This is a genomic window from Sphingobacterium rhinopitheci (assembly GCF_022627575.1).
Lineage (GTDB): Bacteria > Bacteroidota > Bacteroidia > Sphingobacteriales > Sphingobacteriaceae > Sphingobacterium > Sphingobacterium rhinopitheci.
On sequence record NZ_JADEYQ010000003.1, the window covers coordinates 1 to 57,671 of the forward strand.

Genomic DNA, 57,671 nt, shown 5'->3' on the forward strand with positions numbered 1-57,671 from the left:
TGGAAAACTAAAAAAATATTGTGAATAGCATTAACAAATGCTAATAGCATATTAATAATCAAGGAAGGCTATACATAAAATAACTTTTCAGAGAAAAGTTAAAGTGGGTATGAATAGGTAAAATGAAGTAAAGAAATGAAAATATCTTCCCCTATAAACTCGATACAAATACTCAATATACAATATTGATAATAACAATTCTAAATAGATATTGGTATCTATTAGATATGCCTTAAGAATTCACCTTTGCACGTATACGGCTGAGTGTTTCGGCAGTCATTCCCAGCATAGAAGCTATATATTGTAAAGGAACTTGATTGAAAAGGTGTTTATTAGCTTCAAAATAATTGTTATATCGCTGTTCTGCTGTTGAAGAGATAAAATCGAGAACCCGATTTTCAAGCATAATGAAACATTTACTAATAAATCTTTTTTCTAAGATATTCCACTGTGGAATATTCTTTTCGAAGGTTAGATAATCAGACTTCTTTAAAGTGAACATCTTGACATCAGTCAGTGCTTGTATTTGCCAACGTGCAGGTACGTCCAATACAAAAGAGGCCAGATCAGTCATAAAGTATCCCGCATCCCCAATCCATTGCGTTACTTCCTTTCCCTCCCTAAAAGCATAAACACGAACAATACCAGACTGAATAAAGCTAAGTCTTGTACAGCGTTGCCCCATACTCAAAAACAATTCTCCTTTATTCAATTTTTCTTCGACAAAATAATTTGCTATAAAATCGACTTCGTCAGCATCTACATCAAATGTATTTCTTAGTACTTCTTTAAAATTATTTTGATTGTTCATTTTTCAGGCGTAAGTAAGTTATATTAAATATAATAACAGCAATAAAAATCAAAGTATATGCTAACACTTGATTTAAATTAATTGTTTCCTTGAAATAAAATATCGCTAATAAAAAAGCAATTATAGGATTTATATATAATAAAACACCTACTATAGACGAACTAAGTCCTTTGAGGGCATACATATTTAGAAATAAAGGAACAATCGTAAATAAAACTGCTATCAAAAGCACTAATTCATAAAACAAATTTGAATGTACAACATTTACCGAGCCTGAATAACCATAAGGAACCAAGATTAAAGCACTAATAACAATATGAATAGTAAGCGTAAAGAACCTATCGAAATAGATATTTACTTTTTGCAAGATTATATATACAGCATAGCTCAGTGCAATGATAATACTATAGAACATATCTATAAAATATCCTAAGCTTAGAATCAGGCAACTGATAACACTCAGAATAACAGCAAACCACTGCCATTTATGAAGCTTCTCTTTGAGAAATAAAGCGGCCAATACTGTTGTCAAAATTGGGCAGATGAGGTAAGCTAAGGATGTAGCCTTAACACTGACATCATTCATCACATAGATGTATAAGTACCAATTAAAAGCTAGTGCAACAGCACTAACAATTGCATGAAGGATGGCTTTTTGTTTAAAGGAAGGACTTAAAGAGTTAAATTGATTTATACTTTGCTTGGTAATTTTCCAGCGAAACAGCAAACTTCCCGAAACAATTATAATTGCTGCAAATCCAACACGATAAACTAATATATCCATCGCCTCATAATCGCTTAATGGTTTCAAGACCAAACTAAAGCAGCCCCAGACAACAAAAGAAAACAAGGCTGCAGCATAATACTTAAGCTGCATAAAAATTAGATTAAAGTTGGATTAAATGTTCTTAGAGAATAATAAATTCCTCTACAATGACATGCCCGACATGTTCATTAACACGGCCAATAATTTGCTTGCGCATTAATGTCAACTCGTGTTTGATAACAGCAGATTCTACTTTTACATAGAGTTTTTTGTCTCTAATATATATATTTTGTGTACGATTGGCGATAGAAGAACCTATCAAATCATTCCATACTGCTACGATAGAAGACTCGTCAAACTTTCGACGAAGACGATATACCTCGAGCCATTTTTCTACGGCTTGTTTCATACTAATATCATCTCTAGTTGGAATTTCATCAAATTTCCTCTTATACATATACCTGCCCTCCAGTTATATCAAAGATACGTATTGGCTGGGCTATTTCGTCGAATATTTTACGAATTCTTATCGGGTCAGTATCGGTTATAAAAATCTGTCCAAACTCTTCGTCAGAAACCATTTGCATTAATTTTTTGGTACGTCGATCATCCAACTTGTCGAATATATCATCCAATAATAGTAAAGGTTTGAATTTATTTTGCTCTTGCAAGAATTTATACTGCGCTAATTTCAATGCAATAAGAAAAGATTTCTGTTGTCCTTGGGAGCCGAATTTCTTTAAAGGCATTTCGCCATGAATCGTAAAGACCAAATCATCTTTGTGAATACCTTGGGTAGTACGCTCGAGATGTCTATCGCGGTCTACAGAACCTTCTAAAAGACGCATAAAATCATCATTATGCAATTGGGAGTCATAGGTAAGATTTACGACTTCAGCTTCACCAGTGAGATAGGTATAGTGACGTTGAAAAGCGGGATTAAATTCTTCCATAAACTGCTTGCGCCGTAAATAAATAATCTCTCCTACCTCCACAAGCTGCATGTTCAAAACTTCCAAAAGTCCAATATCAAAAACACCCTTTTCCTTGATATTCTTTAATAAAGTATTACGTTGTAATAGAATTTTATTATACGCAATGAGTTTATCTAAATAGCGGTTATCCGTCTGGGAGATAACATTATCAATGAATTTACGTCGCTCTTCGGACCCTTCTGTTATAATTTCACTATCATTAGGTGATATCATAACCAATGGAAATTGGCCAATATGATCTGCCAAGCGTGGATAATCTTTTTTATTACGTTTAAATTGTTTTTTTTGATTACGCTTTAGGCTACAAGAAATAGAATCTAAACGTTCATTGCGTTCAAAATCACCTTGAACCATAAACCATTCTTCACCTTTTTTGATATGTTGCGAATCAATAGGATTAAAATATGATTTACAAAGAGACAGATAGTGAATAGCATCCAGCAAATTTGTCTTCCCTGCACCATTCTCCCCCGTAAACGCGTTTACATGGGGCAAGAAAGTCAAAGTAGATTCTGTATAGTTCTTAAAATTTAAGACGGAAAGTTGCTTTAGCCACATGCTACAAAGTAAAAATTAAAATATCAAAAGGTAAAATTAAAACAGCACAAATAATGGTATTTCACAAAAAAAAGCAAGAAAATGGTTAGATAACCGTATTCTTGCTTGGACTTTTCGTTCTATTATATGATTATTTTACTTCTTCGAAGTCAATAAATTCACCTGCCGTCTGAGCACCTTTACCTCTTTCTTCGACTTGAGGGACATATTCTACTTTCAATTGCCCATCGGACTTATTGGTATTACGTTGCTCTTGCTGGGCATTAGTATTTTGATGGCCAAATGGTGCTCCAGTGCCATACGTATATGTAAATCCTCCTTGACCTTGTTGTGCTTTTTTCATCATACGTTCTGTAAATTTTTTCAAGGCATACGGTAATAGTAAACGCATTGAAAATTTAAAAACGTAATAAAATAAAACAAGTGATAATATAAAATAAATAGCTGTCATCTTCTAAACTCTGTTTATTCAAATATAATAAAGATATAAAATGATATCGTCAAACTAATGTCAGACTCGAAAGCTTAACATTTATTAAGACTTTGCTTTTAAAATAGCATTATATAATTCCTCTTGTTTGTACGTACCAATAATATATATTAATCCATCTCGATCTGTCAACCATACAGCATCTTTGCCACCAGCATAAAAACGTATCTTTCCATTCTTATGTAGATTATATACCGGGTTGTTAAAAATGTATTTACTATAATCTCTCTTCTCTACTTTAGTAATTGATGAAAGGTCAATTTTAACTAAACTCGTCGTCCATAGACCACTCATCTTGACACTATTAGGAGACACAACGGTCTTATAATGTACTAAATACATCATTATAATAGAAACAAAGATAATACAGCTTCCTACAATAAAAAATAATTGCCTAGAAGCTAAATGATCCATATTCAAATAATAAACGATAAAACAGAATAATGCCAAAATCAACCTTACACTGATCCATGTTTTATCTCTACCTAAATATTGTCGCTCCACAAAAAGCGTATCCTGATCCATAATAATTATTTAATGAAATACTAATTTAAGGACTTTTTTCGTCATTTGAGTAATCTTATATCGATCATCTAGCTGAAATCCTACTATCCACATAATATCACCATTGCCATTTACCAAAATCGGTGTTTGAGCCTTTGCTAATACATTGACTTTACGTTGAATAAAAAAATCACTCAATTTCTTTCTGCCATTCATACCCAAGGGTTGAAAAAAATCACCTTCTTGCCAGCTACGAATCATTATGGGAAATATAATTTTTTCCATATCTAACTGAGCTACATTAGCTAATGCTTCTATACTACAGTCTTCAGAGGAAGAGATCTCTAGCTGGTGGCTCCCCCAATGGTATTTATTAGTGCTAATATCATCAATAACAACAGAAGCATTAGCTGTTAATTTCCTCTTTAATACTAATGTGCTCCTATCTGATAACAGTATAAACTCATCAGATTCAAAAATACGACCAGATTCTCCATTCAATGAGGCATACATATCTTCTAAAACAGGCTTAGTAAAATGAAAAGGCTCAAAAAGTAAATAAAGAAGAGCTATCTTCTTATTTGCGATAAACGATTTATCAATTTCCCAAGTATCCTCCTTGGTGGGAATAAAAATATCGTTACGCAATTCACAAACAAAATCATCTAATACAGTAATGGACTCCTGAAATCGAGATATGTTTTCATCCATCACAGCAATAAACTCGGGGTTCAGTTTTTCAAACTCCGGAATGATATCTAATCGTATTTTATTACGTGCATATTTATTACAGAAATTGGAAGAATCGTCGCGAAAAGGGATACTTAGCTTGCTTACCAACTGACTAATATCTCTAGCTTCTAAAAATAACAAAGGACGAATTATATAATCTCTTATTTTCTGGATTCCTCCTAAACCACGAATGCCTGTTCCACGCGTCAAATTAAGTAAAACAGTTTCCACATGATCATTTTTGTGTTGTGCTATTGCTATAACAACACACTTGTGGAGTAATCTCAACTCTTCAAACCAAGCATATCGTAACTCACGTGCAGCCACTTGGATAGAGACTTTATGCTGCTGTGCATACTGTTTGGTATCAAAATGCTTTATATGAAGAGGGATATTATGAGTAGCGGCGTATTTGCGTACTAAATCTTCATCGCCATCCGACTCTTCCCCACGCAGATTAAAATTACAATGCGCTATTTCAACAGAAAAACCAGCTTGAATAAATAACGACAACATCAACATCGAATCTTTGCCCCCACTTACAGCGCACAATACCTTATCACACTGATTGACAAGCTTATTATCAAAAAGATAACGATTAAATTGTTCCAAAATATCCATTATTCAAAAATAGCTATTATTAATCGTATTTATTTACCCCTAAAAAACTACAATTAACATTTTTTTGCTATTAAAATATATATTTTTGTTGATGTGAAGTATATCTATTTTTTTTTATTTATCGTACTAAATTCTTTGTCGCTTGTTGTCCAAGCGCAACAAGGAAGACTTAATCAAGTTTCGTCCAAATACACATGGATCAAGGACCAGAATAAATGGGTCGCGATCAATGGTGTTTATGAACAAAATGGTAATACCCTGTCTTCGGATAGCTCGATTATGTTTGAAGATAATATCAAACGTCAATTTTTTGATGCTTTTAATAATGTGGTTATTACACAACCATCAGGTACAGTAATATATGCCAACAAACTTCATTATGATGCCCTAGCACAAATCGCGGTATTAACAGGCAATGTACGTCTCGTGAGCAGCAATTCTGTATTGACTACAAACCACCTTACCTACAATCTACGTTCTAAAACAGGAACCTATATCAACGGAGGAAGGATAGAATCTCAAGCAGATACAATTACATCACAGCGAGCGTATTATTTTGAAACTGTAGGTGATGCTTTCTTTCGCGGCAAAGTAATCGTGCGTACACCTAATGTGAAAGTTTATACTGATTCAATGAATTATAATCAGATCAATAAAAACACATACTTCTTTGGTCCTACCGAAATAAAAGGGAATAATAAAGAAAATCTTTATACAGAAAAAGGTGTTTATAACACAGAAACAGGTATTGCAAAATTTAGTAAAAATAACTTATACAATGAGGGAAGTAAATTCTTGTCAGGGGATTCTTTATACTACAGCAGAGATAAGGGAATCGGCGAAGCCTATAAAAATGTTGTATTCGTAGATACTGTAGACAAATTTTATGCCTATGGCAATAAAGGTGTATATACCCAAGCAGATGAATCTATCTTAATGACAGAGAAACCATATATCATTACCCTCGTGAAAAATGATAGCACTTCCACCGCAAAAGATAGCACGACAAGTGAGCCTAAAGCAATCCGACAAACGGACTTAAAAGGGAATAAAACAACGAGCAAAGAGAATAACCAAGAGCTCAAATCATCTGATGATATAAAAGATAAAGACGTTATTGAAGAAATAGTCATTACCGATACTTTAGTGACCGCGAATAACAAATTGCCAAAAGAGCAGGCTTCCGTAGATTCTATCTATATGACAGCGGACACCTTATTCTCGAGGATGATTCTTGTTAAAGATTATCACCCGCTAAACTTAAATCTTAATAGAGATGGTGGCCCTATAGATGAGGTCATAGATGTAGACTATGGTGATGACGATGATATCATTACGGACTCCATATCCATAAACAACGATGTAGATAGGGATAATTTTGTGGCAAACAGCCAAAAATCGGTCATAGAAGCGAAAGATAATATTAAGTCAGCTGGCAAAGCTACAGTCAAGAAAAACACGAATAAAGATAAGCAGAAGGAGCCATTATCAATAGATAAAACCCTTCAAGCAGATTCAATCTTACGTAAAAATGCTGTAATCCCGATTGCCAATCAGCGCGATAGCATTATAAACAAAGCTATAAAAACGGCACAAACACCGGACAGCATAAAAACTACTAAAGATACATTGACTACCGCTGGCATAGATACTGCAAAAACACGTATCGTAAAGGCCTTCTACAATGTACGCTTATTTAAATCTGACCTACAAGCAGTTGCCGATTCGGTATACTATGGAATGCAGGACTCTATGTTTAGATTTATGGGAAGGCCAATGATATGGGCACAGGGCTCACAAATATCGGCAGACACCATATTTATGCAGATCGTAAATCAGAAGATGGATAATGCTTTATTGAAAGACAATGCTTTTATGGTAAATGTAGTCTTAGATACTGTTAAGTTCAACCAAATGAAAGGTCGTAAGATTACCGCTTTCTTTGCGAATAACAGTATTGATAGACTTTATGTAGATGGTAACGCAGAAAATCTAATCTTCGTAACGAACGAAAAGACAAAAATCATTACAGAGATGTTTCATGATCGTGGTGGACGAATCAAAATAAAAATGGACAACAATGAAATTATCGATTATTTAAGCATTAAAAAAGTTGATCAAAAGATCTATCCATTAGGATTAGTTACAGCGGAAAATGAAATTCTTCCAGGCTTTATTTGGCGTCCTCAGGATCGACCTACTTCTAAAGAAGACTTACTAAATCGTAAAAGAGAACTTCCCAAAGACGAGGATTTAAATCAAAAAAAGAACGAAAAAAACAAACAACCGAACGAAGAGTTAATAGACGAGAATACCATCTAAAGACTTATAAAACATAAAAGCTTCCTCTTTAAGAAGAGGAAGCTTTTATGTTTAAGCTGACCAAGGGCTATACTACCCTTCAGTATAAATCTTTTTCATAAGGGCTATATCCACATTTAATACGGAAGTTAAATAATTTTGAACGGTATCATATTTCTCCACAATAGCATCCTTAGCCGCATTCAAATAGGCCGATTGGACCATAAATAAGTCAGCATATTTAGGGTTTTGGTTGATATAAACAGCGTATTTATCTTTCAAAAATTCATTAGACAATAAATAATCAGATTCAATAGCTTCATTACTCACATTCAAAGCTTCTAAAATCAAAAAGGTGGCTATCCCTGTTCTATCTTTACCTGCTGTACAATGGTAAATAATAGCAGTATTGGTGGGTTGCTGAATAATCTGAAAAAACTTAATAAACTCTTCAATGGCATTTGCTCCTAACACTAAATCTTTATAGAATTCTAGCATTAGCTTCTTGAGATCGGACGTTCCTTTTTGTATTTCTGCAACAAAGGCATCCATATTAGCAGACAATATATTTAAATGAATCTCATGCTTGCAGGTTGTAGGTACCAAATCAACAGATTGAGCACGCTCTTGATCCGTTCTAAAATCTACTACCGTTTGTACATTCAGCTGTGCTAATAATTCCAAATCATCAGGTTTCAAATTGTTCAATTCATCCGTTCTGAAGAGCAATCCTTTTTTGACTGTTGTTCCATCCAGAGTATTCAAACCACCTAAATCCCTAAAATTATAACCACCCTGTACCTTTAGTATTCTACTCGCATTCAAATCGTCCATAATTAATGTCATTATTGTATATTATATGTAATAGAGTAACAATAGTAGATTTAAATTGTTTACAAAGAAATCGCCCTCAAAAGAGTGAACTCTTGAGGGCGACAACTATTTCTATATAAATCTTATCACTTATAGTAAAGAAGTCAATACAGATACCGCTTCAGAAGACAATTTATTTGATACAGCAGTAGCTGCAGTTGTTGTAGCAGTAGTAGTAGCTACTTGTTTAAGATTATCTACGAATGATGTATATTTTGACTCGCCCAAAGAAGAAGAGATATTTGATAATGTAGAAGTCTTTAAATTCGCTAATTGAGAGGCCGCATTTGTCACTTTACTCAATTGTTGATATTTAGTGATATAATTTGTTAACGAACTTGTCAAAGTACTTTTCTGCGTATTTGTCAAGCCCAAAGAATTCGCCAAAGAAACAATCTCATTTACCGTATTAGCAACATTAGATATATTCGTAATTGCTGTAGTAGTAGAGGCTGTAGAGGAAAGCAAATTTGATGATGATGAACAGCTACCTAAGAAAACTAACATCGCAGATGCTAAGAACACTTTTTTCATGATTTGATATTTTTTAAATTGTGCCAAAGGTACAAAAGTGCTGTGTTAACTAACGTAAAACAATAAAAAATATCAATTATAAATTCTTTAAATATTCAGCCATTTTAGAAACAGCTATTGACCTGTGACTAATCGCATTTTTTTCCTCCGGGGACATTTCTGCAAAAGTTATATCATAGCCATTAGGAATAAAAATAGGATCATAACCAAAGCCTTTCACACCTTTTCTTTCTTTTATAATAGTACCTTCTATAGCACCTTCAAAAAACAATTGTTTTTCATTAAGATACAAGGAAATAACAGTCTTGAAACGTGCCGTTCTATTCGCTGTATCTCCCAATTTTTCCAATACTAGATCAATATTTTGCTCCATATCACGAGTACCCGAATAACGAGCAGAGTAAACACCAGGCTCCCCATTCAAGGCGTCAATCTCTAAGCCTGAATCATCGCCAAAACAATACAATCCATATTTATTAACTAAGTAATCAGTCTTTTGTTGTGCATTTTCTTGGAAAGTAATCCCCGTTTCGGGAATATCATCCTGGCAATCAATATCGTGTAACGATTTAAGGCAAAATTTATCGCCTACCATAGCTTGTACTTCTTCAAGCTTATGTGCATTATTTGTCGCAAATACCAATTCTATCATAGTGTAAAGTAAAAAGTAAAAAATGAAAAGTAAAAAATAAGTTTGTAAAAAGGAACTTAAACAAAGATTGTAAAACTTCTTATTTTGAAAAGTAGGGAATAATACCGCAAACAAGATGTGGTCAAAGAAAACTAACTACCCAAAAAATACAAAGCGAAAATATTAAAATTTAAGAACCTATAAAGGTTTTAAATTCTCCCCAGAAAAGTTTCTTTTTGTTGACATCAGCAAACATCTCTTCAAAAGAGAATGTATTGAAAACTGTGGCGACACGCCCTTTCATATACGAGTTATGTGCAATTTCTGGAAGGACAAGAGATTTGGGTTCTACCCCTAATAAGGTAATTTTGCTTGGCGTAAAGAACTGCATTATCCTTTTGAACTCATTTGGATTTTGAGGATTCGCAAGATTAACGACCGCAACAGTCTCTGGAGTAAGGCCTAGTGCAGCAATTGTTTTTGCAAAAGCCTCCGCTGCCTGCGGGGAGAAATAAGGATAATCGGGATATCTAAGGATGAATAAAATACCCGTTGACTTATCCCCTTGATATACAAACTCTTCATCTGAGGTATCAAAGGAAACAACAGAACTATTAGATTCTGCAGTATGGAGCATTTCAGGTACCTCAAATCCTGCCGTGAAAATCGTGTCCGACATCAAAGCTTGTAAAGCGATAGGATTATCTGTAATAAGATTGCTCATAATGGTATTAAAAAATAGATGTGAGTAAAAGAACAAATCTATTCACTCACATCTACTAGCTATAATTCTATATTATTGACCTAAAACCCAAGCGAATACTAATGGAGCAACAATTGTAGCATCCGATTCGATCATAAATTTAGGCGTATCAATATCTAATTTACCCCATGTAATTTTCTCATTCGGTACCGCACCAGAGTAAGAACCATATGAAGTGGTAGAATCAGAAATCTGACAGAAGTAAGACCAGAAAGGAACATCAGTCCACTCAAGATCTTGGTACATCATAGGCACTACACAGATAGGGAAATCACCAGAAATACCACCTGCAATTTGGAAGAAACCTACACCTTTACCAGCAGAATTAGCACGGTACCATTCTGTCAAGTAGATCATGTATTCGATACCTGATTTTACAGTAGAAGCTTTCAATTTACCTTTAATGACATTTGAAGCGAAGATATTACCTGTCGTAGAATCTTCCCATCCTGGACATACGATAGGCAAGTTTTTCTCTGCCGCCGCAACAATCCAAGAATCCTTAGGATCGATTTCGTAATATTGCTCTAATACACCAGAATTTACAACTTGGTACAAGAACTCATGTGGTAAATAACGCTCACCTTTAGCTTCAGCAGCATGCCATACATCTTCTAAGTGCTCTTGCAAACGACGGAAAGCTTCTTCTTCAGGGATACATGTATCTGTAACACGGTTGAAGTGCGTATCTAATAGTTCGCGCTCTTGCTCTGGCGTTAAATCTCTCCAATTAGGAATACGTTTATAGTGAGAATGTGCTACTAAATTCATCACATCCTCTTCTAAGTTTGCACCTGTACAAGAGATAATATGTACTTTATCTTGGCGAATCATTTCTGCCAAGGAAACACCTAATTCAGCTGTAGACATTGCTCCGCCTAATGAAATCAACATTTTACCCCCTTCTAGTAAGTGTTGCTCATATCCTTTAGCTGCATCTACTAATGCTGCAGCGTTAAAGTGACGGTAGTTGTGCTCAATAAATTGAGAAATTGGACCTTTTGTAGTACTCATCTTTATATGCTTTTTAATAAGTATCACAAAGGTACTGAATAAAATTTATTTTAATATGTTTAAGGGTTTGAAAGAGGAATAAGCAATGCTTTTTTAACAAATGTTAAAAAAGTAACTAAAATTAACACATTGAATACTGTAGCGAATTTAAGAGTAAAAACGTTTTGTTTGAAACCTAAACAATGAAAGAACTCGTAAAACTTATTATCCTATTAATAATAGTTATATTTTTATTTTACGTAGATAAATCTATAACAAACTCTATTCCTAACACTTATACAAAGAATGAAACAATTAAAAAAAATGTATAAAACTAACTTACTTTCTCTTTAATAATTTTGAGAAGAAGAAATAAAAAAAAACTAGAAAAACGACTATTACTATTAGTACACTAATTTCTTCTATACCGATACCCCATGACATTGTATTCATAACACTAAATTACAAAAAAAATGGATGATTATAAATCACCCATTTTTAACATTTACCATTTTATTGTTTTTGAATTACAGCTTTGTATGCACCCGGTGTCAAATCGAGCTCTAAATTATAAGTTCCCGCAGTTGTAATTACGATATCCGCCCCACCTGGAGTAATATCATCTGCAGTACCTCCAAAATTGATCGCCCAATCGTCATTGGCTCTAAATTTAATTTTACCCGGTACAAGATTAAGGGTTACTTGCCATGTATACGAACCTTTGCCACCAATGAAAGTCATATCGGTATCATTATCCCATTCTCCAGGAGTAGCGTCACCTATCACACCCATAGTCAACGGTAACAATTCGTAGGTCAATCCCTCGGCATCCATACGTACTCTATAGAAACCATCCTGAGTTACCGTAATATTACCTGCATCTTCATCTTGTTCAAGTGTCCCCACTGCAGCACCTTTACCGTATGCATTGGTCCAATCGATATTTGTAGGCAAAAATTTGAAGCCATCGCCCGCTACAGTTATATATTCAAAAGTCTCGAACTTAGCTTTACTATCTTCATCATAAAGCGCTAAGGGTGTTGCTAAAGTAGGCTCCCATCCAGCGCCAACCGAACCACCAACGATATACATCTCGGGATTACTTTCTTCAAAAATAATAGGTTTCGATTTTTGTATATTAGCTCCATATTTGACCATTAACAGAGCAGGACCTACCCAAGTTTGGTCCAATGGAATATCAAATTGTTGCGTAGTTATTTTTTTACCATCTGTCAAAGTAACATTTTCTTGCAGTAACACGGTACCGTCTTTAACAATACTAAACTCGAAGGTACTTACATTGTTAGTAATAAATCCCACGTTCAATTTTTTACCTACTTGAATGCTAGCTACAGTAGATTCATTGATAGATACTATCTCATCACTAATTTCATGAGAGACCTTTTTACAGGCCGAAAAAAGTAAGAAAACAGTAGCTATAAATACGACACTTAAAATTCTATTTAAATTTCTCATTTCTCTATGAATTAATTATAACCATCATTTTGACTTAAGCTTGGATTATTGGTCCTTGCTCTTGCCGGAATAGGGAACAATCTTTTGTAGGTTTCGCTTGGATTAGCAGGTTTAAATAACATTGCTTCTTCCCACTTTCCAAAACGAATCATATCCGTACGACGCGTCACCTCAAATGTAAATTCTAATCCCCTTTCTTTATAAATAGCATCTAATGTCAAGGTACCCAATGTAAAATATTTCTCTGGGTTAACGGGGAATGCTCTTTTTCGTACTTCATTAGCGGCTGCTAGTGCTTCAACAGCAGTCCCATTTGTAGCGCCTTGCAAAATTGCTTCTGCTTTCATTAATAACACATCTGCTAACCTAAATACGATAACATCATTGCCCGCATTATTACTCACTTGATTTTTGTCTGGATAATATTTAACGCAGCGTGCTCCTGCCAAACGTCCGCCATCATCTGCTCCACCAATATCAAACTCAGATCCAGGTAATAAATTATAACCATTAGGATTAAAAACAATGTTTATTCCATTATAAACCAATGGTTGTCCTGTAGAATTATATTGTTGCCCATATAGCCATTGCTGTTTACGATTATCGTTATCATCAAAGAGATCAAAATAAGCCGGTTGAGCAGACCATCCATTCCATGGATTTACCGTTAACTCAAAGGTCTCTCTACTGGCATAATGCAATACTTTCATAAACAATGAATTGCCTGTTGCACGAGAAGGATCAAAAGGAATAGAGAAAATAGGCTCTGGATTTGAAGCACCATTATCAGGTTTAAACTGTGCTAAGAAATCATTTTCTAAGGAATACTTACCAGAATTAATAACAGCATTAGTATTCTCTACGACCTTATTCCAATTGGGTGTACCTGTATATACTTGAGCATTCAAATACACTTTTGCTAATAAAGCGTGCGCAAACCATTTGGTAGGTCGTCCATAAGTTGCTTGAGATTTATCTTCGCTCAATTTATCTAAATTTTCTTCCAACTCGGACACAATAAAATTAAACACCTCGGCACGAGGAGCTGTACTTGGCAAGCTAGTATCAGCACCAAAAACCGTCACTAACGGGATATTTCCAAATGTATCCATCATCAAAAAATAATACCAAGCGCGCATGGCCTTAATTTCGGCTAATGTTTGTGTCTTTTGATCAGATTCCTCAGACTTTTCTAATACAGAAAGAACTCTATTACAAGTACCTATTGCATTAAATCCCCAATCCCAAGCATTACGTACGACTTCATGATTTGGCGACCAAGTGTGGAAATGCATATCTCTCCATTTACCACCGTCAAACCAATCGCCACCTCTTGTCGGAATAATTACCTCATCAGAACCGGCCGTTTGTAGGTCAAAATAATCCCCAAAATAGCCCCTTGCTGAAGTATATACAGGTCCTGTGACCGCAACAAACTGCTCTGGTGTTTTTGGAAATGTCTGTTCACTGTATGCTGAATATACATCAGTATCCAATTTTGTACATGATGTCCCTGCCGACACTAATGCGACAAAAAGCAATGTATATAGTTTATTAAATTTCATTGTCATAAGATTAAAAGCTTAAAAACTCAAGTTAACACCTAGGATAAATGATCTTGTCTTTGGATAATAATTTCTATTATCAATACCTGGAGCTAATCCACTCAAGCTAACCTCCGGATCAACACCCGTATAATTCGTTATAGTAAACAAATTTTGCCCTGTCATATATATACGAGCTTGTTTAAAATATTTTGAATTACTAACATTAAACCTATATCCTAAAGTAGCATTGTCCAGTCTAAAGAAAGATCCATCCTCAATGAAGCGACTAGAAGCTATAAGTGGGGTTTCAAAAATTCCTTCTTCTACAGCATCTTTAGATATATTAGTAACATTAGCTTGTCTCAAACGAGATAAATCAGCGCGTGTAGCATTAAAAATCTGATTACCATACATTCCTCTAAAGAAGATATTCAAATCCCATTTTTTATACCTCAAATTATTGTTCCAAGCATAGGTAAATTTTGGCAAAGCGTGACCCATGATCTGATAATCATCAGGAGCAGATATTTGATCTTGTGTAACTAATTCACCTGAAGGCTTTTCATAGATCGTCTTTTCAGCAACATCATCATAACCTATATATTTGGCAACATAGAAAGTGCCTAATGGCTGACCTGGTAATACAATAGCTGCCGTCTGCCCCGTCCATCCATCCAGTCCAATACCACCTTCATAACGTTGGGCTACTCCTATATTGGCAATATTAGAAGCTAAAGACCCTACTTTATTAACGTTTTTGGCAAAATTTACTGTTGTATTATAAGCAAAATTATCATTTGAATATACACGAGCATTTAACACAATTTCTATCCCTTTGTTACTCATACTAGCACCGTTTGCTAACAAACGATTAAATTGATATGGAGGAGAAGGTACGTCATATTCATATAACAAATCTTTGGTATTCTTATCATAGTATTCTACAGATCCACCAATACGTCCTTTGAGGATTTCAAAATCTAAACCTATGTTAAACATAGAAGTAGTTTCCCATTTTAAATCAGGATTATCATTTTGACTCACGCCATAGGCATTGACCCATTGTCCATTGTAATAAAACTGTCCATCACGAGGACCAAAGAGTAATATCTGACGATACGGGTCAATATTTTGATTTCCGGACACCCCATATCCAGCACGCAATTTCAATTCAGAGAATATCTGCTGCTCTTGCATAAACGATTCTTTAGCGATACGCCATGCTCCAGATACAGATGGGAAAGTCGCCCAGCGATTATTGATTCCAAATTTGGAAGAACCATCTTTACGCAATGTAGCGCTCAATAGATATTTGTCATTATAATTGTAGCCTACCCTTCCATAAAAGGACACCAATATAGACTCCAAAATTCTAGGATAATCAGTAAATGGGTTATATCCCTCAGGCAGTGTTCCTAGATTAAGGTTATTAGAACCTAAATCATCCGAACTAAAACCTACCGAAGAAGCCCACATACCATCATTATTTTTTGTTTTCTGGTAAGAATAACCAGCCATAGCATCAAAATTATGCTCATTGATATGGAAGGAATAATTAAGGTAAGATTCTAATATTTGGTCAATATTTTTGAGATTTGTACGGTCACCATATCCACGTCCTAATGCTTTAGAATCGAAATCAGTGCGATGCATATAGTATTTCTTTTCATAATGATTACGTTGGTATGAGAATATATTAGACCAAATCAAACCATCCACAATTGTCAAATCTGCTTTCAAGCTACCTAATAAAGTATTGTTACTTCGAGATTCATCGCGTTGATTCAAAATTGCTACAGGGTTGAAATAATTGGTACGTCCTGGTACTTGAAAATAGCCACCATATCGCTCATATGTTGGAGCATCGGACATAATCGGTGATGTAGGAAGATAACGTGCAGCACCATTAAAAATCCCATAATCTACATGATCCGAATTGTTCATACTATTAGCTATGTTCAATGCTAAATTTAGGCGATTATCAAAAGCTTTTTGGTCTACACCAAAACGTGCTATAACACGCTCCAAATTATTGCGTTTAACAATCCCTTGGTTGTTAAAATAATTGACAGAAGCATTGTAGCGTGTTCCTTCAGAGCCTCCCGTAAGCGATAAATTATGATTATGTGAAAAACCATTTCTAGTGATTTCATCTTGCCAATCAGTATCAGATCCCGTTTCGCTAGGATCTACAACTAAGTTATATTTATTTACAAATGCCGTATGTTCCGCTGCACTCAACACATTGACACGACTAGACACAGATTCTGTAGCAGCATAACCACTGTAAGACAATACAGGTGCACCAGCTTTACCCCTTTTTGTGGTCACAAAAATAACTCCATTAGCAGCCCTAGATCCATAAATAGCAGTAGATGAAGCATCTTTCATCACATCCATAGAAACGATATCGTCAGGCGACACCAATTCAATATTAGCACCTACTATACCATCAATGACATAAAGTGGCGAAGAGCTTGCTGTCAAAGAAGAAGGTCCTCTAAGTTGAATTGTCGCCGAAGAAGTAGGGTCACCACCGGATCTATTAACGGTCAATCCAGCAACTTTACCTGCTAATAACTGATCGGGAGAACTTACTACACCTTTGTTAAATTCCTCTGCACCTACACTAGAAATAGAACCTGAGATTTGTTTTTTCTTAGCTACACCATACCCAATCACTACGACTTCATCAAGATCTTCCGAAGTACTGACTAAAGTAAAGTCTACAATAGTTTCTTTGGAATTTATCTGTATACTTTGGCGAGCCTCTTGATAGCCTATAGCATTAACGACAACAGTATGCTTCCCGACCGAAACATCATTAAGTCGGAAAATACCATTTGCATCGGAGGAAGTAGCTTTGGGAAGATTTAATACTTTAACTGTTGCCCCTGGTACAGGTTGACCATTAGCATCAACTATTTTTCCGGTCAAAAGATTGACTTGCAGGTTTGCATAGGTTACACTTGTTAGACTCATCAATAGAATCATAAAGTATAGCCACAGACACCAACCTTTACAATAAGTAAATTTTCGCATTGTTTGAATGGATTAGTTTAAAATTAGTTTATTGATTTCAACAAGAAAATTTTGATAACTCTCTACGTTGATTTCTGTTTATAATTTGGTGATGTTATTGGGAACGTTCCCAATAGTAGTGGCAAATTATAAATAAAAAATAAATCCTCCAAATAATATCTGCATAAAAAAAATGTGAAATATTCCATATTACTCTTTATCTTATACAGAATTAATCTACCTATGAAAGAGATAAACAGGAAAACCAATCTACAAGTCATTTCACTATGTATAGGCTTTTTAGGAATTCAGATTGGTTTTGCTTTGCAAGCTGGAAATGCAACTAGAATCTTCCAAAACTACGGGGCAGATTTAAATCAGATATCTTTATTTTGGCTGATTGCCCCATTAACAGGTATGATCGTCCAACCTATCATTGGACACATCAGTGATAGATGGATAAAACATGGAGGAACGCGAGTACCCTTTTTATTAGCCGGAGGCATAGTCAGTACTATAGCCCTTTTTGCAATACCAAATGCAGACCTGTTTATTTCCTTTATTCCCCCCTTATTATTTGGCGGAATATTTTTTTTATTGACAGATACAGCATTTAATATTAGTATTCATCCCTTGCGCGCTGCAATTGCAGATTACTTACCGCAGCACCAACAAAGCCAAGGATTTACAACACAAACATTTCTAATCAGTATAGGTGCTATCATAGGTTCAGGGCTTCCCTATTGCCTACATGTACTATTTGATACTGAAAGCACTGCTGCAACACATCAAATTGCAAGCAATGTCAAATGGTCATTTTATATTGGCGGCTTGACGCTATTGCTATGTATTATTATCACGTCTATAAGCATCATCCGTGTCAAACCCATTAGTTTACATACCGCTGAAAATAGTCCTATCGCTTCCGAAACAAGATTATCCTTCAGTATGATCCCGCATGTAATGTGGAAAATAGGCATTATACAATTTTTTAGTTGGTCAGCATTTTTTTTAATATGGGTATATATGACACCAGCCATTGCGCAACATTTTTACGATGAATACAATCACTTACCGACTTCTTCCAACTATGCAAAAGCGGCAGATTATACAGGTATTCTATTTGCTATCTATCATATATCTGCTAGTATATGTTCTTTATTACTACCATTCGTATTCAGAAGGCTAAGCTTGATATCAAGTCACAGTATAGCATTATGCTGTGGAGGAATAGGGTTATTATTGATTTATCTTAGCAATGACACTAGCTATCTACTAATAGCAATGGCATTGATAGGTATAGCATGGGCAAGTATTCTAGCCACACCATTTATACTATTGAGCAATTATATTGCGAAAGAAAAAATAGGTCTTTATTTAGGGTTATTCAATTTATTCATCACATTGCCACAAATATTGAATGGCCTGTTTAGTGGTTATATTATAGATAAAATATTTGACAGTAGCGCTATTTATGCTATTGTATTAGCCTCGATATCCTTATTCATAGCTGCAATAATAAGTATTGTATTCAAAAAATCATTAACACAGAGAAGACTTCCTGATAACTAATTCCGAATGGAGCACCACTTCTTTTGGTGCAATAAATACACTTTCATTCTCCAGAAATTGCAACAGCATTTTAGCCCCTTCGCGTCCCATCTCTTCAGCCGGTTGGGTAACTGTGGATAATCCTGGAGACAAAAGAGGAGCAATTTGTAAACTAGAGAAAGCTATAATCTTGAGATCATCAGGAATAACAACCCCCAATCGTTGACATACATAATATGTAGAAAATGCTAATCTTTCTACCGATGCAAATATACCATCTACATGAATATGTGCTATCAAGTTAGAAATAGTAACTTCATTATCGTCATAGGAATTATTACAATTAACCACTAACTCATCCCTGTAGGCAATACCATATTTTGCCAATGCGTCTTTATAACCGAGATACCTATTCTTACCTATAGATTCTTCTTTATTTACCACCAAATAAGCGATCCTTTGGCACCCTTCATTAATCAAATGCGCGGTAGCATCAAAGCTACTTTGATAGTCATCCGTAATGATACGTGGGAGCAGCACATCGTCATAAACACGATCAAAAAAAACAATAGGCATTTTTTTAAAATCTATATTATGCAAATAACTATGGTCTTTTCCTTCACCGGTGACAGACATCAAAACACCATCCACTCGACCATTAGAAATACTAGTTACAAATTCTCTTTCTTTATCCAAATCATCATCAGTCACAAATATTAAAACATGATATCCATTTTCTTTGGCTATAGTTTCCACACCTTGAATAATTTGGGTAAAAAAATTATTTGCGATCTCCGGCACAACGACCGCAATAGTATTACTTTTCTGTCCTCTCATCTGACTAGCATAATGATTAGGACGATAATTGAGTTCTTTAGCTAAGGTCAAAATACGAGCCTTAGTATTTGGATTAATATCACTATTCTCTTTAAAAGCACGAGAGACAGTTGACTTGGATAAGTTTAAAGCTTTAGCTATAGAAATAATATCTACTTTTGACATATCTATAATTGGTATAATAGCTTAAATATATAGAAAAAAAATGGATGATTTTAAATCACCCATTTTTCACATTTATCTAAAAACTCTTGTTTGATATCTGCTCCGATACCTATATCATTACTTATGCTGATCGAATAGCCGTCGTACTGTATGCCTCCAATGACAGGATCTTCAAGATGACCTACCATACAGGTGTCGAGGTCATAGAATTTAACATTCGGAGAAGCATAGGCAAAGTGAACTTTTGCGGCTAAAGCTAATCGAGATTCTAGCATTCCTCCTATCATACAAGGAACAGCGTACTCTGCTGCTACAGCTTGAATTTTCAACGCTTCGTTAATACCCGATGATTTAGAGAATTTTATATTTATAAAGTCACAAGCGTCATTTTTACAAAGGCGTTCTGCGTCATAATGTGTATATACAGACTCATCCCCCATGATAGGGACAATTGTTTGTGTACGCAATGCTGGCAATAAATGGTCGTTATAAGTACGCATTGGTTGTTCACAGAATTGTATTTTATACGGTTCTAAGCCTTGCAATGCTTCTATAGCACCTTCATAAGACCATCCCTGATTAGCATCAATACGTATAGGAATATCAAAACCAACAGCTTGACGAATAGCTTTGATACGCGCAATATCATCTTGAGGATGCTTTCCTAGTTTTACTTTCAGCGCAAATGCACCACCATCTTTTAGTTTTAATGCTTTTTGCGCCATTTCTTCTGGTGAAGCAATACCTAACGTGATATCCGTAATAATCTCACGCGGCTTCCCATTCAAATATTGATAAAGTGGCAAACCAGCATTCTTGGCTGCTATATCATACAAAGCCATATCAAAAGCAGACTTTATAGTAGCATTACCTGCAATATAAAGGTGTAATTCTGCTAAACGTTCCTCTATAGCTAACGGATTCTTACCTTTCCATATTTTAGCAAAATCACGTGCGATAGCAAGACAGGTATCTTGTGTCTCCCCGACGATCATTGGAAATGCTGAGCATTCACCGACACCCACTATCGCGGAATCTGTAATAATCTTTATAAAAGTATTTTGAGCATAATCCATCGTACCTGTTGCTATAACAAAAGGCTCCATCGGAATACTCAAGCGATAAATTTCAATCTCTTTAATAACCATAGCTTATTTCTATTGATTCACAACAATACGAATGAAATTCCAAATTACCAATCAAAGAACGAAAAAAATACAATATGGATTTCAAAACCCTTATTGAATTAGCAATAAATCAATATAATCATATTTTTATTGAAAATATTTCAAACATTTACGTTAAAAATTTATATATTAGCAAACTCTAATTATATAGTAAACACAATTTATACACATAATAATAGAATGCAGCAAGAAGGACTTTACAACCCAGAATTTGAACACGACGCTTGTGGTGTTGGTTTTGTAGCTCATATCAAAGGAAAGAAATCGCACAATCAGGTGCGTGACGCCTTGGTCATGCTAGAAAATATGGAACATCGTGGAGCTTGCGGATGTGATCCTGAAAGTGGTGATGGCGCTGGTATCATGATTCAATTACCACATGAATTTTTGTGGGAAGAATGTATTAATTTAGGTATTCAACTGAATGAGCCTGGATATTACGGAGTCGGAATGGTATTCTTACCAAAAGAAAAAACATGGAATGATCTATGTCGTTCCGTTATACTAGAAGCAATCAAAGAACGAGGCATGGATTTCTTAGGATTTCGTGCTGTTCCAGTTAATAGAGAAGGAATAGGTCCTACAGCATTAGGTGCAGAACCAGAGATCATCCAATTCTTTGTATCTAGACCTGAAGGGGTAACCAATACCGAAGATTTTGAACGGAAATTATACGTACTCAGAAGACTTATAATCCAAAAAATAAAATCCACCCAAGAATACCCTCTCCCACTATACATCGCCTCATTATCTTGCAAAACTATTATATATAAAGGTCAACTTACGACTTATCAAGTTGCTACATACTATTCAGACCTGAAAGATGAGCGCGTAGTATCCGCATTTGGACTAGTACACTCTCGTTTCTCTACCAATACATTTCCTTCATGGTCATTAGCACAACCATTCCGTTTGATTGCGCACAATGGGGAGATCAATACTTTAACGGGTAACTTAAACTGGTTTTATGCAGCAGTAAGATCGCTATCTTCACCTTATTTTACCGCCGAAGAGATGGAGATATTGCTTCCGGTAGTAGATCGTGGACAATCGGATTCAGCATGTTTAGACAATGTAGTGGAAATATTGTTACACTCTGGGCGTAGTCTACCACACGTAATGTTGATGTTGGTACCTGAAGCATGGGATGGCAATACACAAATGGATCCCCTAAAAAGAGCGTTCTACGAATACCACGCTACATTAATGGAGCCTTGGGATGGTCCTGCAGCACTTTGTTTTACTGATGGTAAGATGATAGGTGCTACCTTGGATCGAAATGGCTTACGTCCTTTACGCTATGCTGTCACTTCTGATGACCGCGTTATCGTAGCCTCAGAAGCTGGTGCACTACCTATCGATGAGTCTATTATCATCAAAAAAGGACGCCAGCAACCTGGTAAAATATTCGTTGTGGATATGGAAGCAGGCGTAATCCGTAGCGATGAAGAAGTGAAAGGCGAATTGATCCGTCAACAACCTTATGGTGAATGGATCAACAACTATAAAATTAAATTAGAAGAATTAGCTGACCCTAGAGTTACATTTACGTATTTATCTAAAGAGTCAGTATTCAAATATCAGCAAGCATTTGGTTTCTCTCGTGAAGACGTAGAAACGATTTTAACGCCAATGGCGCTTACGGGTTACGAACCTATCGGATCTATGGGAACGGATGTGCCACTTGCCGTATTATCTGATCAAGCGCAACACCTATCCAGTTATTTCAAGCAATTCTTTGCTCAAGTAACAAATCCACCTATAGACCCTATTCGTGAACGCTTGGTCATGAGTTTAGCAACGTTTATCGGTAATTCGGGTAATATATTAGTGGAAGACAAAAAATCTTGTCACTGTGTTACATTAGAACACCCTATTCTTACGTCTAGTGAATTAGAAAAATTACGTTCTATTGATACTGGCCTATTCCAAGCTAAAACACTACAAGCTTACTTTAGAGCAGACGGTAAGCCAGGTTCTTTAGAAGCAGGTATTGAACGTTTATGTCGCTATGCTGATGATGCTGTACGCGATGGTTTTGAGGTAATCATACTTTCAGATAGAGCTATTGACTCACAACATGCTGCAATTCCTTCTATATTGGCGGTATCTGCTGTACATCACCATTTAATAAAAACTGGAAATAGAGGAGCTGTTGGTTTAGTTGTAGAAGCAGGAGATGTTTGGGAGGTACACCATTTTGCTTGCTTATTAGCTTTTGGAGCAACAGCAATCAATCCGTATTTAGCTTTAGCAAGTATCCGTACACTTCAAGCTGAAGGTTTATTAGAAACAGATTTAGCGTGGGATGATTTAAAGAAAAACTATGTAAAAGCGATTTGTAATGGTTTATTAAAGATTTTCTCTAAAATGGGAATCTCAACATTACAATCCTACCATGGTGCACAGATATTTGAAGTATTAGGAATCGATATCTCGGTAGTAGACAAATATTTCTGTGGTGCTGTTTCTAGAATCGGTGGTTTAAAATTGGATGATATAGCTCGTGAAGCACTTACAAAACATGCTCGTTCCTTCAACTCCGCTCGCACGACAAAAACACTACTCCCTGAGGGTGGTATTTACCAATGGAAACGTCGTGGCGAAGGTCACTTGTGGAACCCACAAACGATCCATTTATTACAACAAGCCTGTCGTAATAATGACTTCAACTCCTTCAAAAAATACTCCGCACTAATCAATAACCAAAAAGAGCATATGTTTACGCTTCGTGGTTTATTAGATTTTGCTAAACATAGAAATGCTATATCTATCGACGAAGTAGAACCAGCAAGCGAGATTATGAAACGATTTGCTACTGGCGCGATGTCATTCGGTTCGATATCACATGAAGCGCATAGTACATTAGCTATCGCAATGAACCGTATAGGTGGAAAATCAAATACCGGTGAAGGTGGTGAGGATGAATTGCGTTACGAAAAATTACCTAATGGTGATTCAATGCGTTCGGCAATCAAACAAGTCGCTTCAGCACGTTTTGGTGTTACTTCCAATTACTTGACACAAGCAGACGAAATTCAAATTAAAATGGCACAAGGTGCTAAACCTGGCGAAGGTGGACAATTGCCTGGTGATAAAGTAGATTCTTGGATCGCTAAAGTACGTCATTCGACACCTGGCGTAGGTTTAATTTCTCCTCCTCCACATCACGATATCTATTCCATTGAAGATCTAGCACAATTGATCTTTGATTTGAAAAATGCGAATAGAGAGGCACGTATCAACGTTAAATTAGTATCTAAAGCTGGTGTAGGAACTATCGCAGCAGGGGTGGCTAAAGCACATGCTGATGTAATCTTAATCGCTGGATATGACGGTGGTACAGGAGCATCTCCTATGAGCTCCATCAAACACGCAGGTCTTCCGTGGGAGCTTGGTTTGGCTGAAGCACACCAAACATTAGTCCTAAATAAATTACGTAGTCGCATTGTATTACAAGCTGACGGCCAAATGAAAACAGGTCGTGACTTAGTCATTGCTACACTATTGGGCGCTGAAGAATGGGGTGTTGCTACCGCAGCATTAGTGGCTGGTGGATGTATCATGATGCGCAAGTGTCACTTGAATACATGCCCTGTCGGTGTAGCTACACAAGATCCAGAATTACGTAAATTGTTCTCTGGAAAACCAGAAGATATCGTACACCTGTTCCACTTCTTAGCAGAAGAGATGCGTGAAATAATGGCTGAGTTGGGATTCCGCACGATCAATGAAATGGTAGGACGTGCGCAGTTCTTGAAAAAACGCGAAGATATTAACCACTGGAAAGCAGACAAAATCGACTTCTCTTCATTGCTACATGTAGCACGCAATCAAGTAGGTGAATCATTACATAATACCGAAGAACAAGATCATGGCATGTCTATGATTTTAGATTGGGGGTTACTGAAACAAGCAAAAGAAGCTTTAGAAAGTAAGACACCTGTATTTGGAACTTTCAAAGTGAAAAATACGGACCGTACTATAGGCACATTACTATCCAATGAAATATCCAAATTATACGGTTCTGAAGGTCTTCCTGACAATACCATAAACTTCAAATTTGAAGGATCTGCGGGACAATCATTTGGTGCTTTCAATACTAAAGGTATATCCTTCGAATTACAAGGAGAAGCCAATGATTATGTAGGTAAAGGTTTATCGGGCGCTCAATTAGCAATATATCCAGCTAAAGAGAGTGAATTAGCACCTCACAACAATATCATTATTGGTAACGTAGCCTTATACGGCGCTACATCTGGTCATTTGTTTATCAATGGTATGGCGGGCGAGCGTTTTGCTGTGCGTAACTCAGGCGCCACTGCGGTAGTAGAAGGCATTGGTGATCATGGCTGTGAATACATGACTGGTGGTCGTGCACTAATACTAGGTGACACGGGACGTAACTTTGCTGCTGGTATGAGTGGTGGTATCGCATGGATATATGATATTAACAAGAATTTCAAAGCTAACTGCAATCAAGAGATGGTAGATCTTGATCCGTTGGAAACGCAAGATGAGACAGAAATCATAGCATTATTGAAACGCCATATATTATTGACAAAAAGCGAAAGAGCTACATTTATCTTAGAAAACTGGGCTTCAGAAAAGAGTAGCTTTATAAAAGTATTCCCGCGGGAGTATAAAAATGTATTAAGAAAAAAAATGGTTGTAGCATAAAATAAGAGGAATTAAAACAATGGGAAAAGCAACTGGATTTTTAGAATTTGACAGAACACTTCCTCAAAAAGAGGGTGTAGAAAATAGAAAACAGAATTACCAAGAGTTTGTTCACTCTTATTCTGATGAGCAACTCAACAGTCAATCTGCTCGATGCATGAACTGCGGTGTACCTTTTTGCCACTCGGGATGTCCCCTAGGCAATGTTATACCTGAATTTAACGATGCCGTATATGATGGAAAATGGGAAGAAGCATATAATATATTGTCTTCAACAAATAATTTCCCTGAATTTACAGGACGTATTTGCCCTGCACCATGCGAATCAGCATGTGTATTAGGAATCAACAAAAACCCTGTAGCTATTGAAGAAATTGAGAAACACATCATCGAGATTGCCTATAAAAAAGGGTATGTAAAACCGAATTCAAACAAAAACAAAACAGGCAAAAAAGTGGCCGTTGTAGGTGGTGGCCCTTCGGGCCTTGCTGCTGCGGCACAACTGAATAAAGCAGGTCATGACGTTGTATTGTACGAACGTGACGATAAAGTAGGTGGCTTACTACGCTATGGTATCCCCGACTTCAAATTAGATAAATCTGTAATTGATCGTCGTGTAGAAATCATGAAAGCCTCGGGAATAGAATTCCGTACAAATGCTGAAGTAGGTAACAATGTACCGGCAACAGAATTAAATCAATATGACGCTGTTGTATTAGCCGGAGGATCAACGATCCCTCGCAACCTAAATATTCCTGGTCGTGAATTAAAAGGTGTACACTACGCTATGGAATTTTTAAAGCAACAAAACCAACGCGTTGGTAACTCTCCTATTCAAGTTGAAGAAATCCTTGCTACAGGCAAAAATGTGTTAGTAATCGGCGGAGGGGATACAGGTTCAGATTGTGTAGGAACATCAAATAGACACGGCGCTAAGTCGGTTACACAATTTGAGTTGATGCCACAGCCGCCGCAATCACGTACAAAAGCTATGCCTTGGCCTACCTATCCAATGTTGTTGAAAACAACAACTTCACATGAAGAGGGATGCCAAAGACATTGGAGTATCAGTACTAAAGAATTTTTAGGTGATGACAAGGGTAACCTACGTGCAGCACTGGTGGTAGACTTAGAATGGGAAACAGATAACTTTGGTAGACCCACGAAATTCAAAGAGGTAGAAGGATCTTTACGTGAGATACCGTGCGAATTGGTGACTTTAGCAATGGGTTTTTTACATCCTCAATTTGATGGATTATTGCAGCAATTAGGTATTACATTAGATGAACGTGGCAATGTTAAAGCTACTGAAGGTAAGTACCAAACTAATGTAAGCAAATATTTCACTGCAGGAGATATGCGCCGTGGTCAATCATTAGTCGTATGGGCTATTTCTGAAGGTCGCGAATGTGCACGCAAAGTAGATGAATACTTGATGGGTTACACCGAATTAGAAAGTAAAGAAGCTGTATATACTTACGCATAAGCAACTACTTATATAAATGACAACACCTCTCTTTAGCATATAAAGAGAGGTGTTGTCATTTATAAACCATAGCAATCATTGATATTTCACTTAAAATAGAATGTCTTTATTTAATCAATAAGCCGAAATAATATTCTGAATTAAAACCACTATTTACGCATTAGTTTTTAATATTAAAAAAATAATGTAATTTTGTTTCGTAACAACAACGAATGCATAATTTATCATTACCAAATAAACTAATATATTTTTTTCAACGAGAATCTAGTAAAGATGCCTTGAGGAACATCCTTATCATCATTATACCAAGTGTAATTGTTTTCTATATTTTCAAATTACCTACAGCAATAGCCTTTGGTGTAGGAATCATATTGACAGCATTAACAGATATACCAGGCAATCTTAATGATAAAAAACTTACTGCCGCAATCACCATTCCTGCATTTTTTCTAACGGCATTGTGTGCTTCGTATGCCATGATTCATATTCCTTGGCTTATCGTCATACTATTAGCTGTTTTAGGTTTTATTTGTAATTTCTCATTAGTACTCGGCCCTAGAATAGCTGTTGTAGGCAACCTAATGCTTATTGTTATCAGCTTCACACTAGGACTAAAGCCAGATGACATGTTAATATTTACCCTCGGATTAACTGCAGGAACGATTACATTTTTCTGTATCAATATCATTCAAGCTACGCTATTCCCTACTCGATCATTAAAATATGCAATGGATGATGGCTTTGAAAAGATGTCCAATCTAATACGGCTTAAAGTAAAGTGTTATGATGAAAAAATCCCCTTAGAAAATGTATACAAGGAGCTTAGTCTTTACCATATCAAAGTCAGTGAACAATTAGAAATTGTACGTTCGCTATTACTTAGGGAACGTAAACTTGATAAAGATAATCAACAGAACAATAAAATATGGATTAACAAAATATATCGATTAATCGATATGTATGAGCTATTGATGGCTAATGACTACGATTATGAAACCATAAGACTACAGCTTAATGATACAAATTCATTACCTATCATAAGGCGATTGTTAATTCTATTAGCGAATGAAACAGCCAAGGTAAGCTCCAATAGAGGAATATTAAAAAATGAATTAAATAATAAAGAACTAAACAAAGACATCGACAGTTTACGACGCCTTGTGAAAGACTGTGATCACGAAGCTGCTACTATTTTAACTTCTATCATAGCTCATATTCAACACGTCCATGATATACTAACTACAATAACTGTCACAGAAGAGCTTGCTGACCAAACACGTATAAGTCATGATTATTACAAAAGCTTTATCTCCACACAAATAAGCTTTAATACTATTAAAAAGAACTTTACTAAGGGCTCTCCAATATTTATGTATAGTATCCGTATGTCTATACTATTGACGGTAGCGGCATTTATAGGATTTATATTGCCTGAATATCGTTATGCCTCATGGATTATACTGACTATAATACTAGTTGCAAGACCAAGTTATATTATTACGCAAAAAAGAAATTTCCAGCGGATTATAGGCTCTATTATTGGACTTATAGCGAGTATAATAATATTATATTTTATCAAAGACACGCTCACGTTACTTTGGATCGCAGCAACAACACTTTACTTGTTCTATTTATTCAATAAGCCTAATTATCTGATTTGCGTCATTTTTATAACTATCACGATCATTATAGCACTCAATATACAGGAAGGTAATATCTTCAACTTATTAGGTAGTCGCTTCGTTTTTACCTTACTGGGCTCTCTATTTGCTATATTAGGCTGTTTAGTATTCCCTATAAATCATTTGAAAACAGTAGAGAATGTTAGTCAGCTATTGATCACAAACTATAAAAAGTACCTCCTAAAAATCAAGGAATCTATCCGTACTACAGAAGTAGACTTTTACCAATTGCGTTTGGTACGCAAAAATGTACAAACCTCTTTAGCACAGTTTTATGACGCCATGGATCAATATATCAAAGACCCAACAAACAAGAAAACTGATTATAATCTCATCAGTAACTACGAAACTATAGCCTACCGCATCAATGCGCTATTGATAGGTCTTTCCTTGAGTATCACTAAATCTTCCGCTATTGATACACAAGCGCACCTTACGGATAAAATCATAAAAATAGATTTACTAATTGAAGAACTGGATAAGATTGCTACTACAATTATGTCTTCAAAAAATAAATCTCTACCAAGTTAGTATATTTTATAAATTATATAGCGCTATTCAGACGTTTTCCGTATGTTTGCATGTAATTAGAATTAATCTAAAGAAGTACCTTGGAAGAACTTTTAATACATATAATTGTACCGATAGCCATTTTTGGTTTTGTAGCGCTATTTACGCTTTTTGCAGTCTATGCAGAGCGAAAAATTGCAGGTTTTGTACAAGATAGGCTGGGGCCGATGGAGACGGGCAAATATGGTATGTTGCAAACCATAGCCGATATTCTAAAGCTCTTGCAAAAAGAACTTATAACCCCAAAAGTTGCAGATAGAATCTTATTTGCTACAGCACCAGTACTTATATTTGTTGCGGTATTTATAGGTTTTTCTGTTGTCCCTTGGGCACCAGATTTTTTACCTGCCAATACACACACTGGATTATTTTTCTTAATGGCTGTTGTTTCTATTGATGCTTTAGGTATATTGATGGCAGGTTGGGGTTCCAACAATAAGTATTCTCTATTAGGCTCTATTCGTGCTATTGCACAAATGGTATCCTACGAGATTCCTGTTGGTTTATCATTGATTGCTGCTGTAATGATTACACAGACATTAAACTTAAATGATATCGCTTTTAACCAAGGGATATTAGCAAACGAAAACATTTACTTTTTAGGCCTTTGGGATGTCAGTGAGATAGGCGGTATTTTGGCGTGGAATATATTTCAAGCACCACACCTAATTGTCGTATATATTATTTTCTTTATAGCCACTTTGGCCGAATGTAACCGTGCACCATTCGATATTCCTGAAGCAGAATCCGAATTAATCGGAGGATTTCATACCGAATATGGTGGTATTCGATTTGCTTTTATCTTTTTAGCGGAATACGCGATGATGTTCCTTGTTTCTATTCTTGGTGTGACGATATTTTTGGGCGGATGGAACACCCCTCTTCCTAATATAGGGGTAATCAAGATGGCCGATTGGACTACAGGATTATTCTGGGGTATATTCTGGACATTGAGTAAATCGCTAATCGTGGTAGGCGTACAGATGTGGATTCGTTGGACTCTGCCACGTTTTAGAGCCGATCAATTAATGAGTTTATGTTGGAAAATTATGATACCACTAGCTTTTGTCTGTATGGCAATATCAGCACTGTGGCGTATATTAGTTATGGTTTAGGTTAGTATTGAGAGCGGAGATTTGAGTATTGAGTATTGAGATAAGTCTGTCAGATTTGTCATCCTGACGAGAGGAAGGATCTCGTTTTAAGAGAAGTGACTATTGAGATAAGTCTATCAGATTTGTCATCCTGACGAGAGGAAGGATCTCCTTTTAATAGAAGAGAGAAGCTCATTAAATAATAGATTAAGAATAAAAAATTGGTTTTAAAAACTACGATAAAAGGATTTACTACAGCTGTAAAAGGACTACTTTTGACAGTGAAGCACCTATTTGGGGCACGACAATCTCGTGGAGAGCTCGATATCCGTCGTAGCGATTATTTTGACAAGCAAGAAGGCATAGTAACGGTACAATTTCCAAAAGAAAAAATGCCTCTTCCTGAGGTAGCCCGCTATCAGCTGGATGTTGAAATCGACGACTGTATTGTTTGTGATCTATGTGCTAAAGCATGCCCTGTAGATTGTATCAATATTGAAGCTGTAAAATCACCCGAAGCAATTGGTAAAACATCAGATGGATCCGTAAAAAGATTGTATGCAGCCCAATTTGATATAGACATGGCCAAGTGTATGTATTGCGGACTATGTACCGTAGTATGTCCAACAGAGTGTATCACGATGACAAATCAATACGACCGTAGCACTACAAAATTAACCGATTTAATATACGGTTTTTCAGAAATGTCGGATGCGGAAGTAGCTACGCGCAAGGCGGAATGGACACAATTTCAAGCTGAAAAGGAGGCAGCCAAGAAAAAATAAAGATGGAAAAATTTTTATTTTATGCTTTTGCACTTTTAGCCATTGGCTCTGCATTATTGGTCGTTAACCTAAAAAATACAGCCCGTGCCCTATTCTTATTCTTCATTACCTTATTTGGTATGGCGGGATTATTCCTATTTGCTTTAGCTGATTTCGTGGCTATTACACAGATTATGGTTTATGTTGGAGGTGTATTAATATTAATGATATTTGCCTTTATGCTTTCTAATAAAGCACTGCTATCAGACATGCAAAATATATCTACGCATTTTCTCTCCATTCCCAATTGGCAATCACTACTGTTATCGTTGGGATTTTTGACGGTTATGATTTATGGCGTTATAACTTGGCAGGATCAAATGCCTAACTGGATACTTGAAAACATAAAAACAGGCGATATCATTCAAGCTACAGATAATAACATCAATCAATTAGGGGTGAAATTTATGACACAATATGTGTTGCCTTTTGAGGTGATTTCTATATTTCTATTGATGGCATTAATTGGAGCAGCGCATCTATCAAGAAAGGAAGAACAAAGATGATTACATTAACACATTTTTTGGTGGTAAGTGCCTGTATCTTTTGTATCGGCTTATATGCTGTATTAGCAAAACGCAATGCTATTCTTATATTGGTAGGTATAGAACTGATGATAAATGCTGCTATATTGAATTTTGTAGCATTTGGTCGATATGACAAGATAAACTACGGAGGACAGGTATTTGCTTTATTCGCTATCGTGCTCGCAGCAGCTGCTGTAGCGGTAGGATTGGCTATTATCCTATCCGTATACCGTCACTATAAAACTATCAACCCGGACAATATTACAGATTTACGTGATTAATGGGAGCATTATTTAACATATCACCTATTTTAGCAAGTGCACTAGTCGTAGTACTTCCTTTTATCGCATTTTTGTATCAAGCATTACGCGGTAAAAAATCTACTTCGGGTAATATCTCTTTGATTGCAATAATATTGAGTGCAGTAATTTCAGCATCATTTGTATTTGCGGAGATATGGGGACATACGCCGCAATCGGCTACCTACAATTGGTTTACTATAGGAACCAAGACCTTTACCTTTGGTATATTACTCAATAACCTTACGGTATTGATGCAACTTATAGTATGCGTCATTGCTGTGCCTGTTCATATATACTCGAGATCCTATATGAAAGGTGATAATGGAATACACCGTTATTGGATGTACCTAAGTTTATTCTGCTTCGCGATGCTGGGCTTGACGATTTCCAAAAATCTACTTATGATGTATATTTTTTGGGAGCTGGTAGGTTTTGCCTCGTATCTATTGATAGGATTTTGGTTTACCAAAGAGGCAGCTGTTCAAGCCAATAAAAAAGCATTTATTGTCAACAGAATTGGTGACTTAGGCTTTCTGATAGGTATAGCTGCGGTATTCAGTACTTTTGGTAGTTTAGACTTGGTAGAGATTCTCGGTAAAGATGGTTTATTTTATCAAGGAATAGATAATAATACAGGCCTGATGACGATTGCTGGGCTAGGTTTTTTCTTAGGTGCTATGGCCAAGTCTGCGCAATTTCCATTGCATATCTGGTTACCTGATGCCATGGAAGGACCGACTTCTGTTTCTTCATTAATCCACGCCGCAACAATGGTGGCCGCAGGGGTATTCTTACTCAGTAGCTTGTTTCCTCTTTTCAATGACAATGTATTGGTATTTATTGCTATAATAGGTACTATTACAGCCTTATCATCTGCTTACTTTGCATTGGGGCAATACGATATAAAAAAGATATTAGCATTCTCAACGGTTTCCCAGTTAGGATATATGATGGTAGCCGTAGGAATAGGCGCCTGGGATGCTGCGATGTTTCATTTGACAACACATGCCTTCTTCAAGTGTTTATTATTCTTATGTGCTGGTGCTGTGATTCATGAAATGGCACATGCTAAAGCGCATAGTACAACGGATTACGACCCCCAAGACCTTAGAAATATGGGAGGACTACGTCGACAAATGCCAAAGACATTTATCTTGATGACTGTTGCTTCATTAGCCTTAGCAGGATTCCCTTTGACATCAGGTTTCTTATCTAAAGATGCTATCGTTATATCATCGTTTGAATGGGCTATCGACAAAGGTGGACTATTCATCACAATCCCCATTATACTAGTTTTAGTGAGCATCGCTACTGCCTTTTATATTGGTCGATTGATATTCAAAGCTTTCTTTGGTGAATTTAGATTAGACAAATCTTTACTACCTCACCTTCATGAAGCACCAAAAACAATGCTTTATCCAATGGTATTCCTAGGGATATGCTCCTTATTTTTTGTATTTTCATGGAATCCTATTTCATACCATGGCGCCGCTATTCTAGATGGCTTCTCTGTAGCATACATTTTTAAAGAAATACATAGCCTGCACATTATAGTACCTATAACACTTACCATCACAGCATTATGCTCTTGGTGGGTGGGATACCGCTGGTATGTTTTGGACAAATACCCACTGAATCCAAATAGCAAATGGATCACCGCAGCACAACATCAATTAGGAATGAATGATTTTGTAAATAATAAAATCGTTAAAGGAACATTAACATTTAGCAATTGGGCTTATTTATTTGATAAGTATATTGTAGATGGTTTAGTAAATAGTATTGGGCATATAGTAAAAATATTAAGTCAAGTAGCTTCTTGGTTTGATAAATATATTGTAGATGGTTTAGTAAATACAATAGCTGGAACAGCTTATTATTTGGGGCATCTTTTACGCTGGGTGCAAAATGGTCGTTTGCAGAACTACTTAGGTTTTGCATTGACAGTAGTTTTGATTGGAATTATTTATTTGATAATACGATAGTATGGGAATACTTTCTCTTTTGATATTTTTACCGTTAGTAGCGACAGTTTTAATTCTTGCGTTACCGATGACACTACGTCAAAGTTATAAATACATAGCTTTAGCGATTACCTTAATTCAACTGATACTGTCGGGTTGGCTATATGCCAATTTTGATAATACCGCCGCAGGGATCAATGCTATTGAAGGATTTCAATATGTAGAACAAATCCCTTGGATAAGGTTAAATTTAGGGTCTCTAGGACAATTGGAAATAGATTATTTCTTAGGTGTCGACGGAATCTCACTGCCGCTTTTGGTATTGAGTGCTTTTGTCATGCTCATGGCTATTGGCGCCTCTTGGAATACAGAAAAAAGCCCTAAAGGATACTTTTCGCTTATCATGCTGTTAAACATGGCTGTTATGGGTATATTCTGTGCTTTAGATTTCTTCTTATTCTATATTTTCTATGAAGTTATGCTATTGCCATTGTACTTCTTGATAGGTATATGGGGAGGTGCGAATCGTGAATATGCCGCTATCAAATTCTTTATTTATACCTTATTTGGTTCTGTCTTCATGTTGTTAGTTATTGTGGGACTCTATTTCTCGGTTATCAATCCGATATCTGGAGCACATACCTTCAATATGTTATATATGATGGATCCCAACAATTATGTAGATGGCTCATTCTTCGCATGGTTCAATAATTACAATGAGATATTACATATTCCTGCGCGTGACATTGGATTTATAGTATTATTTATTGCCTTTGCGATTAAGGTACCTATTGTTCCTTTCCACACATGGTTGCCTGACGCTCACGTAGAAGCTCCTACTCCAATTTCCATCATACTAGCAGGTATATTATTAAAAATTGGTGGTTATGGTATTGTTCGTGTCTGTGTGAGTATATTTCCAGATGTGGTAGCGCATAGCAATTGGTGGTTAGGTCTGATTGGAGTTATTTCTATATTATATGGTGCATTCAATGCATTAGCGCAGCGCGATCTAAAGCGAATGATTGCTTATTCATCAGTGTCACACATGGGTTTCGTCCTATTAGGTATAGCATCATTGACAGTAGAAGGTATATCCGGTGCGATGTTCCAAATGATAAGCCACGGTTTCTTATCGGCTGCATTATTCTTCTTGGTAGGTGTATTATATGACCGTGTTCACGATCGCAATATTTACAACTTTAGAGGATTAGCAACCTTAATGCCGAAATATACAGGCTTTATTGCCATTGCATTTTTTGCTTCTTTAGGCTTACCTGGCTTCTCGGCATTTATAGGTGAAGCATTCGTGATCATCGGTACGTTCAATTCAGAATCTATAGGAACTGGATTGCCACGTTGGATGGCTATAGCGGGATCTATAGGAATACTATTGAGTGCGGCCTATTTCTTGTGGACACTACAGCGTATGTTCTTTGGTCAAACGCGTCTTAAAGGTGGCGAACAATGGGCTATAGCATTAGAGGGAGACGTAAACTGCAGGGAACGTATTATATTGTTCCCTACCTTAGCAATAGCACTTATATTGGGCGTGATGCCTTCGTTATTCTTTGACAAATTGAATAGCTCGGTATTGAATTTAGTATCTATGGTATCACAATATCTATAAGAGGAGAATGAACGAATTTAGTAGCCAACTACCTTCTATATTAGATCAGATTATTGCATCTATTCCGGTATTCAAACCAGAATTGGTAATAATTGTTGCCTTTATAGGCACAATATTAGCGACCTTATTTTTTGACACAATATGGAAACATAGTTCTTTAGCTGTAGCATTCTTAGGTATCATAGCATCTATAATGGTGACGATCCCCCAGATTGATAATCCAACATCAGGATTTTTCGGAATGCTCATTATTGACAATTTTGCGGTATATGCACGTGTTATTATTCAATTAGCCTTATTAGTAGTTTTATTTTTGATTCAGCAGTATTTCAAAAACAAAACCTTCGGAAAAAATTTAGGTGATATATATACCATATTACTTGCTGCAGGATTAGGATTAAACCTGCTTACAGTAACCACTAATTGGTTATTAGCATTTATTGCTATTGAAACAGTATCGATAAGTTCATATATTTTAGTAGGTTATTTTTCAGAAACGAAGAGACAGGCAGAAGCAGCCATGAAATATGTACTCTTTGGTTCCGTATGTGCTGCCATCATGTTATATGGGCTATCTCTCCTATATGGTTTCACGGGGAATTTGGATTTTGCTAGTCAAGCACATATTCAAGGATTAATATCTGCACCTCCTGTTATGATCTCTATTGCTTTACTATTTATGTTTGTAGGTATAGGCTTCAAATTAGGATTTGTACCTTTTCATATGTGGACACCGGATGTCTATGAAGGAGCACCTACTCCAATTACGTCCTTTTTATCAACAGTACCCAAAATAGGCGCGATTGTATTATTGAGCCGCATCTTTCAAGCTTGGGTATCGACTTCATTCTACTTTAGTGAGCTTACATTATTATTTATCGTTGTAGTAGCTATCGTCACTATGCTGGTAGGTAACCTAATAGCATTGCGTCAGACAGACGTAAAGCGTATGATGGCCTACTCTTCTATCGGTCATACAGGTTTCTTATTAATGGCAGTGATTAGCACGCAAACCAAAGATCCACAGATATTATTATTCTACCTAGCAGTTTATACACTGATGAATATTGCTGTATTTGCTTTTATACAAACCTTAGAAGAGAAAATAGGTTCTACAACTATTGCAGATTATGCAGGATTGGGAAAAACATACCCTATACTATTTACAATATTTACATTTGTAGGTATCTCTTTAATAGGATTACCTCCTACTGCAGGATTTATAGGTAAATTATTAGTATTCTCTGCCACCTTCGATTTGTATCAAACAACACAAGATATTCCTTTCTTACTATTACTTATTGTAGGAGCACTGACTTCAGTAATATCTCTTTTCTATTATTTCCGAATCCCTCTATATGCATTCTTAAGAAAAGGTGATGAAACACAAAATCCTCCTATACCACTAACATTGACTTACGGTATTGGCATTATATTTGGTTTTTTGGTGTTACTATTTGGTATTTTCCCAGATCTACTTTTACAAGTATTTAATTAAATACTCCATCTTATATAGTTTACACATAATACTTATATTTGCAATATGATTAGTGCAAGTGCAAATACCATATTTCAACGTGCCATAGATGACTATCACGTTCATGATCTAATAGATCAACCGATAAGCAACCCATATGAAGCTAATTCATTGGAGCATCTTTTATATCTAAAATGTTGGATTGACACTGCACAGTGGCATATGGAAGATGTTGTCCGCAATCCAGAGATAGATCCCAAAGAAGGTCTTTATTGGAAAAGAAGAATAGATAAGCAAAATCAAGTACGTACAGACAATGTAGAATATATAGATAGCTATTATCTACAGAAGTTTGCCGATGTTAAGCCAAATGAGGATGCTAAAATAAATTCGGAAAGTCCTGCATGGGCGATAGATAGATTATCTATATTAGCCCTGAAAATATACCATATGGAGCAAGAGACATTACGTACCGATGTTGATGCAGATCATATTGATACCTGTCAAAACAAGCTTAATATTTTATTGGAGCAACGCAATGATTTATCATTGAGTATAGACGAATTATTAGCTGATATCGCTGCAGGAAGAAAATATATGAAGGTGTACAAGCAAATGAAAATGTATAATGACCCTTCTTTAAATCCTGTGCTATATAGCGCTCAAAAATAAAATATATTACCATGAAGCGAATTATAGTTACCCGCTTTTCGGCAATGGGCGATGTCGCTATGGTCGCTTCGGTGTTGAAAGAATTCCAAGAGCAACATTCGGATACTGAAATAATAATGGTATCACGGAAACTATTTCAGGCATTTTTTCAACATATCCCTCGTATTACATTTCATACTATTGACCCCAAGGGGAAACATAAGGGATTATTTGGTCTTTACAAACTATTTAAAGAGTTAAAAGCTTATAATCCTGATTGTGTTGCTGATCTTCATAATAATATACGTTCCAGAATATTAGACAAGTTATTCACACTATGTGGAAAACAGACTGTAATAATTAACAAAGGAAGAGCTGAAAAAAAGGAGCTAACAAACCCAAACAATAACAATAAAAAACAGCTAAAGCTAACAACAGAAAGATATGCTGATGTATTTCGAGAATTAGGTTTTCCGTTAACTTTAAGCAACCGGCTAACAAAACAACATCGACTGATTCCCAACGGATTATTAGCGGATTTGGCTTCAAATAACCATAAAATTGGTATTGCGCCATTTGCACAACATACCTTCAAAGTATTTCCATTACATAAAATGGAGGTAATCATAAAGTACCTTTCAGAGCGAGGATTTTCAACCTATATATTTGGTGGTGGAAAGAACGAAAGCGAGATCGCAGAAAAATGGGCGCAGAGTTATCCACATGTTATCAACACTATTGCTGTGTATAAACTAGAACAAGAATTGGATATCATTTCACATTTAGATTTGATGATTGCTATGGATAGTTCTGGCATGCATATGGCTTCTTTAGTAGGTACACAATGTCTTTCTATTTGGGGAGCAACACATCCATATGCTGGATTCATAGGCTATGGCCAATCAAACGCTGATTGTATCCAAGTTGAGCACCCAAATCGTCCAAGTTCAATTTATGGTAATAAATCTTGTATTTGTGATGGTGTTGAGGCAATAGATTTAGTAACGCCAGAAATGGTTATAGCAAAGATAGATTCAATATGCGTATAGGATTCGACGCAAAACGATATTTTCTTAACAAGACAGGTCTTGGTAATTATAGCCGTGACCTCGTTCGAATTATGGAAGAATATTACCCTGCAAACGAGTATATAAAATATACACCCAAAATAAAAGGATCTACATTAGATGATATTAATACCAAACTTCCCAAAGGGAAAATTGATACTCTTTTCAACAGTTTGTGGAGAAATCGCTGGATAGTAAAAGACCTTGTCAGCGATAATATACAACTTTACCATGGCCTTTCAGGAGAAATTCCTAAAGGATTAAAAAATACAAGCATAAAATCTGTCGTTACTATACACGACTTGATATTTTTGAAGTTCCCTGAGCTATACAACCCCATAGATCGTATCCTATATAACAATAAGTTTAAATACGCTGTTCATCATGCAGATAAAATAATAGCTATCAGTGAACAAACGAAAAATGATATTGTTGAATACTATAATATTGACGCCGCTAAAATAGCTGTTATCTATCAAGGATGTCACCCTGCATTCAAAACCATAAAAACTCAAGAGCAAAAGGATCGTATTCGTGAAAAATACAATTTGCCAAAACAATTTTTGCTCAATGTAGGGTCTATAGAGCCCCGTAAAAATGCATTGCAAATAATTAAAGCTATTGAAAATATAGACATCCCATTAGTCATTGTAGGAAAAGAAACAAAATATTCCGCCGAAATACAGCAATACATTAGCCAAAAAGGATTACAAGACCGTGTACATATACTACAGGGTTTTACCATGGAGGAGCTATCAACACTATATGCTATGGCAGACATATTTATATATCCCTCTAAATATGAAGGATTCGGTATTCCCATCATTGAAGCACTATATGCTGGCACACCTGTTATCACTACCAATTCTGGCGTATTTCCAGAGGCTGGTGGTCCTTCATCTTGCTATATCAACCCCGAGAACATCAATGATATAAGTAATGCTATTCAAAATATTCTTGCAAACGACGCGCTAAAAGCAGAAATGATAAGGAAAGGATTAGCATTTGTCCAACGCTTCAACGATGATGTAATCGCATCGCAATGGGCACGCGTATATACTGACCTTCTTAAGACTGATTAGTACATTCAAAATATTTCTTTAATACCAATAATGCTATAATATCTTCTTTCTTTTGATCCCTAAATTGATCAATATATTGATGTGCATTAGCTATTATCTGCTCTGCCTGATTAGGATTATTGTTATAATAATTCAATTTTTCTTCGAGATCTGAATAGTCATCTTTAATACATATATAATGCTGATCAGCTATCAAAGTACCTTCCATAAACCAAGTTTCAAATCTAGGTTTAGGCATCACTGCAATAGAATTTGAGGACATAATCCACTTCAAATTTGTAGCGACATCATTGCCCTCTAATGCCAAAATGTATTTGTATTGCAAATGACCTTCAATATCCAAATAGCCGGTATCAGACTTATGTGTAGCTTTTTTCAAATCACACATTTCATGATTAGCAAACAATTCATAAAATCGTGCTCTATGAGGCTGACTAAAGCCACTCCTACCAATAAGTAAATTCTTCTTGTCTTCAAACTTAATGTCGTCAATTAAGAAATTAAAATGTCTACACTTATCTAGATTTAGAAGTACTGAATTTGCATTATCACCTTGGACAGGTCTACTTTTTACTATTGAAGGTTCATCCGGTACTTGTGTGATATCACCTGGAAGCAGATGAAATCTGAACTTTGGGTTAAAATGCTTAAGATAATATTTACTATCAAAATAATATACACGGATTCGCTCAGGGATTTTATAATCCTCAATAGCAATAGCTGAAGTTAAACTATCTTTTACGCCAACTAACTTATTGTAATAATCTACCCTATTTCTTATAGCTGCATCTTGATTATAAAAATAATCTATTGCTGCTGATTTTAATTTTGAACGTAGAAAAGCACTGGGCTTTAAATCATTCCAAAAAGACTGTAAATAATAGAAAAATTTATTATTCTTATTTTTGAGTATTCTCTTCTTATAGAATTTATTTATCATTAATCATCAAAATTACACCTATACTACACGTATTTAGACTAAACTGAATCTAATTGATTAATCTATCACCTAGAAAATCTATTTAATTACGGTGATTTCCTTTTGCAATTTCTTCCAATGTAATTTCCGATTTCCATAAATAAACAATTTACCTAACTTATATTTAAACTGCATCATCCCATCATAATCATAGCCAAGTACACGGTGCTTAATGCTAGGATCTTCCAGTAAACAATCATTAACAGCTTTGGTATAAACAGTTGGTCCCGTCAAGGCATGTACATCATGTAAGTGTCTTCTATTATTGATGTTATCAACAATATAATCCAATGTTCTTTTTAGGAACGGATGTCCCTTATCATAAACCAATCCCCATTGTACATATAAGTCTTTATGATAACCTTCATGGGTGATGACAGCGACATCGTCTTCATTTAATACCGTATCTAAAGAAACCAAAATATCACTATCCAAGTCCAAATAAACACCTCCTTTAATATATAATATGGCATACCTGAAAAAATCAGCCTTTGCCGCTCCTATTTGCAATTTAGTGTAAGCATTGTAAACCTCTTCATCAAAATTTGATTTTATAAAGCTATCAATACGTGCGTCATCATAAAATTCATACGAATAGGACCTATTCTTACGCATAAAATTCCAAATATAAAGTCTCGTAATCCAAGGGATTTTGGAAGTCTTAAAAGTCTGATATATTACTTTTGGAATTGCCATAATATATTAATCCTTATAAAGAATTATAAATCTGCCAATATGCTTTTGCCGCAGTTTCCCAACTAAAAAGTTTGCTGCGCTCTTTGACCTGATTTTTTTCCTCACCTGATATATCCCATGATGCAATATCCCTACTCAAATCTTCAAGATAAGAGGGATCAAAAGAATCAAAATAACGCACTACATCGCCTCCTACTTCTGGTAGGCTTGTATGCGTAGATAACAATATATCACACCCAAAATGCATCGCTTCTACCACAGGAAGGCCGAAGCCTTCAGTGAGTGAAGGAAAACAAAAAACATGACAATTTTGAAGTAAATAATACTTTTCAGATTCGGAAACTGGTCCTGTGAGGAAAACACGATCTTGAACACCCAATTTAGTAGCCAAAGCTATTATTTCTTGCTTATAATTGTCATCCGTCAAAACTCCACTTATCACCAAATTGAGATTATTATGTACCAATAAATGAACCAAAACAAGGAAATTCTTTTTCGGAAGTACAACACCGATGGCAAACAAAAATGGTTTAGAGAGATCTAAACCATCTCGTTCCAAAGGTTTTGCTACAACAGTATCATTTATATTATTGCCATTGTATATCACCTCGACACGCTTGCCTTGGACATTACAATGTTGAATAACCTCTTTCTTAACAAATTCAGATATGCATACCAATACATCAGCACAATCTATATTTCGTTGCAATTTTTTAAGATACTTAGTTTGCTTGTCCCCTTTTTTTTCACGTAAAAAATTGAGATCATGCACCGTGACCACCTTTTTCACACTATTTCGACTAGGGATATAATTTGTCAATTGAAAATTGCAATGCCAAATAGTTCCTGTAGGTAAATTAGGCAGTGCAAATTTGTGAAAAGAATTAAAGTTTAAATACAACGGATTATAATCAAATACATGATTATCTTTGTCAGCATATATTTTAAAGAAAGTATTTTTATTGTATTCATTAGCAATCTTCAACAATTCATTTCCTAAATGAAGGCAATAAAAATAAAGACCAGTATTAGGATATCGCATTCTTTCAGCGTCAAAAATCACCTGTTTATTTGAATACATTGCAATTAATTATAATAATAAACTTACTCCAAATATAAAGAAAAGATATAATTCCTTACTATTTATAGTATAAATAAACAATAAGGAAAAAAATACACATCGATGTAACGAAATTTACGTTAGCGACGTTATAAAGAGTATAGAAAATCAATTAATATAAGATAGTATGTCTACATTAAATAGTGTGCAAAGAAAAAATACCGCAAAGAATATATTATATTTCATGCCTGATTGTCCTACAGCATTCAAAGCCGGAAATATAACACATTCACTAAAAGTATTACACTATCTGAATGAAACAGCCATTACGAATACCGTAGATTTTTTATCATTAAGTGATTGGGGAACATGGTCTGAAGAAAGCATAAATAAATTTCATACCTTATTCCCGAATATCAATCTGATTTTACTAAATAGAAAAATAGATAAAAAAAAACACCCTATAAAATCTATCCTATTCTATAAAATACCTAATTTTATCATTAAATTATTTAAAAAGAAATCGATAGATATATCTAACCCTTTTCTAAACAATAAAGTTACTAAACTATTCAATAGCAAAGTATATGATAACATCATCATCAGTTATGCTACATGGAGTAGTTTTGTAGACAACATAAACTACAAATCCCATTTAATCCTTGATTCTCATGACTTTATAACAGCACAATCAAAACATAAAACTAATAAAATCGGACATCTCTTTCAATCAGAAATGAAAGCTGCACGAAAATTTGATGAGATATGGACATTTTCTATTGAAGAGAAATATATTTTTGAACAATTTACAAAAAGTAAAGTAACCTACTTACCGTTTTGTTTTCACAAAAAAGAAATCACCCCTCTACAGAAGATTTATAAATATGAAGTTCTTTACGTAGCTAGTATAAATCCTCACAATTACAATAGTATGCAATGGTTTATATCGGAAGTATTACCCCTACTTAGCAAAGATATTAGAATACACGTAGTCGGCAAAATAGGCGAAACTATTGAGGAACATCCAAATATCATTATTCACGGAATGGTAGAAGATCTACAAGAGTATTATGATAATGCTCGAATCACAATCTGCCCAATGTTAAGTGGAACAGGCGTAAAAATAAAGGTCTTAGAATCCTTAAATAATAATATCCCGGTAGTAACAAATACTCGTGGAGTAGATGGACTTGTACAAAAGAAGAATAACGGTTGCTTGGTGACGGAGGATGCACAAGAGTTTGCTTCTTCTATAAAAAAGCTTTTAAGTGATGACCTTTTTTATGTTGATATGGTAAAACAAGCACATAACTATATCACCGACAACCATAATTTAGATAATGAAATTCAATTCTATAAACAGAAGTTTTCTTAATTTAAGATCGACGTTTATATATTAAAATAATAAGATAATATCTATAATTATAATACAAGTTTTTTTTTAGGACTGTACAGATTTGAAACAGATTGCTTCGCATGCTCGCAATGACGGGTTATTATTTCGTCATTGCGAGGAGGTACGACGTTTTTAATTTCGTCATTGCGAGGAGGTACGACGCGGCAATCTGTTAATTAGTCACGGAATATTTCGTCATTACGAGGAGGTACGACGTTTTTAATTTCGTCATTGCGAGGAGGAACGACGTTTTTAATTTCGTCATTGCGAGGAGGAACGACGCGGCAATCTGTTATTTAGTCACGGAATACTTCGTCATTGCGAGGAGGAACGACGTTTTTAATTTCGTCATTGCGAGGAGGAACGACGCGGCAATCTGTTATTTAGTCACGGAATACTTCGTCATTGCGAGGAGGAACGACGCGGCAATCTGTTATTTAGTCACGGAATACTTCGTCATTGCGAGGAGGAACGACGCGGCAATCTGTTATTTGGTCACGGAATACTTCGCATGCTCGCAATGACATTCAATACTTCCACAAGTCAGAAGTAAATTTATTAGAAAGTAAAACACATAAATAAGCAATAATTAATTGTTACAGTAATTGTTACCTCAGGTCATATTTTATAAATCAGTAATGCTGCTCAAATAAGATACATACATTATTATCATCATTCTGATGTACATAAAGGATATATTTAATAATATATAGCTATATTAGACTTACAAAAACATTAAAATCCAACAAGTTTGAAATTACTAATTGTATGGATTACTCTCAAAATGTAGTTAATAATGATTGTCAAAAAACTATTTATTATTAGGCACGGCAAGGCTGAGGAACACGCTTTTTCTCAAGCAGATTATGACCGTAATCTTATTGAAAAAGGTATTAATAGAAGTAAAACAATAGCAAACCAATTAAAGGAACAGATATGCATAGATGATAACACTTGTTTTATATCATCATCTGCTAATAGAGCCATTCAAACAGCTAATTTGTTTGCTGAAATACTTAAATTCCCTGTAGATCGTATCATCCAAAATAAAGCTATCTATGAAGCTTATTACCAAGATATCCTTACTGTAATAAATAAAGTACCTCAACATATTGATACTGTATTTGTATTTGGTCATAATCCGGGATTATCAGACCTTACAAATTATATATGCAATTCCTATATTACCCTTAAAACCTCTGCTGTAGCAAAAATTCATATTGAAGAAGGATTAGATTTCACCATGCTTTCGGGAGGTACAGCCTACCTACAAAAAGTAATCAGTGAATAAAAAAATGTACCTTCGTATATGGCAAATAAACTTCAAAACGAAACATCTCCCTATCTAAAGCAGCATGCGCACAACCCTGTGCAATGGTATCCATGGGGCACAGAAGCATTAAATAAAGCAAAAGAAGAAAATAAGCTTATCATTATCAGTGTTGGCTATTCTGCCTGTCATTGGTGCCATGTGATGGAAAGAGAAAGTTTTGAAAACGATGCTATCGCACAGACGATGAATACCTTCTATGTATCGATAAAAGTCGATAGAGAAGAGCGACCAGATATAGATCAAATATATATGATTGCTGTTCAGCTTATGACGAACGCTGGAGGATGGCCCATGAATGTAATCTGTTTACCGGATGGAAGACCCATCTATGGTGGTACTTATTTCAAACCTCATGATTGGCAAAATATCCTTCTTCAAATAGCTCAACTATGGGAAGAATCTCCACAGACAGCAATTGAATATGCTGAAAAATTAACTGCTGGTATTAATCGTTCCGAAAAGCTTCCTATATTGGATATACCTAAAGAATATTCTTTATTAGATTTAAAATCTGTAATTCTACCGTGGAAAGAAGATTTTGATCTTCAATTTGGTGGTTATCGTAGGTCGCCAAAATTCCCTTTGCCCAATAATTGGTTATTTTTATTGCGCTATGCTACCCTCGCTAAAGATGAATCCGTATTGGCGCATGTCCATTTCACGCTACAGGAAATTGCTAATGGTGGTATTTACGACCAGATTGGAGGTGGTTTTTCGCGTTATTCTGTAGACAATAAATGGCATGTTCCTCATTTTGAAAAAATGCTTTATGACAATGGGCAATTGATAAGTTTGTATAGTGAAGCATACCAAGCAAAACCCAATCCATTATATAAAAATATAGTATTCGAAACGATAGCATGGGCGATCCGAGAAATGAAGGCCGAGAATGGAGGTTTTTATGCTGCCTTAGATGCCGATAGCGAAGGAATAGAAGGAAAATTTTACACCTTTCAGTCAGACGAATTTGAAATATTAGGTAAAGATGCTGAATTCATTAAGGCATATTATAACATTACAGCTCATGGAAATTGGGAAGAAGAAAGAACAAATATCCCATTTATTTCTAAAAAAAGTAGTCTATTAATAAGTGAAGCTAATCTAAATTCCGAAGAATGGAATAATAAACTGCAAGAGATAAAAAAAACGTTATTGGCTTATCGAGCAAATAGAGTTAGACCAGGGCTTGATCACAAGCAGTTGACAACATGGAATGCCCTATTATTAAAGGGCCTCGTAGATGCATATCGTGTATTTCAAGACGAAAAGCATTTAGAAACTGCGATTGGCATTGCCAATTTTATTGAAAATAACTGTAAAGACCAACATACTTTATTACATCAACCACAAGATTCAAATAGAAAAATTAATGGATTTTTGGATGATTATGCCTTTACTATAGAAGCATATATTTCATTATATGAAGCTACATTTGATGAAAAATGGTTATTCGAAGCAAAAAAATTGGCGGAAGATGCTATTTCATTATTCTATGATCACGAAGCAAAGACATTCTATTATACCGCTAATAACGCCGAACAATTAATCGCCCGTAAAAGCGAAACGATGGACAACGTAATTCCTGCCTCATCTTCTACAATTGTCAGACAGCTATACAAATTAGGATTATTATTTGATAGCGACAGTTTCACCGCTATAGCAGACCAAGTTTTTGCCAATGTATATCCACATATCAAAAGCTATGGGTCAGGATATTCAAACTGGGCTATACAATTATTGGAAAAAGTTTATGGTACCAATGAGATTGCGCTGACGGGTCCCCTTGCACAACAATGGCGATCAGCATTAGATAGTGATATATATATTCCAAATAAAATAACATTAGGAGGAACAAAAAGTACGCTTCCTTTGTTACTAAATAGACAAGATATCCAATCAAAAGCATACCTTTGTAGTAATCAAACCTGTAGTCTTCCTATGGAATCTATTACAGATTTGATTGAATTAATTACTAATAACGAGGAGAAATCCTCATACAACGACTGAAAATGGCAATAGAAAACAACAACGTAGTAACGTTGAATTACATTCTTCATACAATCGAAGAAAACGGTGAGAAAACATTTGTAGAGCAAACAACTACTGAAAACCCTTTAACTTTCTTATATGGTGTAGGTATGATGTTGCCTAAATTTGAAGAAAATATTAGCGGTTTAGCTGAAGGTGGTAAAATATCATTCGATTTAACTGCAGCTGATGCTTATGGTGAAAAAGACGATAAAGCTATCGCTCAATTACCTGCTGATATGTTCAAAGAAACAGGTCTTCCTCCAGTAGGTGAAGTATTACCTTTGCAAGATAACCAAGGTAATCAATTCCGTGCTGTAGTAGTAGAAGTAACTCCTGAAGCAGTTATTGCTGACTTGAACCACCCTATGGCTGGAAAAACATTAAGTTTCGAAATTGAGATCTTAAATATACGTCCTGCTACTGAAGAGGAATTGTCTCACGGACATGCTCATGGTGCTGACGGTACTGAAGCTCACTAATAATAAACTAAGGCGACCTTTTATGGGTCGCCTTAGTTTTATTTTATCTTAGCCAATTGATATTTATCGGCTAATTCTCCTGTTATCTCCTGACCAGATAAATCTAATTGAACTAAATAATCTGGTTCAATTTTATAGATATAATCTAGCCCTTTCAGTACAAGATGGTTCTTTTTTATAACCCACGAGCCTTCTCTAACAAATGAATCACTAGATTTACCATCATATGTGTAAGTCAATTTATAAGAATGATCTTGTCCTAATTGTAAAACAGTGCTTATAGCATCACAATCTACACAAGGAAGATCACCTACATAAGCTCCTACAAGACTAATACTAGATATTTCTTCAACTATTCCTGTTGATTTTTTATTAATACATCCTTCTAAAATAACAATCGAAAGCACATAAATAAAAAAAATAGAGATGATTCGCATGGTAATACTTTATATAATATAGTATACTATTCAAAAAAGATACCAAACCCATCTATCCACATTTATTTAACATTTAATACGCATCCTCGTCATCATCATCAAACCCTTTCATCAGGTTCAATGCACCCTGCAATTCTCCCATGGCATGCATATTCCGTGCATTTTTGGCAACAGCAATACCTTGATTATATATATCTTCAGCTAGTACTTTATCCCCATTTTTCTCCAAAAACTTACCAAAATGATAATAAGTCCCTACATAATTAGGGAATGTAACAACAAGATTTTCAAAACCTTCTCGTGTTCTCACAATATCCCCTTGTTTCAAATACTCCATCGTCAAAGCATAATGTAAAAAAGGATCCTGTGGAGTTTCTTTCAAAAACTCTTCTAACTGCTCAATTCTATTCATGAATATCAATTTTAAACAAAGAAACTTATTGTAATGCTAAAAAACAATATTTATTATGCAAGCATAGGAAATTAAAATATTTTGACTACATTTGATAATAAGCCATTTGTATAAAATAGATTATAAACGAACACATATGAAAATATTAGTTTGCATAAGTAATGTACCGGATACAACATCCAGAATTACATTTACCAATAATAATACCGAATTTAATACTACTGGTATTCAATACATTATTAATCCGTATGATGAAATAGCACTTGCAAAAGCTATAGAAATAACGGCTAACACTACTAATGGCTCCATTACAGCTATTACGGTAGGAGATAGTAATACCGAGCCAACGATACGCAAGGCATTAGCTATAGGTGCTGACAATGCTATTCGTATAAATGCGTCTCCGACAGACTCTTGGTTTGTAGCAAAGCAAATTGCAAATTATGCAAAAAATGAAAAATTTGATTTGATACTTACAGGCAAAGAATCAATCGACTACAATGGTACTCAAGTAACAGCAATGCTGGGAGAATTACTTAATATACCTTCCGTTTCTATTGCTAAGGGCTTCCATATTGATAATAACCAAATAACTGTTGAACGTGAAATCGAAGGTGGCAAAGAAGTCATAACTGCCTCCCTCCCTATTATTATTGGTACTGCGGAAGGTGTTGCCGAAGCGAAAATCCCAAATATGCGTGGTATTATGGCTGCACGTAGCAAACCACTAGAAGTTATAGAAGCTATCAGCATCGAACCTTTGACAAAAACAATAGCTTTTGAAACTCCACCATCGCGAGGAACAGTAAAACTGATCGATGAAAACAATATTAACGAATTAATTGATTTATTACATAGCGAAGCTAAAGTTATTTAATTAACCTAAAATAGTATTACCATGTCAGTATTAGTATATATCGAAAATGAAGAAGGAATATTAAAAAAATCAGCTTTTGAAGCTGCTTCTTATGGTAAAGAGATAGCTAATTTATTAAATACAGAGGCTATATCAGTGATAATAGGAGATATAGATACCTCTGAATTACAAAAATTAGGCAACTATGGGATCAGTAAAGTACTACATGTTACCAATGAAAATTTAAAATCATTTGTAAATCAAGCTTATGCTTCTATAATAGCAAAAGCCGCAGAAAATGAAGCTGCTTCGATTGTCATATTATCAAATACATTTTCTGGAAAAGGTCTTGCTCCGCGCGTAGCAACGAAGCTCGAGGCAGGGTTAGTAGTTGGTGCAAAAACTATCCCTACTATCCAAGGTGATACATTAGAAGTACAAAAGATGGCTTTCTCGAATAAGGCCATTGCTACTGTCGCTGTACATTCTCCTGTAAAAGTTGTAACTATTAATCCGAATGCTTTTGCCGCTAAAGAAATTGGTGGTGTAGCACAAATAGAGAATTTTACCCCAGAAATTGCAGCAACGGACTTCAATACTATTGTTAAAGAAATAGTACGTGCTACAGATAAAATATCTTTACCTGAAGCAGAAATTGTTGTTTCAGCAGGACGAGGGTTGAAAAGTCCAGAAAATTGGGAAATGATAGAGGAATTGGCAAAAATATTAGGTGCAGCTACAGCATGCTCAAAACCTGTGTCTGATGCCAACTGGCGTCCACATTCGGAGCACGTAGGACAAACAGGAATTGTCATAAGCCCCAATTTATATATAGCTATCGGAATATCTGGCGCTATCCAACATCTTGCAGGTGTAAGTTCTTCAAAAACGATAGTCGTCATTAATAAAGACCCTGAAGCGCCGTTCTTCAAAGTCGCGGATTACGGAATTGTAGGTGATGCATTTGTCATAGTTCCTCAACTAATAGCGGCTTTAAAGGCATATAAAAGCAACTAAACTAAACAATAATACAAATATGAAGGTGGTATTAGCATTTTTTGCTCAAGCCACTTTTTTTTTGACATTAATATTCAGATATTTGTAGCAATCGAACAGGTGTTAGGATGAAAAAAATACAGTTAGATATTGTGGGCTTATCGTATAGTCAAACACAATCAGGCGCTTACGCCTTAGTTCTGGGCGAAATAAATGGTAACAGAAGGCTTCCTATAATAATAGGCAGTTTTGAAGCACAGGCTATTGCTGTAGAAATTGAAAAAATGAAGCCTACCCGCCCTTTAACGCACGATCTAATAAAAGCATTTGCTGATTCCTATGCTATTTCAATTGAAGAAGTGCTTATCTACAATTTAGTAGATGGTATATTCTTTGCTAGAATCACAACAAAATCCGGTACTGAAACTAAAGAATTAGATGCACGTACTTCAGATGCTGTAGCACTGGCTGTACGATTCAATTGTCCTATATATACATACGAATTCATTATGTCTTCAGCAGGCATAGTTATTGAAAGTAGTGATTTTGCATTTTTAGAAAACATTGCCTCCACACCAAATGTCGAAACTATTGATGAGATTAATGAAAAATATTCTCAACCCAAACAATCCGTCTCTCCTTATTCTTCATTGACGAAAGAACAACTAGAAAATACTCTCCAAAAAGCTATTGATAACGAAAAATATGAAATAGCAGCTAGGATTCGAGATGAAATTGAAAGAAGAAAATAATCAAAACAAATATATGTCTATTAAATTAAGGCTAGTAATAATGAACTTCCTACAATTTTTTGTGTGGGGAGCATGGTTAATTACAATAGCAAATTATTGGTTCGGGACTAAACAATGGGATGGAACTCAATTTGGTGCGATCTTTTCGACTATGGGAATTGCCTCGTTATTTATGCCAACATTAATGGGAATCATTGCTGACAAATGGGTCAATGCTGAGCGCCTTTATACAATACTACACATTCTCTATGCTATTTGTTTAATATATTTAGTTCAAGTAGACAACCCAGGTACATTTTTCACTGTTATGTTATTAGCAATGTGCTGTTATATGCCGACGCTGGCGTTATCTAATTCCATAGCATATAGTTCATTAACACAAGGCAATTATGACCTGATAAAGGCTTTTCCTCCAATCAGAGTCTGGGGAACTGTAGGTTTCATTGTTGCCATGATTATTACTAACAAAACTGGAAATAAAGCTACAGAATATCAGTTTTATATTGCTGCAGCAGGATCTATATTCCTAGGCATATATTCTTTATTTGCACTTCCAAAAGTACCGCCACAACACCATTCTAAAGAAAATGCTAAGATTTCAGATATCTTAGGCCTCGAAGCATTTAAGCTTTTTGGCAATTATAAGATGGCATTATTCTTTATTTTCTCCATGTTTCTAGGTGCGGCATTACAGCTTACCAATGCCTATGGTGATGTGTTTTTAAGTGATTTTGCGTTCTACCCTAAATATGCAGATCTAAAGGTCGTACAAGATTCCACGGTTATCATGTCTATATCTCAGATTTCTGAGTTATTATTTATACTGGCAATACCATTCTTTTTGAAACGATTTGGAATTCGCAATGTAATGCTTATCGCAATGGTGGCATGGGTATTACGATTTGGATTATTCGCTTATGGTAACCCTTCAAATGGCCTATGGATGATAATACTCTCTTGTATTGTATACGGAATGGCATTTGATTTCTTTAATATATCAGGCTCATTATTTGTTGAAACATCTACAGATTCAAAAATTAGAACTTCTGCACAAGGTGTATTTATGATGATGACAAATGGATTTGGTGCAATAGTTGGGTCATTAACGTCTGGTTTTATGATAGACAAATACTTCACCCAATCATATTATACTGTAGCTGAATTAGCCAATAGATTAGATACAACGGCAGATAATCCTAAGCTTTTAGAATTTATTGCGAGCAAAGGCGCTACCATAAAAGATGGGGTCTTAAATACAGTCATCCATCTTAAAGATTGGCAAGATATATGGCTGGCATTTGCTGCTTATACCCTTTTAATAGTAATCGCTTTTGCTATTCTATTCAAACACAAACACAATCCTAATGAACTAGATAACACTGGTCATTAACACTATAAAAAAATGGGTCTCAAATTAAATATTGAGACCCATTTTTTATTGTTATACTTTATAAGGTAAGAGAAAAAATATCCGAATTAAAAAGCTTTGACAAGAGTTTAGGTTCAGATAGAAACTAATTCAGTTTCCATTAACTTCATTATCGACATGAGAATACCCGATTAAAATAGCTAACAAGGAACCTATATAAAAAGTAATCCTAAAAGGAAAAGCAGTAAAGTTTTTTCACTAAAAAAAGAATTAATAAAGAATATCCAATTAAACTAAATATAATTAGCAAAAAAAAGATGATCATTATGTATGACCATCCCTATATAAAGAATATTTTGATTAAAAATTTATCGTGCTTTTACTTCAGCGATCATCGTCATCACCGCATCTACCGTCGATTTAGCAGCTCCCTTCATCTTATCAGGACCAACATAATCTGCATCTAGCGTAACTTCTTTAGATTTACCTTTGTACACATATTTCAATATATAACGAGGTACTTCTTGATTGAGTGAGGTATCTCTTTTGGAATTGGTCATATTGTCATCTACATTCCAAAAACCAAGCTCCTGCGCTTTACGATGTAGATATAACAAATCATCCTTACGCATTTTGATTGTATCTTTAACAAGTTTATTATCTACAGTAAGATACTGATACTCTCCAGTTTTGGAATTAAATTTATTTATCATTTCATTTGGTGTACCATATGTCAATTCTATAGCTTCAAAATCTGCAAAACGATAAGGTGCATTTTTGATCATAGAAGAGTAATATACTACACAATAAATAATAAAAGGAACGATGATACAAATCCCTAAAAAGATTCTTTTTGATTTATCAGACATGTTATTAATATAATATAGTGGCAAAAATACAATATTTGTTGATGATATATAATCCCTGTTCTATCAATTGACATAATTATTACTTAAACAAGAATTGAAAAGAAGATGGATGGCCTAATTCGGATAAACTTAATATGTAATCCACTACCTCTATCCTAAATACTCATTAAATCACAGGAGTACCACAGCGGGTCAAATATTTATAATACCAGGTATCTTTTAAATTCGAAATTATAACTCCCCTAGAAGTAGATACATGAACAAATCTATCATTATGCAAATATATTCCTACATGATCTATTCCTTTTCCTCCGAAGGAGAAAAATACTAGATCACCTTCCTGGAGCTGGTCATCATACTTACGTACAATACGATCTGCCATTGCACTAGAAATACGAGGTAATTTTTTGTTGTATATATCTTGGTAAACGATTGACACAAAGCCGGAACAATCTATCCCCTTTTTGTCCATTCCACCTAATCGGTGTGATACCCCCATCCATTCATCTATAGTTAGATACAAGTCCCTATTAAGTTGCTTAGGATCTACTTGTAATAAATCAGCATAATAATTTACAAGTGTTGCCTTGTTACGTGCACCACTTTTGGTGGTTACCTCTTTTTTAATAGGCTCAGAATTTCTAAGTACTGTTTTCTTTTTTGCACCACAAGCACCTAAAATGCTTATCAGGCAAATACTCAAAAACAGATTATTAAAACGGTTTAATCTTAACATATAAGTAAATCTATTATTCTATAAATTAGTATAAAACTAATATTTTTCCACATATGTTATTTACTTTTGCTAAATGGATAAATTTAAAGGAGCATTAGCCGTATTTATTGGCGCTGCAAGTTTTGGCATATTATCTACATTTGTAAAAAAAGCTTATGCCGCAGGATTTGATCTAGGAGAGGTAACAGGTGTTCAAGCATTATTAGGGATGCTTTTTTTATGGTTACTACATTTCATCATCGGGGGGAATAAGGATAAAACACAATATCCGCAGCTTTCAAAGAAATGGAAAATATTAGTATCAGGCATATCCACTGGAGCTGTTAGTATTTTATATTACAAGTCTGTGGAATTGGTTCCAGCTTCTATAGCTATAGTATTATTAATGCAGTTTATATGGATTAGTGCATTGATTAATTATATAGTTTTCAAACAAAAGCCTACAAAATGGGAATCTATTGGTATCATTTGTATTTTGGCATCAACATTTCTTGCAACAGGTGCATTTGAAGATAGTTTTTCAAGTATTTCTCCACTAGGGATTATGTTTGGGATGCTCGCAGCAACAGCCTATGCTATATTTATAATCGTTAATGGAAAAGTAGGTAACGATTATCCTCCTGTGGTTAAAAGTGCCTTAATGGTTACTGGAGCATGTATCTTTATATTTATAACACTACAACCATTCAGTTTATTTGATATCAACAACGATTTAGGTATTTATAAATACGGACTTATTCTATCCCTATTTGGAACAGTATTACCTCCATTTTTATTTGCTTATGGTATGCCTAAGACCGGTGTGTCTTTAGGGAGTATCCTTAGCGCAGTAGAATTACCTGTAGCAGTGTGTTTATCATTTTTTGTACTTCATGAGCCTGTCAGTATTCTTCAATGGGTAGGTGTTCTATTGATTCTATTCTTTGTTGTATTAATTAATAGCATCAAAAAAAATTCAAATTAACCATAAAGAAGCTGTATGAAAAATTAAATCCGCTCATCAGAATGAGAATTTAATTTTTACATAAACTTTAACTATTGTATATAATCCTAAAAAAGGGCGAAATTTCATAAGAATTTTTAGCCCTTTTTCATTCAATTAAACTCTATATCAAAATAATATTATGTAGACATTTACAACAATTGACTTCTAATACAGACTCTTATGATCACGGAGCTAAGTAGCATGCTCCAGCATGTTTATAAGGTAAAAGTGTAGCTTTCGATAATTCCCTACTAATATCCGACATCCACACTTTTGCTATCTTTACTATTGCAATTTCTTATTTACCTATTATTAAAGACTATTTTTTAGACTAAAGTACTCGAATTACCTTACTTGCTATACATAAAATACAATAGCCGCTATGCCTATCTAATTGTCTAACAAACTTTTTGTTTAAACACAAAATATTAAAAAAACACTTTTTATAACTATCTTTGATAATAATGAAGAAAACATTAACACTTATTTTTTGCCTTCTATACACCTTTGTTACATTTGGTGGTTCTATATTTGTGCATAATTGTGGTGATGATGTTATGTTATCTATTTATGAAAAATCATCACATGAAAATTGTCCTATATGTGTTAAGAAAAAACAGAAAAAGATTAACAACTGTAAGCATGGCGCATGTAATGATGTAGAAATAAAAATTGATCAATTAAAAGATCAATTTTCACAATCTCATAAAATAGATACATTTTTATTACAACCCCTAATCTTCGAAAGATTATGGATCAATTTGTATTCTTTTAATAGTGGAACTATTAAAAATGAACCTCTCCCATATATTCATTTAAACTGTTCCAACTCCTCTCCCCCATACTATATAATCAACTGTAATTTAAGGAATTAGGCTAATTATTTTTTTTGAAAATCTAGATTTACACCAAAATCTAACTATTTATTGTGTTCAAAAAATAATTAATTTAATATTTAATGGTAATTAAAAAAATAATATTGATACTATCTATAATAGTATCAATAAATAATGCATTTGCACAAGTCCTAAGCACTGACATATTTAATGTAGCCGGTAATTGTGGTTTATGTAAAAAGAGAATAGAAACAGCAGCTAAGCTACCTGGAGTGAATGCGGCAGATTGGGATGTGCAAACAAAGCAAATAACAATTACTTATGATTCCAATAAAACGAATAATAAAGATATTCAGAAAGCTATAGCTGCTGTGGGGCATGATACACAAGATGTCAAAGCAGCAGATGATGTGTATGAAAAGCTACACGAATGCTGCCTTTACGATAGAGAAATTTCTGATAAAAAAGGAGATGAAACTATTACATTTAATGTCGCCGGTAATTGTGGTTTATGTAAAAAGAGAATAGAAACAGCAGCTAAGCTGCCTGGAGTGAATGCGGCAGATTGGGATGTGCAAACAAAGCAAATAACAATTACTTATGATCCCAATAAAACGAATAATAAAGATATTCAGAAAGCTATAGCTGCTGTGGGACATGATACACAAGATGTCAAAGCAGCAGATGATGTGTATGAAAAGCTACACGAATGCTGCCTTTACGATAGAGAAATTTCTGATAAAAAAGGAGATGAAACTATTACATTTAATGTCGCCGGTAATTGTGGTTTATGTAAAAAGAGAATAGAAACAGCAGCTAAGCTGCCTGGAGTGAATGCGGCAGATTGGGATGTGCAAACAAAGCAAATAACAATTACTTATGATCCCAATAAAACGAATAATAAAGATATTCAGAAAGCTATAGCTGCTGTGGGACATGATACACAAGATGTCAAAGCAGCGGATGATGTGTATGAAAAGCTACACGAATGTTGCCTTTACGATAGAGAATTGGCTGGAGAAGGAAAAAATCATCCTGATCATGATCATATCATAAC

General features: G+C 35.1%; 49 protein-coding genes (1 of these 49 running past the window's edge). 25 read left to right on the plus strand and 24 right to left on the minus strand.

Features of this window, described 5'->3' with window-relative positions:
• Positions 1-232 precede the first annotated feature (232 nt).
• The 7 genes from IP023_RS04850 to tilS form a co-directional block, all read right to left on the minus strand.
• Positions 233-811 (minus strand): Crp/Fnr family transcriptional regulator, encoded by a 579-nt coding sequence (locus IP023_RS04850; RefSeq protein ID WP_241789135.1) that lies wholly within the window; start codon positions 809-811, stop codon positions 233-235.
• Complete coding sequence (locus tag IP023_RS04855; protein ID WP_241789136.1) at positions 795-1,688, minus strand: EamA family transporter; 894 nt, start codon at positions 1,686-1,688, stop codon at positions 795-797. Before IP023_RS04855 ends, IP023_RS04850 begins: the two co-directional genes overlap by 17 nt.
• A gap of 31 nt (positions 1,689-1,719) precedes the next feature.
• Positions 1,720-2,034 carry a DUF721 domain-containing protein gene (locus IP023_RS04860; protein ID WP_241789137.1) on the minus strand — a complete coding sequence of 105 codons (315 nt, stop codon included), beginning with the start codon at positions 2,032-2,034 and terminating at the stop codon, positions 1,720-1,722.
• Positions 2,027-3,130, minus strand: coding sequence for a DNA replication/repair protein RecF (recF, locus tag IP023_RS04865; RefSeq protein ID WP_241789138.1), 1,104 nt, complete (start codon positions 3,128-3,130; stop codon positions 2,027-2,029). Before recF ends, IP023_RS04860 begins: the two co-directional genes overlap by 8 nt.
• A gap of 130 nt (positions 3,131-3,260) precedes the next feature.
• Positions 3,261-3,581: a DUF4834 family protein gene (locus IP023_RS04870; RefSeq protein WP_394801846.1), complete on the minus strand. Its 321-nt coding sequence runs from the start codon at positions 3,579-3,581 to the stop codon at positions 3,261-3,263.
• A gap of 84 nt (positions 3,582-3,665) precedes the next feature.
• Entirely contained in the window at positions 3,666-4,145 is a 480-nt protein-coding gene (locus IP023_RS04875; protein WP_241789140.1) for a hypothetical protein, read from the minus strand.
• 9 nt (positions 4,146-4,154) lie between these two features.
• A complete protein-coding gene (tilS, locus tag IP023_RS04880; protein ID WP_241789141.1) occupies positions 4,155-5,477 on the minus strand; it encodes a tRNA lysidine(34) synthetase TilS in 1,323 nt (440 codons plus the stop codon).
• Between the two features lie 135 nt (positions 5,478-5,612).
• On the opposite strand from tilS, the gene IP023_RS04885 reads away from it, so the two are divergent.
• Positions 5,613-7,799, plus strand: a complete 2,187-nt coding sequence (locus tag IP023_RS04885; RefSeq protein ID WP_241789142.1) for an OstA-like protein — start codon at positions 5,613-5,615, stop codon at positions 7,797-7,799.
• Positions 7,800-7,871: 72 nt separating this feature from the next.
• Here IP023_RS04885 and IP023_RS04890 read toward each other — a convergent pair whose 3' ends face one another.
• The 8 genes from IP023_RS04890 to IP023_RS04925 form a co-directional block, all read right to left on the minus strand.
• Positions 7,872-8,624, minus strand: a complete 753-nt coding sequence (locus IP023_RS04890) for a tyrosine-protein phosphatase (protein WP_241789143.1) — start codon at positions 8,622-8,624, stop codon at positions 7,872-7,874.
• Positions 8,625-8,741: 117 nt separating this feature from the next.
• The gene (locus IP023_RS04895) at positions 8,742-9,185 is read right to left on the minus strand and encodes a hypothetical protein (protein WP_241789144.1); all 444 of its coding nucleotides are present in this window, start codon (positions 9,183-9,185) and stop codon (positions 8,742-8,744) included.
• Positions 9,186-9,261: 76 nt separating this feature from the next.
• On the minus strand, positions 9,262-9,837 hold the full coding sequence (gene rdgB, locus IP023_RS04900; protein ID WP_241789145.1) for an RdgB/HAM1 family non-canonical purine NTP pyrophosphatase: 576 nt from the start codon (positions 9,835-9,837) through the stop codon (positions 9,262-9,264).
• A 169-nt stretch (positions 9,838-10,006) separates the two neighbouring features.
• Complete coding sequence (locus IP023_RS04905; protein WP_241789146.1) at positions 10,007-10,540, minus strand: hypothetical protein; 534 nt, start codon at positions 10,538-10,540, stop codon at positions 10,007-10,009.
• A gap of 72 nt (positions 10,541-10,612) precedes the next feature.
• Positions 10,613-11,593, minus strand: coding sequence for a deoxyhypusine synthase family protein (locus IP023_RS04910; RefSeq protein WP_241789147.1), 981 nt, complete (start codon positions 11,591-11,593; stop codon positions 10,613-10,615).
• Positions 11,594-12,085: 492 nt separating this feature from the next.
• Positions 12,086-13,048 carry a SusF/SusE family outer membrane protein gene (locus IP023_RS04915; protein ID WP_241789148.1) on the minus strand — a complete coding sequence of 321 codons (963 nt, stop codon included), beginning with the start codon at positions 13,046-13,048 and terminating at the stop codon, positions 12,086-12,088.
• An 11-nt stretch (positions 13,049-13,059) separates the two neighbouring features.
• Entirely contained in the window at positions 13,060-14,613 is a 1,554-nt protein-coding gene (locus IP023_RS04920; protein WP_241789149.1) for a RagB/SusD family nutrient uptake outer membrane protein, read from the minus strand.
• Positions 14,614-14,631: 18 nt separating this feature from the next.
• Positions 14,632-17,577: a SusC/RagA family TonB-linked outer membrane protein gene (locus IP023_RS04925; RefSeq protein ID WP_241789150.1), complete on the minus strand. Its 2,946-nt coding sequence runs from the start codon at positions 17,575-17,577 to the stop codon at positions 14,632-14,634.
• Positions 17,578-17,859: 282 nt separating this feature from the next.
• Here IP023_RS04925 and IP023_RS04930 point away from each other — a divergent pair, with 282 nt between their 5' ends.
• Positions 17,860-19,188, plus strand: a complete 1,329-nt coding sequence (locus IP023_RS04930; protein ID WP_241789151.1) for an MFS transporter — start codon at positions 17,860-17,862, stop codon at positions 19,186-19,188.
• Here the strand turns inward: IP023_RS04930 and IP023_RS04935 are convergent.
• The gene (locus tag IP023_RS04935) at positions 19,159-20,169 is read right to left on the minus strand and encodes a LacI family DNA-binding transcriptional regulator (protein ID WP_241789152.1); all 1,011 of its coding nucleotides are present in this window, start codon (positions 20,167-20,169) and stop codon (positions 19,159-19,161) included. The two genes, IP023_RS04930 and IP023_RS04935, sit on opposite strands and share 30 nt — an antisense overlap.
• Positions 20,170-20,219: 50 nt before the next feature.
• Positions 20,220-21,317 (minus strand): mandelate racemase/muconate lactonizing enzyme family protein, encoded by a 1,098-nt coding sequence (locus tag IP023_RS04940; protein ID WP_241789153.1) that lies wholly within the window; start codon positions 21,315-21,317, stop codon positions 20,220-20,222.
• Between the two features lie 219 nt (positions 21,318-21,536).
• On the opposite strand from IP023_RS04940, the gene gltB reads away from it, so the two are divergent.
• From gltB to IP023_RS05005, 13 genes are all read left to right on the plus strand, one after another.
• Entirely contained in the window at positions 21,537-26,036 is a 4,500-nt protein-coding gene (gltB, locus tag IP023_RS04945) for a glutamate synthase large subunit (protein WP_241789154.1), read from the plus strand.
• A gap of 19 nt (positions 26,037-26,055) precedes the next feature.
• Positions 26,056-27,522, plus strand: a complete 1,467-nt coding sequence (locus IP023_RS04950; protein WP_241789155.1) for a glutamate synthase subunit beta — start codon at positions 26,056-26,058, stop codon at positions 27,520-27,522.
• A gap of 212 nt (positions 27,523-27,734) precedes the next feature.
• The gene (locus tag IP023_RS04955; protein WP_241789156.1) at positions 27,735-29,735 is read left to right on the plus strand and encodes an FUSC family membrane protein; all 2,001 of its coding nucleotides are present in this window, start codon (positions 27,735-27,737) and stop codon (positions 29,733-29,735) included.
• Positions 29,736-29,815: 80 nt separating this feature from the next.
• Entirely contained in the window at positions 29,816-30,889 is a 1,074-nt protein-coding gene (nuoH, locus tag IP023_RS04960) for an NADH-quinone oxidoreductase subunit NuoH (protein ID WP_241789157.1), read from the plus strand.
• 200 nt (positions 30,890-31,089) lie between these two features.
• Positions 31,090-31,653, plus strand: a complete 564-nt coding sequence (locus IP023_RS04965) for a 4Fe-4S binding protein (protein ID WP_241789158.1) — start codon at positions 31,090-31,092, stop codon at positions 31,651-31,653.
• A gap of 2 nt (positions 31,654-31,655) precedes the next feature.
• Positions 31,656-32,198: an NADH-quinone oxidoreductase subunit J family protein gene (locus IP023_RS04970; protein WP_241789159.1), complete on the plus strand. Its 543-nt coding sequence runs from the start codon at positions 31,656-31,658 to the stop codon at positions 32,196-32,198.
• On the plus strand, positions 32,195-32,500 hold the full coding sequence (nuoK, locus tag IP023_RS04975) for an NADH-quinone oxidoreductase subunit NuoK (protein ID WP_241789160.1): 306 nt from the start codon (positions 32,195-32,197) through the stop codon (positions 32,498-32,500). Before IP023_RS04970 ends, nuoK begins: the two co-directional genes overlap by 4 nt.
• Positions 32,500-34,506, plus strand: a complete 2,007-nt coding sequence (locus IP023_RS04980) for an NADH-quinone oxidoreductase subunit 5 family protein (RefSeq protein WP_241789161.1) — start codon at positions 32,500-32,502, stop codon at positions 34,504-34,506. The genes nuoK and IP023_RS04980 overlap by 1 nt, the downstream gene beginning before the upstream one ends.
• A 1-nt stretch (position 34,507) precedes the next feature.
• Positions 34,508-36,115 (plus strand): complex I subunit 4 family protein, encoded by a 1,608-nt coding sequence (locus tag IP023_RS04985; RefSeq protein ID WP_241789162.1) that lies wholly within the window; start codon positions 34,508-34,510, stop codon positions 36,113-36,115.
• Between the two features lie 7 nt (positions 36,116-36,122).
• Positions 36,123-37,613, plus strand: a complete 1,491-nt coding sequence (locus IP023_RS04990; protein WP_241789163.1) for an NADH-quinone oxidoreductase subunit N — start codon at positions 36,123-36,125, stop codon at positions 37,611-37,613.
• Positions 37,614-37,658: 45 nt separating this feature from the next.
• Complete coding sequence (locus IP023_RS04995; RefSeq protein ID WP_241789164.1) at positions 37,659-38,264, plus strand: DUF4254 domain-containing protein; 606 nt, start codon at positions 37,659-37,661, stop codon at positions 38,262-38,264.
• Between the two features lie 11 nt (positions 38,265-38,275).
• Complete coding sequence (locus IP023_RS05000) at positions 38,276-39,292, plus strand: glycosyltransferase family 9 protein (RefSeq protein WP_241789165.1); 1,017 nt, start codon at positions 38,276-38,278, stop codon at positions 39,290-39,292.
• Positions 39,283-40,392: a glycosyltransferase family 4 protein gene (locus IP023_RS05005; RefSeq protein ID WP_241789166.1), complete on the plus strand. Its 1,110-nt coding sequence runs from the start codon at positions 39,283-39,285 to the stop codon at positions 40,390-40,392. Before IP023_RS05000 ends, IP023_RS05005 begins: the two co-directional genes overlap by 10 nt.
• On the opposite strand, the gene IP023_RS05010 is transcribed toward IP023_RS05005, so the two are convergent.
• From IP023_RS05010 to IP023_RS05020, 3 genes are all read right to left on the minus strand, one after another.
• Entirely contained in the window at positions 40,379-41,332 is a 954-nt protein-coding gene (locus IP023_RS05010) for a glycosyltransferase family 90 protein (RefSeq protein WP_241789167.1), read from the minus strand. The two genes, IP023_RS05005 and IP023_RS05010, sit on opposite strands and share 14 nt — an antisense overlap.
• Positions 41,333-41,410: 78 nt before the next feature.
• Positions 41,411-42,067: a glycosyltransferase family 32 protein gene (locus IP023_RS05015; protein WP_241789168.1), complete on the minus strand. Its 657-nt coding sequence runs from the start codon at positions 42,065-42,067 to the stop codon at positions 41,411-41,413.
• A gap of 13 nt (positions 42,068-42,080) precedes the next feature.
• The gene (locus IP023_RS05020) at positions 42,081-43,148 is read right to left on the minus strand and encodes a glycosyltransferase family 4 protein (RefSeq protein WP_241789169.1); all 1,068 of its coding nucleotides are present in this window, start codon (positions 43,146-43,148) and stop codon (positions 42,081-42,083) included.
• A 166-nt stretch (positions 43,149-43,314) separates the two neighbouring features.
• Here IP023_RS05020 and IP023_RS05025 point away from each other — a divergent pair, with 166 nt between their 5' ends.
• From IP023_RS05025 to IP023_RS05040, 4 genes are all read left to right on the plus strand, one after another.
• Positions 43,315-44,502, plus strand: coding sequence for a glycosyltransferase (locus tag IP023_RS05025; protein WP_241789170.1), 1,188 nt, complete (start codon positions 43,315-43,317; stop codon positions 44,500-44,502).
• An 817-nt stretch (positions 44,503-45,319) separates the two neighbouring features.
• Positions 45,320-45,814, plus strand: a complete 495-nt coding sequence (locus IP023_RS05030) for a SixA phosphatase family protein (protein ID WP_241789171.1) — start codon at positions 45,320-45,322, stop codon at positions 45,812-45,814.
• Positions 45,815-45,832: 18 nt separating this feature from the next.
• Entirely contained in the window at positions 45,833-47,863 is a 2,031-nt protein-coding gene (locus IP023_RS05035; RefSeq protein ID WP_241789172.1) for a thioredoxin domain-containing protein, read from the plus strand.
• 2 nt (positions 47,864-47,865) lie between these two features.
• Positions 47,866-48,366: an FKBP-type peptidyl-prolyl cis-trans isomerase gene (locus IP023_RS05040; RefSeq protein WP_241789173.1), complete on the plus strand. Its 501-nt coding sequence runs from the start codon at positions 47,866-47,868 to the stop codon at positions 48,364-48,366.
• Positions 48,367-48,404: 38 nt separating this feature from the next.
• Here IP023_RS05040 and IP023_RS05045 read toward each other — a convergent pair whose 3' ends face one another.
• Positions 48,405-48,803, minus strand: coding sequence for a copper resistance protein NlpE (locus tag IP023_RS05045; RefSeq protein ID WP_241789174.1), 399 nt, complete (start codon positions 48,801-48,803; stop codon positions 48,405-48,407).
• A gap of 73 nt (positions 48,804-48,876) precedes the next feature.
• The gene (locus IP023_RS05050) at positions 48,877-49,215 is read right to left on the minus strand and encodes a tetratricopeptide repeat protein (protein ID WP_241789175.1); all 339 of its coding nucleotides are present in this window, start codon (positions 49,213-49,215) and stop codon (positions 48,877-48,879) included.
• Between the two features lie 136 nt (positions 49,216-49,351).
• Here IP023_RS05050 and IP023_RS05055 point away from each other — a divergent pair, with 136 nt between their 5' ends.
• From IP023_RS05055 to IP023_RS05070, 4 genes are all read left to right on the plus strand, one after another.
• Positions 49,352-50,092 (plus strand): electron transfer flavoprotein subunit beta/FixA family protein, encoded by a 741-nt coding sequence (locus IP023_RS05055; RefSeq protein WP_241789176.1) that lies wholly within the window; start codon positions 49,352-49,354, stop codon positions 50,090-50,092.
• A gap of 21 nt (positions 50,093-50,113) precedes the next feature.
• Positions 50,114-51,088: an electron transfer flavoprotein subunit alpha/FixB family protein gene (locus tag IP023_RS05060; RefSeq protein WP_241789177.1), complete on the plus strand. Its 975-nt coding sequence runs from the start codon at positions 50,114-50,116 to the stop codon at positions 51,086-51,088.
• A gap of 107 nt (positions 51,089-51,195) precedes the next feature.
• Positions 51,196-51,819, plus strand: coding sequence for a bifunctional nuclease family protein (locus tag IP023_RS05065; protein ID WP_241789178.1), 624 nt, complete (start codon positions 51,196-51,198; stop codon positions 51,817-51,819).
• 13 nt (positions 51,820-51,832) lie between these two features.
• On the plus strand, positions 51,833-53,209 hold the full coding sequence (locus IP023_RS05070) for a nucleoside permease (RefSeq protein WP_241789179.1): 1,377 nt from the start codon (positions 51,833-51,835) through the stop codon (positions 53,207-53,209).
• Positions 53,210-53,556: 347 nt separating this feature from the next.
• Here IP023_RS05070 and IP023_RS05075 read toward each other — a convergent pair whose 3' ends face one another.
• Together IP023_RS05075 and IP023_RS05080 are read right to left on the minus strand one after the other, a co-directional pair.
• Positions 53,557-54,057 (minus strand): hypothetical protein, encoded by a 501-nt coding sequence (locus IP023_RS05075; protein WP_241789180.1) that lies wholly within the window; start codon positions 54,055-54,057, stop codon positions 53,557-53,559.
• 166 nt (positions 54,058-54,223) lie between these two features.
• Positions 54,224-54,793, minus strand: coding sequence for a C40 family peptidase (locus IP023_RS05080; protein WP_241789181.1), 570 nt, complete (start codon positions 54,791-54,793; stop codon positions 54,224-54,226).
• A gap of 73 nt (positions 54,794-54,866) precedes the next feature.
• Between IP023_RS05080 and IP023_RS05085 the strand changes: the two genes are divergently transcribed.
• Together IP023_RS05085 and IP023_RS05090 are read left to right on the plus strand one after the other, a co-directional pair.
• Entirely contained in the window at positions 54,867-55,757 is an 891-nt protein-coding gene (locus IP023_RS05085) for an EamA family transporter (RefSeq protein WP_241789182.1), read from the plus strand.
• A gap of 979 nt (positions 55,758-56,736) precedes the next feature.
• A protein-coding gene (locus IP023_RS05090; RefSeq protein ID WP_241789183.1) for a TonB-dependent receptor domain-containing protein crosses the window boundary here: on the plus strand, positions 56,737-57,671 show its start. It continues 2,173 nt past the right edge of the window; the window shows 935 of its 3,108 coding nt (coding positions 1-935); the start codon lies at positions 56,737-56,739; its stop codon lies off the right edge, out of view.

Excerpts from the sequence above, each read along its gene's own strand:
- IP023_RS04850 (WP_241789135.1), bottom strand. The coding sequence starts at position 811 with ATGAACAATCAAAATAATTTTAAAGAAGTACTAAGAAATACATTTGAT.
- IP023_RS04855 (WP_241789136.1), bottom strand. The coding sequence starts at position 1,688 with ATGCAGCTTAAGTATTATGCTGCAGCCTTGTTTTCTTTTGTTGTCTGG.
- IP023_RS04860 (WP_241789137.1), bottom strand. The coding sequence starts at position 2,034 with ATGTATAAGAGGAAATTTGATGAAATTCCAACTAGAGATGATATTAGT.
- recF (WP_241789138.1), bottom strand. The coding sequence starts at position 3,130 with ATGTGGCTAAAGCAACTTTCCGTCTTAAATTTTAAGAACTATACAGAA.
- IP023_RS04870 (WP_394801846.1), bottom strand. The coding sequence starts at position 3,581 with ATGACAGCTATTTATTTTATATTATCACTTGTTTTATTTTATTACGTT.
- IP023_RS04875 (WP_241789140.1), bottom strand. The coding sequence starts at position 4,145 with ATGGATCAGGATACGCTTTTTGTGGAGCGACAATATTTAGGTAGAGAT.
- tilS (WP_241789141.1), bottom strand. The coding sequence starts at position 5,477 with ATGGATATTTTGGAACAATTTAATCGTTATCTTTTTGATAATAAGCTT.
- IP023_RS04890 (WP_241789143.1), bottom strand. The coding sequence starts at position 8,624 with ATGACATTAATTATGGACGATTTGAATGCGAGTAGAATACTAAAGGTA.
- IP023_RS04895 (WP_241789144.1), bottom strand. The coding sequence starts at position 9,185 with ATGAAAAAAGTGTTCTTAGCATCTGCGATGTTAGTTTTCTTAGGTAGC.
- rdgB (WP_241789145.1), bottom strand. The coding sequence starts at position 9,837 with ATGATAGAATTGGTATTTGCGACAAATAATGCACATAAGCTTGAAGAA.
- IP023_RS04905 (WP_241789146.1), bottom strand. The coding sequence starts at position 10,540 with ATGAGCAATCTTATTACAGATAATCCTATCGCTTTACAAGCTTTGATG.
- IP023_RS04910 (WP_241789147.1), bottom strand. The coding sequence starts at position 11,593 with ATGAGTACTACAAAAGGTCCAATTTCTCAATTTATTGAGCACAACTAC.
- IP023_RS04915 (WP_241789148.1), bottom strand. The coding sequence starts at position 13,048 with ATGAGAAATTTAAATAGAATTTTAAGTGTCGTATTTATAGCTACTGTT.
- IP023_RS04920 (WP_241789149.1), bottom strand. The coding sequence starts at position 14,613 with ATGAAATTTAATAAACTATATACATTGCTTTTTGTCGCATTAGTGTCG.
- IP023_RS04925 (WP_241789150.1), bottom strand. The coding sequence starts at position 17,577 with ATGAGTCTAACAAGTGTAACCTATGCAAACCTGCAAGTCAATCTTTTG.
- IP023_RS04930 (WP_241789151.1), top strand. The coding sequence starts at position 17,860 with ATGAAAGAGATAAACAGGAAAACCAATCTACAAGTCATTTCACTATGT.
- IP023_RS04935 (WP_241789152.1), bottom strand. The coding sequence starts at position 20,169 with ATGTCAAAAGTAGATATTATTTCTATAGCTAAAGCTTTAAACTTATCC.
- IP023_RS04940 (WP_241789153.1), bottom strand. The coding sequence starts at position 21,317 with ATGGTTATTAAAGAGATTGAAATTTATCGCTTGAGTATTCCGATGGAG.
- gltB (WP_241789154.1), top strand. The coding sequence starts at position 21,537 with ATGCAGCAAGAAGGACTTTACAACCCAGAATTTGAACACGACGCTTGT.
- IP023_RS04950 (WP_241789155.1), top strand. The coding sequence starts at position 26,056 with ATGGGAAAAGCAACTGGATTTTTAGAATTTGACAGAACACTTCCTCAA.
- IP023_RS04955 (WP_241789156.1), top strand. The coding sequence starts at position 27,735 with ATGCATAATTTATCATTACCAAATAAACTAATATATTTTTTTCAACGA.
- IP023_RS04970 (WP_241789159.1), top strand. The coding sequence starts at position 31,656 with ATGGAAAAATTTTTATTTTATGCTTTTGCACTTTTAGCCATTGGCTCT.
- nuoK (WP_241789160.1), top strand. The coding sequence starts at position 32,195 with ATGATTACATTAACACATTTTTTGGTGGTAAGTGCCTGTATCTTTTGT.
- IP023_RS04980 (WP_241789161.1), top strand. The coding sequence starts at position 32,500 with ATGGGAGCATTATTTAACATATCACCTATTTTAGCAAGTGCACTAGTC.
- IP023_RS04985 (WP_241789162.1), top strand. The coding sequence starts at position 34,508 with ATGGGAATACTTTCTCTTTTGATATTTTTACCGTTAGTAGCGACAGTT.
- IP023_RS04990 (WP_241789163.1), top strand. The coding sequence starts at position 36,123 with ATGAACGAATTTAGTAGCCAACTACCTTCTATATTAGATCAGATTATT.
- IP023_RS04995 (WP_241789164.1), top strand. The coding sequence starts at position 37,659 with ATGATTAGTGCAAGTGCAAATACCATATTTCAACGTGCCATAGATGAC.
- IP023_RS05000 (WP_241789165.1), top strand. The coding sequence starts at position 38,276 with ATGAAGCGAATTATAGTTACCCGCTTTTCGGCAATGGGCGATGTCGCT.
- IP023_RS05005 (WP_241789166.1), top strand. The coding sequence starts at position 39,283 with ATGCGTATAGGATTCGACGCAAAACGATATTTTCTTAACAAGACAGGT.
- IP023_RS05010 (WP_241789167.1), bottom strand. The coding sequence starts at position 41,332 with ATGATAAATAAATTCTATAAGAAGAGAATACTCAAAAATAAGAATAAT.
- IP023_RS05015 (WP_241789168.1), bottom strand. The coding sequence starts at position 42,067 with ATGGCAATTCCAAAAGTAATATATCAGACTTTTAAGACTTCCAAAATC.
- IP023_RS05020 (WP_241789169.1), bottom strand. The coding sequence starts at position 43,148 with ATGTATTCAAATAAACAGGTGATTTTTGACGCTGAAAGAATGCGATAT.
- IP023_RS05025 (WP_241789170.1), top strand. The coding sequence starts at position 43,315 with ATGTCTACATTAAATAGTGTGCAAAGAAAAAATACCGCAAAGAATATA.
- IP023_RS05030 (WP_241789171.1), top strand. The coding sequence starts at position 45,320 with ATGATTGTCAAAAAACTATTTATTATTAGGCACGGCAAGGCTGAGGAA.
- IP023_RS05035 (WP_241789172.1), top strand. The coding sequence starts at position 45,833 with ATGGCAAATAAACTTCAAAACGAAACATCTCCCTATCTAAAGCAGCAT.
- IP023_RS05040 (WP_241789173.1), top strand. The coding sequence starts at position 47,866 with ATGGCAATAGAAAACAACAACGTAGTAACGTTGAATTACATTCTTCAT.
- IP023_RS05045 (WP_241789174.1), bottom strand. The coding sequence starts at position 48,803 with ATGCGAATCATCTCTATTTTTTTTATTTATGTGCTTTCGATTGTTATT.
- IP023_RS05050 (WP_241789175.1), bottom strand. The coding sequence starts at position 49,215 with ATGAATAGAATTGAGCAGTTAGAAGAGTTTTTGAAAGAAACTCCACAG.
- IP023_RS05055 (WP_241789176.1), top strand. The coding sequence starts at position 49,352 with ATGAAAATATTAGTTTGCATAAGTAATGTACCGGATACAACATCCAGA.
- IP023_RS05060 (WP_241789177.1), top strand. The coding sequence starts at position 50,114 with ATGTCAGTATTAGTATATATCGAAAATGAAGAAGGAATATTAAAAAAA.
- IP023_RS05065 (WP_241789178.1), top strand. The coding sequence starts at position 51,196 with ATGAAAAAAATACAGTTAGATATTGTGGGCTTATCGTATAGTCAAACA.
- IP023_RS05070 (WP_241789179.1), top strand. The coding sequence starts at position 51,833 with ATGTCTATTAAATTAAGGCTAGTAATAATGAACTTCCTACAATTTTTT.
- IP023_RS05075 (WP_241789180.1), bottom strand. The coding sequence starts at position 54,057 with ATGTCTGATAAATCAAAAAGAATCTTTTTAGGGATTTGTATCATCGTT.
- IP023_RS05080 (WP_241789181.1), bottom strand. The coding sequence starts at position 54,793 with ATGTTAAGATTAAACCGTTTTAATAATCTGTTTTTGAGTATTTGCCTG.
- IP023_RS05085 (WP_241789182.1), top strand. The coding sequence starts at position 54,867 with ATGGATAAATTTAAAGGAGCATTAGCCGTATTTATTGGCGCTGCAAGT.